We start from the raw sequence: 57671 nt of genomic DNA, 5'->3' as shown, positions 1-57671 counted from the left end.
GGCGGTCGAGGTCTGGCCCAGGCGGCTGGAGGCCATGGGGCTGGTCGATGCGTCGTGGCGCCGGACGCGGCTGTTGCGTCTGCTGGCCGAACGCTGGGCCGAGCATCCGCCGCGGGGGCCGGTGATCGCGGCCGGCTCGACAGGGACGGTGAAGGCGGCGGCCGATGTGCTGAAGGCCGTGGCGAAGGCACCGCAGGGCTGCGTGGTGCTGCCCGGGCTGGACCTGGATCTGGACAAGACGGCCTGGGGCGCGATCGAGGAGCAGCATCCGCAGAGCGCGCTGAAGCGGCTGCTGGAGCGGGCCGAGGTGGCGCGGGACGCGGTGCGGCCGTGGTTCCGCCGGCCGGTCGATGCGGGCGTCGAGGCGCGCGGGCTGGCGCGGCAGAGGCTGATCCACGAGGCCCTGCGCCCCGCCGATGCGACGGCGGACTGGCGCGAGGAGATCCGGGAACTGCGCAAGCGATCGGCGGAGGCGGGGCAGTCGCTCGATCCGATCGCCCTGGGGCTGGAGGGCCTGTCGGTCGTGACGGCGCGGACCGAGGAGGACGCGGCGGCGACCATCGCCCTGATGATGCGCGAGACGCTGGAGACGCCCCATTCTGACGGGAGGGCCCGAACCTGTGCGCTGGTGACGCCCGATCTGGCGCTGGGGCGACGGGTGGCGGCGCGGCTGGCGCGTTGGGGCGTGGTGGCCGACAGTTCGTCCGGCACGGGGCTGGGCCAGATGCCGGTCGGTGTGCTGGTCGACGTGTGCGCGCGGTGGATGGCCGATCCGCTGGCCCCGCAGACGGTGCTGGCGCTGATCAAGCACGAGCTGACGACCCTGCCCGAGGCGACCGACGATGGGGTGGCGGAGCTGGAGAAGGTCGCGTTTCGGGGACCGCGCACGCGGGACTGGGCGCGGATCGAGGCGCGTCTGACGCAGGCGGGGGCACCGCGTCGAAACGGGGTGCCGCCTTCGGACTGGACGATGGCGAGGCTGGCGCAGGCGACGGCGCTGGCGGCACGGTTGCAGGCGCTGGCCGATGCGGCGAAGGCGGCGTTCGAGCCGGTGGCGTCACTGGATCATGCGGCGCGAGCGTTGACGGGGCTGGTCGAGGCGCTGGCGGGCAACGACGTCTGGGCCGGACCGGACGGAGAGGCTGCGGCCTCCATGCTGTCGCAACTGATCGAGGGCGGGGCGTCGCTGGGCGCGCTTTCGGCCGCGGCGTTCGCCGAGCTGGTCGCGGGGCTGGTGCGCGACACGACAGTGCGGACGGGCGGGGCGACGTATCCGTCGCTGCGCATCCTGGGGGCGATCGAGGCGCGACTTGTGCGGGCCGACCGGATGATCCTGGCGGGGCTGGAGGAGGGGGTGTGGCCACGCGGTGCGCCGGTCGATCCCTTCCTGTCACGGCCGATGAGGAAGGCGCTGGACCTGCCGCCGCCGGAACGTCGCGTGGGGCAGACGGCGCAGGACTTCGTGCAGGGGGCCTGCGCGCCCGAGGCCATCCTGATCCACACCGAGCGGCGCGGCGGGCAACCGGCGGTGCGGTCGCGCTGGCTGTGGCGGCTGGAGATGCTGGCGCGGGGGGCGGATACGGAGGCCTATCCCGTGAGGATCGACCGGCCGACGGACATGCTGAACGCCGCGCGGGCGCTGGATGCGCCGTTGTTCGGCCAGGGCGGACTGGCGAAACGGCCGGGTCCGACGCCGCCGGTCGCGCGGCGGCCGCGCCAGCTGCCGGTCACGGGGGTGGAGCGGTGGGTGCGCGACCCCTATGCGGTCTACGCCCGCTATGTGCTGAACCTGAAGCCCATGGACCGGCCGGGGCAGTCGGCCGAGGCGCTGCTGCGCGGGCAGGCGATCCACAAGGCGGTCGAGCGGCTGACCCTGGCCTGGCCCGACGTCCTGCCCGACGATTGCGAGGACCAGATCGTCCACCTGCTGCATGAGGAACTGCGCCATCACGGCTTCGAGGACGCGGCCATGGCGCGCGAGGGTCCGCTGGCCCGCAACGCCGCGCGCTGGCTGACGGGGTTCGAGACGCGCAGGCGGGCGCAGGGGATCGAGATCCGGGTCGAGGAGGAGGTGGCGCTCACGTTCGACGCCGATGGCGGGCCGTTCACGGTGACGGCCAAGGCGGACCGGATCGAGCTGTCGGCCACGGGGGCGGCGATCCTGGATTTCAAGACGGGCGGGGTGCCGTCGGCCAAACAGGTCAAGACCGGCTTCGCGCCGCAGCTGACCCTGACCGGAGCCATCCTGGCCGAGGTCGGTCTGTCGGACACGGGGCCGGTGGAGCCTGAGGATCTGACATACGTGCGGGTCGTGGGGCGCAAGGTCGCCGGTGAAGCAAGGACCCTGGCGCAGGGCGCCGAGGCGGCCGATCTGTCGGCGGAGGCGCTGGCGGGGTTGAAGGCGCGCGTGCGGCGGTTCGATCTGGAGTCGACGCCTTATCTGAGCTGGGTCGCGCCGCAGTTCATGGGCAATTTCGGAGGCAACTACGACCATTTGGCGCGGGTCTGGGAATGGCATGTCGCCGGGGCCGAGGAGGCGGAATCGTGAAGACCGAGACCGCTGTCCGCATCCTGCCCGACCCGGCCCAGATCGCGGCGGCGGACCCGCGCCAGTCGGTGTTCGTCACGGCCAACGCCGGGTCGGGCAAGACCTCCACCCTGGTGGACCGGGTGGCGCGGCTGCTGCTGGAGGATGTTGGTCCGGGCGAGATCCTGTGCGTCACCTACACCAAGGCGGCGGCGGCCGAGATGCAGGCGCGGCTGTTCGATCGGCTGGGCGAATGGGCCGTGATGGACGATGCCAGGCTGGAGGCGTCGCTGGCCGATCTGGACGGGCGGACGGCGACGATCCTGTCCATGACAGAGCTGTCGAACGCGCGCCGCCTGTTCGCCAAGGCGCTGGACACGCCGGGCGGGCTGAAGATCCAGACGCTGCATGCCTTCTGCGAGAAGCTGCTGCGGCGGTTCCCGCTGGAGGCGGGGGTGACGCCGGGGTTCACCGTGCTGGAGGACCAGGCGGCGACGGCCCTGTCGCACGAGGCGCGCGAGGACCTGGCGCGGCTGGCGCTGGGCAGCGAAGACGGCGCGATTGGCCGGGCCTATGCCCACTTCGCGGTGGAGCTGGATTTCAAGGCGTTCGAAGGCCTGCTGGCGCGGATCGAGGCGGATCGGGCGCGGCTGTTGGACTATGTAGTGCGGGTCGATGCGGGGACGGCGCCGGGGCCGCATGCCCTGGTCGGGGTTGACACGGATCGGGACGTGGCGGCCATCCAGAACGACTTCATGCGCTTTCTGGACCGGGCCGAATGGCTGGCCATGGCCGAGGCGATGGACAGGGGATCGGTCACCGACCAGGCCTGCGCCAAACGGATGTGGGAGGCCGAGTGGAGCTTTCCCGAGGTCGCCTCGGTCTTCCTGACCAGCGGCCAGCCCCGGAAGTCGATGGCGACCAAGTCCGCCCCGCCCGAGGCCCGCGAGTGGCTGACCGCGATGCAGGACAAGGTGGTCGCGGCGCTGGGCGAGGTGCGAAAGGCGCGGGTGGCCGAGGACACCGGCCATGTGCTGACGCTGGCCCGCGCCCACGGCGCGCTCTATGACGCGGCCAAGGAACGGCGGGGCGCGCTGGATTTCGGGGATCTGGTGGCGCGGACGGTCGCGCTGCTGACGGTCCGGTCCAGCGCGGCCTGGGTGCTGTTCAAGCTGGACGGGGGGATCGAACACGTCCTGATCGACGAGGCCCAGGACACGGCCCCGGAACAGTGGGACATCGTCCAGGCCCTGACCGAGGGGTTCTTTTCCGGCATCGGCTCGAAACGGTACGGCGCGGGCAAGGTCGAACGGACCGTGTTCGCGGTGGGGGATGAGAAGCAGTCGATCTATTCCTTCCAGGGCGCGCGGCCGGAGCGGTTGCGGCAGGAGTCGCAGCGATACGACACCATGGTGCGGGGCGCGGGTGCGGCCTTCGCGGGCGTGGAGCTGGCGACCTCGTTCCGGTCGACGCCCGAGGTGCTGAGCTTCGTCGATGCGGTGTTCGCGTCGCCGGAGCGGACGCGATCGCTGGTCGGAGAGACGGTCGGCACCATCCCGGCGCATATCGCCAAACGGGTGGACGACCACGGCTGCATCGACCTCTGGCCCATCTATGCCGACGAAAAGCCGCCCGAACGCGACGCCTGGGATGATCCGCTGGATCAGGAGCCGGTGCAGAGCGCGCGGAAGCGGATGGCCGCCGATCTGGCACGGGAGATCCGGCGTCAGGTGATGGCGGGCGTGGCGGTGCAGGACCGTAAGGAGCGCACGCTGCGACCCTGTGGATACGGCGACTTCCTGGTGCTGGTCCGACGGCGCGATGCGACGTTCGAGGAGATCATCCGGGCGATGAAGGCGGTCGGGGTGCCGGTGGCGGGGGCCGACCGGCTGAAGCTGTCGAGCCATATCGCCTTTGACGACCTGATCGCGGTGGCGCGGGTGGCGCTGTATCCCGACGACGAACTGAGCCTGGCCGAGGTGCTGCGCAGTCCGTTCTGCGACATCGCCGACGATGGGGCACCCGACAGCCTGTACGAACTGGCCGGGGCCGACCCGAAGCGCAAACGGCTGTGGGCCGCGCTGCGGGCGCGGGCGGGCGAGCATGCGTCGTGGGGGCGGGCGCGAGACCTTATCGACTTCGCCATCGAGAGCCGAAACCGCGATCCGTTCGCCTTCTTCGCCGGGCTGCTGAACCGGATCGATGCGACGGGGCTGTCGGGGCGGGCACGCATTCTGGCCCGTCTGGGGCGGGAGGCGGCCGAGGCGATCGACGAGACGCTGAACCAGGTGCTGGCGGCCGAACAGCGCGGCGGGATCGATCTGGAGACCTGCCTGTCGATGCTGGAGACCGCCGACGTCGAGGTGAAGCGCGAGATGGAGGGCGCGCGTGACGAGGTGCGGGTCATGACCGTGCACGGGGCCAAGGGTCTGGAGGCGCCGGTGGTGATCCTGCCCGACACCACGTCGAAGGCCAAGGCGCAGGGGCCGACCCTGATGCCGGTCGAACTGGGTGATGGGGCCGAGGGCTGGCTGATGTGTCCGGGGTCCGAGAAGGAGGACTGCGAGGCGTCGGGCGAGGCGCGGACGGCGCGGCAGGCGCGGGTCGATGACGAGACGCTGCGGCTGCTCTACGTCGCCCTGACGCGGGCGCGGGACCGGGTGGTGATCCTGGGGCGGGGCAGCGCGAAATCCAAGCTGGGCTATGACGAGGGCAGCTGGTGGGCGGTGCTGACCGAGACGTTCGAACGCCTTGGCGGACAGGTGCGAGACATCGGCGACGGGCGCAGGCGGTTCGGCATCGATCCGGTGGTGATGGCGGCGGGGGCGGACTCGGCCGTGCCGGGTGTGGACGTGCCGGATTGGGCACGGGCGATGCCGCCGGTCGATCCGTCGGCGCGTTACGTCTCGCCGTCGCAGGCGAAGGCGGTGAAGCGTGTGTCGGCCCCGTCGCCGCTGGCGGTCGCGGGAGTCGATGGGGGTGCCTCTCTAGGTCGGTTCCGGCGCGGCGACCTGATCCACCTGCTGCTGGAGCGGCTGCCGGAGATCGAGGCGGAGGCCCGGCCGGACGCGGCGCGGCGGATGCTGGCGCGGGAACGGGACCTGTCGGACGATCAGCGGGCGGAGATGATCAAGGCGGCGTTTGACGTGCTGGAGGACGCGCGGTTCTCGGCCGTGTTCGGGGCCGGGTCGCGGGCGGAGGTCGCGCTGACCGGGTCGGCGCCGGGGCTGCCGGCGGGGGTGTCGATCAGTGGCCGGATCGACCGGCTGGTCGTCACGCCCGAACGGGTCCTGGTCGTCGACTACAAGACCAACCGCCCCGCCCCGGACCGCATCGAGGACGCCGACCCCGCCTATGTCGCCCAGATGGCGGTCTATGTGGCGGTGCTGAAGCGGCTGTATCCGGATCGCCCGGTCGAGGCGGCGCTGGTCTGGACGGATGGGCCCAGGCTGATGGCGGTGCCGCAGGGTTTGATGGACGAGGCGTTGCTATCGCTCCGTTGATTTCAGCGGGAATCGCCCCACATCTCGACGAAGCCAACCGGGCTCAAGTAGGTCGACCGGCCGGTAGCCCCAGCACAGAGAGAGATCCACCCATGGCCACGATGAAGGTCACCGACGACAGCTTCGACACCGATGTGCTGAAGGCCTCCACGCCTGTGCTGGTGGACTTCTGGGCGGAGTGGTGCGGGCCGTGCAAGCAGATCGGGCCGGCGCTGGAACAGATCGCCGACGAACTGGCCGGTCAGGTCTCGATCGCCAAGATCAACATCGACGACAGCCCCATGACCCCGTCCAAGCTGGGCGTGAAAGGCATTCCGACCCTGATGCTGTTCAAGGACGGGCAGATGACCTCGATGAAGGTCGGGGCCATGCCCAAGGGCAAGATCCTGGAATGGCTGGCCGAGACGGGCATCGCCGCCAAGGCGTAAGCTGGCTCTTGCATACCCCCGTCGCATCGGGGACGGTCCGGGTTCTGATTGTCCCCGGGGGTTCTCGATGCGTCGTCTTCTGATTTCGTCCGCCGGCGCGGTCCTGATCGCCGTGGCCGGGCTGTGCAGCGCGGCCTTCGCACCCGCGCCGGTCCAGCAGGCCCAGGCCACGGCGGATGCCGACGCGCGTCTGGCCGCGTTTTTCGAGACGGCCTACAACGAGCGCATCGCGCTGAGCCCCCAGCAGATGACCTCTCTGGGGCTGAAGACCGACAACGACAGGCTGGACGACTATACCCCCTCGGCCGCCGAACGGTCGCTGGCCCTGGCCGAGGCGCAGCTGGCGCGGATGAAGGCCCAGTTCGATCCGGCCAGCCTGAGCCCGCAGTCGCAGATGTCGGCCCGGCTGTTCGAACATGCCGTGGGCGAGCAACGCGAGGCGTTCCGGTGGCGCGAAAGCGGCTATCCGATCTCGTCCAGCGGTGGGCCGGGCGGATCCTTGCCGGTGTTCATGATCAACAATCACCGCATCGACACGGCGGACGATGCCCGGGCCTATGTCGCGCGCCTGGTCGAGGTCGAGCGGGTGCTGGGCGAGAGCTCCGTCAACATCCGCACCCGCATGGCCGCCGGGATCACGCCGCCGACCTTCGTGTGGGAACCGGCGATCGGTGCGATCCGGAACGTGACGAACGGAGCGCCCTTTACCGACGGGGCCGACACGGCGATCTGGGCCGACGTCCAGACGAAGGTGAACGCGCTGGACATCGCGCAATCCGAAAAGGACGCGTTGATCGCCTCGGCGCGAGAGGCCCTGACCGGGCCTTTCAAGCGGGGATACGACGCCTATCTGGCCACCCTGCTGGAGATGCAGCCGCTGTCGACCAGCACCGACGGGGTGTGGCGTTTGCCGGACGGCGACGCCTATTACGCCCAGCGCCTGCGGGCCTCGACGACCACCGACCTGACCGCCGACCAGATCCACCAGATCGGCCTGTCCGAGGTGGCGCGCATCCAGGCCGAGATGGAGGTCATCAAGACCCAGGTCGGGTTCGAGGGCACGCTTCAGGACTTCTTCGCCTTCATCAAGACCGATCCGCGCTTCCAGTATCCGAACACGCCCGAGGGCAAGGCGCAGTATCTGGAGGACAGCCGCGGCTTCATCGCCCAGGTCATGGCGGTGGCCCCGCAGTGGTTCAGCGACCTGCCCGAAGCGGCGCTGGAAGTCCGCGCGGTCGAGCCGTGGCGCGAGGCGTCGACCGGCATCGCCTTCTACAACGAGCCGGCGGCGGACGGATCGCGGCCGGGCATCTATTACGTCAACCTGTCGGACATGACCCAGGTGCTGCGGCCCCAGATCGAGGGCATCAGCTATCACGAGGGGGCACCCGGCCACCATTTCCAGGTCGCCTATGCCCAGGAGATGGAGAGCCTACCGCGGTTCCGGCGCTATGGCATCTATGGGGCCTATGCCGAGGGCTGGGGGCTGTATGCCGAGAAGCTGGGCAAGGAGATGGGCTTCTATCAGGACCCCTATTCCGACTTCGGCCGGCTCTCGACCGAGCTGTGGCGGGCGGTGCGGCTGGTGCTGGATACGGGCATCCATTCCAAGCACTGGAGCCGGGACCAGGCGGTCGAGTATTTCCGCCAGAACTCGCTGCTGAGCGAGCGTGACATCCGGCTGGAGGTCAACCGCTACATCTCCGGGCCCGGGCAGGCGACCAGCTACAAGGTCGGCGAGCTGAAGATCCTGGAGCTGCGCGAGCGGGCGCGGACGGCGCTGGGCGACCGGTTCGACATCCGCGACTTCCATTCCGTGGTGCTGGGATCCGGGTCGGTGCCGCTGGACGTGCTGGAGGAACAGGTGGATGCCTGGATCGCGGCGGGGGGCGGTCACCCGGCCGCCTGACCCCTCGCGCCGCGCGCGTGGTGACGCTAAACCGCGCCCATGCCCTTCACCGCCACCGTCATGACCATGTTCCCCGAGGCCTTTCCGGGGCCGCTCGGCGTGTCGCTGATCGGCACGGCGTGGCGCGAGAAGGGGCTGTGGGCGCTGGAAACGGTGGACATTCGGAACTTTTCCGAAGATAAGCGCGGCTTCCTGGACGACACCCCCGCGGGTGGCGGTCCAGGACAGGTTCTGAAAGCGGACGTGGTGGCCCGGGCTCTCGACAGCCTGACAGGGTCGCCCCGGCCGCTTTTGTACATGAGCGCACGCGGTCGACCCCTGACGCAGGCGCGAGTCAAAGAATGGGCCAAGGCAGACGGGATCACCGTCCTGTGCGGCCGGTTCGAGGGGGTGGACCAGCGGGTGCTCGACGCCCGGGGGTTCGAGGAGGTCTCCGTCGGAGACGCGGTCCTGGCCGGTGGCGAGGCGGCGGCGATGGTGGTGATCGAGGCGTGCGTGCGACTGATCCCCGGTGTTCTGGGCCAGGCAGACAGCCTGTCGTCCGAGAGCTTCGAGGACGGTCTTCTGGAGCATCCGCAGTACACGCGACCGCGGACGTTCGAGGGGGTCGAGATACCCGAGGTGCTGCTGTCGGGCGACCATCGCAAGATGGCCGCGTGGCGGCAGGAACAGCGGGAAACAACCACGCGGGAGCGGCGGCCGGATCTCTGGGCGGCGCATCTCGCCAAATCACAGCTAAAGGGCGCAAAAGCCCGAGGAGAATAGAGACATGGCCAACATCCTGCAGACGCTGGAAGCCGAAGAAAAAGCCCGCTTGGTCGAGAAGCGCGCGATCCCGGTGTTCCAGCCCGGCGACACCCTGCGCGTCAACGTCAAGATCAAGGAAGGCGAGCGCGAGCGCGTTCAGGCCTTCGAGGGCGTCTGCATCGCCCGCGCCGGCGGCGGCGTGAACGAGAACTTCACCGTGCGGAAAATCTCGTTCGGCGAGGGCGTCGAGCGCGTCTTCCCGATCCTGTCGCCGAACATCGAGTCGATCGAGGTCAAGCGTCGCGGCGTCGTCCGGCGCGCCAAGCTGTATTACCTGCGCGACCGTCGCGGCAAGTCGGCCCGTATCGCCGAACGCCAGACCGTCCGTCCCGCCAAGGGTGCCGTGGTGCCCGTCACCGGTTCGGCCGAGAAGCCCGCCGACGAGGCATGATATTTGGGGCTACCGCTCTTCGGGCTACTTGAGCCCCATGATGCTTGGGCTACCGCCCTTAGGGCTACTTGAGCCCCGTATCTGAAAAGGCCTCGGCGGAAACGCCGGGGCTTTTTTCGTTCGTGGCGACGCTCGACACGGCGACGTTACGGCGTAACGTGCGCCTCCTCGTATCCGGAGCCCTGCCATGTTCGTCGCCGCCCTGCTTGCCGCCACCGCCCTGCAATCCGCGCCCACGCTGCATTCCTACAGCGGATTGACGATCGATCCGGCCGGGCGCGCCCTGGCGACGGTCGAGGGATCGGCCGTGGTGGTGCGGGGCGTGGACGGTGAGGTTCAGCGCACGGTCGATCCCTGCGACGCCTGCGCCTATGGCGCGCCGGCCTGGTCGCCGGACGGATCGGCTCTGGCCTTCATCGCGGACGAGGGAGACGACGCGACCCTGTATGTCGCGCGCGGCGGCGAAGCGACGGCGATCGCCCGGGTCCACGGTCTGGCCTCCACGCCCAAATGGTCGGCGGATGGATCGACCCTGGCCATGCTGGTCGTCCAGAATCCAACCAAGGAAATCGGCGCGACCTCGGCCGGCGCGCGGCAGGTGGGCGAGATGGCCGAGCTGTCGCTGGACAGCCAGCGGATCGCCACCGTCCCGGTCGCCGGGGGCGATCTGTCGTTCGCGTCGCCGGATGGGACGTTCGTCTACGAATACGACTGGACGCCGGATGGAACAGGCTTTGTCGCCACGGCGGCGGAGGGCAACGGCGACAACAACTGGTGGGTGGCGAGCCTGCGCCGCTTCGGCCGGGACGGTTCGACCACGGAAATCCTGAAGCCCGCTTATCAGATGAACATGCCGCGCGTGTCGCCGGACGGCCGCACCGTGGCCTTCATCGGCGGCGTGATGAGCGATTTCGGTTCCATCGGCGGCGACGTCTATACCGTGCCGATCACCGGCGGGGCGGAGACCGACGTCACGCCCGGCGCGACCGTGACCTTCACCTCCATCGCCTGGCGCGGCGACAAGCTGATGGCGGGGGTCATATCGGGCGGGGACACGGGACTGGCGGTGCTGGACCCCGACGACAAGACGATCGAGCGCACCAGCGTGGCGGCGGGCGCGACCCTGTCGTCGGGCGACGGGCGGGCGACCTTCGATCGCACGGGCCGCCATGTCGCCTATGTTTCGGAGACCTTCGAGCGGGCGCCGCGCATCGAGTTCGGCTCCATCGGCGACACCCATGCGATCACCCACGACAACGACGGCCTGCAGCCGCATGTGAAGGCGCGCAGCGTGACCTGGCAGAGCGAGGGCTTCACGGTCCAGGGCTGGCTGCTGGCCCCGCTGGACCTGACCGAGGGGGCCAAATATCCGATGGTCACCAACGTCCATGGCGGACCGTCGGCGGCGACGACGCCGCGCTATGTCTCCGGCGGGACGACGCGCGATCTGATCGACGCGGGATATTTCGTGTTCCAGCCCAATCCGCGCGGCAGCTATGGCCAGGGCGCGGCGTTCGAAAAGGCCAACTATCAGGACTTCGGCGGCGGCGACCTGAAGGACATCCTGGCCGGGATCGACGCGGTGGAGGCGGTGGCTCCCGTCGATGAAGCGCGCCTGGGCATCTATGGCCACTCCTACGGCGGGTTCATGACGATGTGGACGGTGACGCATTCGCAGCGGTTCCACGCCGCCGTCGCCGGGGCCGGGATCGCCAACTGGGGCAGCTATTACGGCCAGAACGGCATCGACAAATGGATGACGCCCTTCTTCGGCGCGCCCTTCTATGACGACCCGTCGGTCTATGACCGGCTGAGCCCCATCCGCACCATCAACGACGCCAAGACGCCGACCTTCATCTATGTCGGGGAGCGCGATCTGGAGACGCCCGCGCCGCAGTCGATGGAGTTCTGGCACGGGCTGGTGGCCAACCATGTGCCGACGTCGCTGGTCATCTATCAGGACGAGGGCCACGGCATTCGCCAGCCCGAGCATACGGCGGACCTGACCAGCCGCATCGTCGGCTGGTTCGACCGTTATCTGAAATAGGGATCAGGCCGGGTTCACGCCTGTGAACCGGTCGGGCGTCAGGAATCGGCGGGTAAACCGGGCCTCCGCGATCGCGCCGTTGAAGTAGTTGACGCGGTTGATGCGGGTGCCGACCGACGCACGGCCGGGTCCCTGGGGCGTGAAGGTGACGACGGCCTCGCCCTGAAGCTCACCGTTGACGAAGGACCGGTAGGTCGTGCCGTCATAGGTCTGGGCGACGTGATGCCAGCGACCGACCGGGTGACGCCTGTCCGGGAACAGCAGGGTCTGGTTGTAGGTCGGCCCCTTGATGAAGGCGTCGAGCGCCCATTCGTCGCCATAGACGCGGATCTCGAACAGGAAGCGGGTGCCGACCGGGGTCTGGCCGGGGGCGACGTCCTCGTCGGCCTGGAGGTGCAGCCAGCGCTGCTCCATCGCGCCGCCGTCGGGCCGGAAGACGGCCTCGAAGGCGAAGGTGGAGGCCCCGGCCAGCGGGTGCCGACCGATGACCAGGGCGTCATCGATGCCATCGAACTGCAGCGCCCCGCCGGGCATCGACGCCGGACCCGCCACAGCCCGGGGCGCGCCCTCGATCGTCAGGGGGGCGTCGATGCTGTCGAGGTCGCCGAAACGCCAGACGATGGGCGCTGCCGACATCGAGCCCGGCCATGACGCGCAGCTTGCCAGAGGCGTCGCGGCCAAACCGGCCAGGACGGCGCGCCGGTCCGGGGAGCTCACGCCGCCGCCTGCAGCGCCTCGATCAGGTCGCCCATGTTGTTGATGAAGGTCTGGGTCGAGATGCCCTCCACCGGGAAGTCGGTGATGTAGGGCGAGGTGTCCCACAGATCGCCGACGCGGGTCGTCTGATACTCGCCGCCCGTGACCGCCTCGGGCGAGGGGCCGTTGTAGGGGTTGGAGGTGTTGGTCAGCAGGCTGGGCCAGTAACCGCGGGCGTTCAGGGCACCGGCCAGTTCGCCAGCGCGGGTCGGGGCGACGGGGCGGGGGCGGCGACCCTCGGTCCCCATGTCCCAGACGCTGACGTCCTTGAGCGTGAAGTATTTCGGCAGGGCGCGGGTGCCAGGGCGCGCCTTCAGAGGCGATGTCGCGATCACCTCCTCCGGTGTCATGGCCGAGGCGGCGGCCAGTTCGGCCCGGATCGCGGCCGTGTCCAGGTTTCGGAACGAGCCGTAGTGGATGATCAGGTTGGTGGGATTGTCGTCGGCGTAATAGTGGCCGTTGCGGATATTGGATCCCCGACGGTGGATGTAGACCGGGGTGTTGGAGCCTTCGAGGATGAAGGTCGGGTGGGTGCGGCCCGGCGCGATCAGGTTCTGGGGCGTCCTGACCTGATCCAGCCAGTCCAGGGCCTCGGGCAGGCGGGCCAGGAATTTGCGGTCGCCGGTCAGCTTGTAGAAGCCGATCATGGACCGGATGTTGGTCGCCGTCGTGTGGGTGGCGAAGGCCTGGGGCTCGATCGTGCGGGCAGGGGCCGGTTTCAGGGTGTCGGGGAAATGCTGCAGGCCCCAGGCCGGCTGGGGCTGGGGCTGCTGGGTGGCGACGAAGATGTCCATGCCGCGCTGGATGGCGTCGACTAGGCGCCGGTCGTTCGAGCCCAGAGCCTGGTGGGCATAGAGCAGGAACTCGATGTTCTCGCCGGCCACGTCATCGTTGAAGGTGATGTAGGGGGTGTAGTCGGCGTGGCCGTGCAGGCCGCCGTTCTCGACGAACGGAAAGCGCTGGGGCCAGCCGCCGTTCGGATACTGGGCGTCCAGGACGAACTGGATCGCCTTGTCTAACGGGGCGCGATATTTGCGCTCGCGCTTCTCAAGATAGACGCGCAGCAGCAGCTGAGACGCCTCGGCCGTGCCGGCGTCGTCGAAGGTGGCGTTGCCGTAGTAGCGCTGGAATTCTTCCAGCCGCCAGGCGTTGCCGCCGATCTTTTCGTACCAGTCCTTCAGGCTCTCCTCGCCCGCCGTGTCGATGACATAGTTCCAGCCGCCGCGCGGGTGCTGGCCCGCGATCAGGGCATCGGCGCAGGCCTTGGCCGCGTCATAGAACTGCGCGTCGCCGGTGGCGTGATAGGCGTCCAGATAGACGTGCCCGACGGTCGCCGTGCCCGGCGGCTGGACCCAGATCATCGTCGGCTTGGCCTCCAGCTCGCCCCAGCGGCGCGAGAAGTCGGGCAGGACCTGCCAGACATAGCCGCCGCCGACCGCGACCTCGTCGGTCATGAAGGCGGTGGCGCGCTTCATGGTGTTCAGGATGGTGGCCCGGTCCGGCGTGGCCTGCGCCAGGACGGGGCCGGCCGCCGCGAAGGTGGCGAGGGCGGCACCGGACGCCAGGACGGCGCGGCGCGACAGGGACGCAGACATGGATAGAGCTCCGGTCGTTTCCAACGAGGCGGTTCTCACGACCGCTGGGCCGCAAGATACACCGATGACACCGGTTTCCTAGTCCCGATTCAGCGCCGGATGTCGAAGCCTTCGGCGGTCATGGCAGCCCGGACCTGGGCCTGATCGAACAGGTTGAAATCGCCGGGGACCGAATGTTTTAGGCCTGCGGCGGCGAGACCGAAGGCCAGCGCCTCGTCGTTGGACCAGCCGCTGTAGATCCCGAACAGGACGCCGGATGCGAAGGCGTCGCCGCCGCCGACCCGATCGACGACACCGGTCAGGGCGATGGGGGCGGCGTGGTGTTCGCCTTCACGGGTGATCAGGACGGCCGACAGGGTCTGGTCGGCGACGCTGTCATTGACGCGCAGGGTGCAGCAGATGCGCTCCAGCGACGGCCAGGTCTGGAACGCGGCCTTCGCGGCGGCGCGGCGGCGCTCGGCGGGATCGGGGTCGTCGAAGGCACGGCCTAGCACCAGAGCGAAGTCGCGGTCGTCGGCGAAGGCCAGGCTGGATGCGGCCAGCATCCGGCCCAGGACGCGCGGCGGATCGCCCGCCCATTCGGCCCACAGCTTGCCCCGGAAGTTTCCGTCGAAGCTGACCTTGACCCCTGCGGCGGTGGCGGCGTCGATCGCCGCGAGGGCGGCGGCCGAGCCGCTGGGCCCGGTCGCGGGCGTGACGCCGGACAGGTGCAGCCATTCGACCCCCTCCAGCAGGGCGGGCCAGTCGAGCGCGCCGTCGATGTGCTGGACGAAGGCCGATCCGGCGCGGTCGTAGAGGACCTCGGACGGGCGGCGCACGGCACCCGGTGTCAGGAAATACAGACCCATCCGACCCGGTCGAAACTGGACGCGTGATGTCTCGACACCATGTTTTCGGACCTCGTCACGGGCGGCATGGCCCAGTGCATTGTCCGGCAGAACGGTCGCGAGCGCGGCCGGTGCGCCGAAGCGGGCCAGGGATACGGCGACATTGGCCTCGGCTCCGCCCGGACGTGCGGTCAGGCCGGGCGACTGCATCAACAGTTCACCGTCGTTGGGCGTGAGACGCAGCAGCATCTCGCCGAAGCAAAGAATAGACATGCCGCTAAGCTAACCGGGCTTTAGCGAGCGAGCCAGCCGCCATCGACCGGAAGCGTGATGCCCTGCACATAGTCGGAGGCCGCCGACGCCAGGAAGACCGCCGCCCCGCCGATGTCGGACGGCTGTCCCCAGCGCCCGGCGGGGATGCGACCGAGGATTTCCTTGGAACGGACCGGGTCGTCCTGAAGCGCCTGGGTGTTGTCGGTGGCGAAATAGCCGGGGGCGATGGCGTTGGCGTTGACGCCATGCTTGGCCCACTCGTTGGCCATCAGCTTGGTCAGGCCCGCGACCCCCGACTTCGACGCCGTATAGGACGGCACGCGGATCCCGCCCTGGTAGGACAGCATGGAGGCGGTGTTGATGATCTTGCCGCCGCGGCTGCCGGCGATCATGTCGCGAACGACCGCCTGGGACAGGAAGAAGACCGACTTCAGATTGACGTTCAGGACCGCGTCCCAGTCCTCCTCGGTGAAGTCCACGGCATCGGCGCGACGGATGATGCCGGCGTTGTTGACCAGAATGTCGATGGGCCCGAGCCCCTCGGTCGCTTCCCGAACGATGCGGTCGATCGGCTCCATTGAGCCCAGGTCGGCCTGGATCGAGATCGCCTTGACCCCCTTGGCCAGGCACTGGCCGACGGTCTCGTCCGAGGCGCGACGGGCGACCGAGGCGATGGAGGCCCCGGCATCGGCAAGCGCCAGGGCGATGCCCTGACCGATCCCGGTGTTGCCGCCGGTGACGACGGCGACCTTGCCGGTCAGGTTGAAAGGATTGGCCATGCTCACCACTTCGAATGCGCGACGGGAAGGTTACCCGTCCAGAAAATGCCGGTCGACACCCCGGACCCGTCGCGCTTGGTAACCGGTGTCAAAACCAGATGCAAATGGTCGCGCGAAGGGGTAAAGCCGTCGCCAACCCCAAAAACCCGACGAGAGGACAACCCATGAAAATCGCCCTGATCATCGAGAACAGCCAGGCCGCCAAGAGCGCCATCGTTCACGACGCCCTGAACGCCGTCGCCGTGCCGCTGGGCCACGAGGTGTTCCACTACGGCATGTACACGCCCGAGGATAAGGCCTCGTTGACCTACATCATGAACGGCCTTCTGACGGGTATCCTGCTCAACTCGGGGGCCGCCGACTTCGTCGTCACCGGCTGCGGGACGGGGACGGGATCGATGCTGGCGGCCAACGCCATGCCGGGCGTGTTCTGCGGCCTGATCATCGACCCGACCGACGCCTTCCTGTTCGGCCAGATCAACGACGGCAACGCCATCGCCATGCCCTATGCCAAGGGGTTTGGCTGGGCTGCGGAGCTGAACCTGCAGGACGTCTATCGCAAGCTGTTCGAGGGCGAGCGCGGCCTGGGCTATCCCAAGGAGCGCGCCGAGATCATGCGCAAGAATCGCGGCATCCTGAAGGACCTGAAGGCCGTCACCTGCCACGACATGCTGACGGTCCTGAAAAACGTCGACCAGGACCTGCTGAAGGCGACCGTCGCCGGCGAGAAGTTCCAGGAATACTTCTTCGCCAACGCCACCGACGAAGGCATCCGCGACTACATCAAGGGCCTGGTCGGGGCAAAGGTGCTCGAAACGGCTTGAGGCGACGGCTCTCCCTCCCCCGCGGGGGGAGGGAGAAGGTCGGTCTCAGAGCGCCCGCGCCGAATCCCTGACCACCAGCGACGGCCTTACCTCGGGCTGGTTCAGCCTGGCCGGATCCAGCCCGCGCATCGGCGCCAGCAGCTTCTCCGCCGCCATCCGTCCCATGTCGCGGATCGGCAGCCGGACCGAGGTCAGGTTCGGCCAGACCCGCGAGGCCATCGGCAGATCGTCGTAGCCCACCACCGACAGATCCCGGGGAATCTCCAGACCCATGTCGCGCGCGACCTTGAATACCCCCAGGGCCATTTCGTCGTTGCCGGTGAAGATGGCGGTCGGCGGTGGATCGAGCGTCAGAAGCGTCCGGGCCGCCTCGACCCCCGATTCGAACGTATAGGCCCCCACCGCCACATAGCGATCGTCGAGGGCCAGCCCCTTTTCCGCCAGACCTTCGCGGAAACCTCCGCCCCGCACCGCGCTGGAGCGGAACAGCTCGGGACCGGAGATGAAGCCGATCCGGCTGTGGCCAAGATCCGCGAGATGACGCCCCGCCTCCGCCGCGCCCAGGTGGTCGTTGGTGACCAGCATCGACCCGGCGGTATCCAGCGCGATAGAGGCGATGCGGACGTAGGGGCAGTCGAGATCGCGCAGGGTCTGGATTACGCGCTCATCTTCCGACACGGACGGCGGCAGGATCACGCCGAACAGCTTCTGACGCTCCACGAAGGCGCGGACGTCGGAGACGACGGTGTCGGACTGGCGCGAGCAGGGGTGGACGACCAGTTCGAGGCCGGACCCCTTCAGAGCATCCAGAACGCCCTGCTGCATGTTGACGACATAGTTGGGACTGGGGTTGTCGTAGATCAGGCCGACCAGGAACGAGCGACGGAAGGCCAGGCCCCGCGCCTGCAGATCCGGCACGAACCCCAGGTCGTCGATGACGGCGGTGACCTTCACGCGGGTTTCCTCGCGCACGAAGGGCGATTGGTTGATGACCCGCGATACGGTCTTCTTGGACACCCCGGCGATACGCGCCACGTCGTTGATCGTGGGCCGCTTGCCCGGTTTCAGACCGGCGGGCGCCGGAGCGATATCGTCGTCGGCCAAGCTCGACCTCATTCAGTGCAACCAAAAGCCTTACAGGCGCGCGGCGCGGGATGCCATGGTGGGATTGCGAAGCCCGAGACCGTTGACACCGGTTACCATCCCCGTCAGTTATTCGCCGATCCGGCGGCAAGACCGGCACAGGCACATATGTAGGGACGGCGCGTGACGGGTATCTGGCAAGATTGGGCAGGGGCATGAGCGCCACGGACGTGACCTCCCTCAGCGACACGGCGTCGGACATCGCGGGCCGGTTCGTCGACGCGCGCCTGGCCCTGCGGGGCTTTCCGGACTATCCGGGCCGCATTCCCACGAGCATGGAAGAGGCCTACGCGACGCAGGAGGCGGCCATCGAGCTGTTTCCCGATCGGATCATCGGCTGGAAGGTCGGCATGGTGCCGCCCGCCCAGCAACCGAGCCTGAACGCCCGGCGCCTGGCTGGACCGATCTTCTCCCGCAACCTGTGGCTGGCGGGCGACGAGCCCACGCCGCTGCCGGCCATCCCCGGTGGTTTCGCGGCGGTTGAGGCCGAGTTCGTGGCGCGCATCGGTGTGATCGATCCGGCCAAGACCGACTGGACCCTGGATGAGGCGACCGCCTGCATCGCCTCCCTGCACATCGGGGTAGAACTGGCCGGCAGCCCGCTGTCGACCATCAACGACCTCGGCTCGGCCGTGGTGGCCTCCGACTTCGGCAACAACGGCGGTCTGGTTTTGGGCCCCGAGATCGAGGACTGGGCCGCACGTCTGGACGGAATCGAGGTCGAGACGACCGTGGACGGTGCCGTGATCGGGACCGGCACGGCCAACTCCATTCCTCTGGGCATTCTGGAATCGGTGCGCTTTCTAATCGAGCATCTGGCGCGTCGCGGGCGTCCGGTGTCGGAGGGGACGCTGATCTCCACCGGTGCCGTCACCGGCGTGCATCAGGTCCGGATTGGTGCCCGCTCCATCTGCGCCTTCTCGGGCGTGGGCGAAATCCATTGCGCGGTCGTCACGGCCGGCGCTTGATCAATTCCTCCGGAATCCGTCGCGCCGCGTCCGCGGTGACAAGGCGGGTCAGGACGCGGAAACAGTAAGGACGGCCTCAATGACCGACGCCACGGCGAAACCCGTCGAACCGATCCAGATCCAGCCGCCCGCAGGCAAGTATCGCTGGGTGGTGGTGTGGCTGTTGTTCGCGGCCATGGTCATCAACTACGTCGATCGTCAGGCGCTGGGCGTGCTGAAGCCGACGCTGATGGACGAGTTCGGCTGGACCGAGAGCAACTATGCGGACATCGTCTTCTGGTTCCAGGCCTCCTATGCGGTGTCCTATCTGATCTGGGGTCGGCTGGTCGACAGGATCGGGGCCCGGTGGGGGTTCGGCCTGGCCTTCATCATCTGGCAGGTCGCTTTCATTGCCCACGCCGGCATTCGCAGCCTGAACACCGCCATCTTCGCGCGTCTGGCTCTGGGCGTCGGCGAGGGCGGGGGCTTCCCGGCGGGCATCAAGGCGGTGACCGAATGGTTCCCCAAGAAGGAGCGCGCCTTCGCTGTCGGCCTGTTCAACGCGGGCACCAATATCGGCGCGATCGTCACCCCGCTGATCATCCCCTTCATCGCCTCGATCTGGCTGGGCACGGTGGCCGAGCCGAACTGGCGCATGGCCCTGATCATCGTCGGCATCGCGGGCCTGATCTGGGTGCCGATCTGGTTCGCCGTCTACAAGCGCCCCCGCGAGCACAAGAAGGTCACGCCCGCCGAGCTGGCCTGGATCGCGCAGGACGCGCCCGATCCGGTTCATAAAATCGGCTGGTTCAAGCTGCTGACCGTCAAGGAAACCTGGGCCTATGCGCTGGGCAAATTCCTGATCGATCCGATCTGGTGGTTCTTCCTGTTCTGGCTGCCAGGCTTCCTGCAGAAGCAGTACGACCTGAACATCCTGACCTTCGGCCCGCCGTTGATCGCCATCTATCTGCTGAGCGACGTCGGGTCAGTGGGCGGCGGCTGGCTGTCCAGCCAGTTCCTGAAGCGCGGCATGAGCCTGAACGCGGCGCGCAAGATCACGATGCTGATCTGCGCCCTGGCTGTCACCCCCGTCGCCTTCGCGGGCAATATCGACAACATGTGGCTGGCGGTGCTGGTCATCGGGGTCGCGACGGCCGCGCACCAGGGTTTTTCGGCAAACCTCTACGCCATGCCGGGCGACGTCTTTCCGCGCTCGGCGGTCGGGTCGGTCGTGGGCATCGGCGGCATGATCGGCGGCTTCGGCGGCATGGCGATGGCCAAATACGCCGGCTATGTGCTGGACAAGATCGGCAGCTATACGCCCATCTTCATCGTGGCGGCGTCGGCCTATCTGGTGGCCTTGCTGGTCATCCACATCCTGTCGCCGCGATACGCGCCCGCCAAGGTCTGACACCCTTCGGGCTGGACGGGCGCGGGCGGGGGTAGCAATACAGCCGCTTCCCAGCCCGGAGGCCCGCCTTGTCCCACGCGTTCCCGATCCCGTCGCCCGCTGAATGGCGCGTCGAGGCCGAGAAGGCGCTGAAAGGCAGACCGCTCGAGGGGCTGGTCCATCTGGATGCCGACCACCTGACCACGCGGCCGCTCTATGGCCGGGCCAATGCGACCGAGGCCGTGTTCGCGCCACGCGGGTCGGACGCCGATGGTCGGGCCTGGGATCTGCGAACGCTTGTCGAAGGCGACGATCCGGACTTGGTCAATGCGGCCGTGCTGGCCGATCTGGAGGCCGGGGCGGCGTCGGTGATCCTGTCCGGGGCGGTGCTGGCTGATTCCGAGCCCCTTGGGCGGGCGCTGGCGGGCGTGGCAATGGAGCTGGCCCCCGTCGCGCTGTACGCCGGGATCGACGGGCCGGACGCCGCCAACGCGCTGGCGGTCGTGGCCAAGGGGGCACCGCGCGCCAGGCTGATGTTCCACATGGATCCGCTGACCGCCTTCGCGGCGACGGGCGGGTCGCCCCGATCGATCGAAGGCCACATCGGGTTGGCGGCCAACACGGCGGCGCGCCATGCCGGCGCCTATCCGGAGGCGACCTTCTTTCTGGCCACGGGCCGGGCGACGCACGAAGCCGGCGGATCGGCAGGGCAGGAGCTGGGCTTCGCCGCCGCCGCCGCCGCGGTCTATCTGAAGGCGGCGGTCGAGGCGGGTCTGCCGATCGAGCGGGCGGTGGCGGGGACGGTGCTGGGGGTCAGCGTCGATGCGGAATATTTCGATGGGCTGGCCAAGGTGCGGGCGCTGCGGCTGATCTGGCGATCGATCAGCCGGGCCTTCGGCCACGAGGCACCGGCGCGGATCGAGGCTCGGTCGTCGCGGCGGATGCTGGCGGCCACGGACCCCTGGCCCAACCTGCTGCGGCTGACGGCGGCCGGGTTCGCGGGCGCGGTGGGTGGCGCGGACGCGGTGGTGCTGGACGGGTTCAGCCGGGCGGTCGGGCGGCCGGATGCCTTCGCCAGACGCACGGCGCGCAACACCCAGCTGATCCTGATGGAAGAGGCACACATCGGACGGGTCGCCGATCCGGCGGCCGGCTCCTGGTATCTGGATCATCGCACGCGCGACCTGGCCGAGGCGGGTTGGGTCGAGTTCCAGCGGATCGAGCGCGAGGGCGGCATCGTCGCCTCCCTGCGCGGCGGGGCCTTGCAGCAGCGGATCGCGGCCTCGCGGGCGGCGGGCAAGGCGCGTCTGGCCGACGGCGGTGGCCAGATGGTCGGGGTGACCAAGTTTGTCGATGCGGATGTGCGGCCTGTGGCGGTCGAGAACGCGGCGGTTCCGTCGGTGGATCACGACGGGCACCGATGCCAGCCGCTGACTCCGCTGCGCTGGGCCGAGGCGTTCGAAGGGGAAGTGGTGGCATGAGCGGTCCCGATTTCACCAGGACGACGCTGGACCTGTCGCCGCTGGACGGCGCAGTGGATCGTGCGCCCATCCGTACGCCCGAGGGCATCGACATCGCCGGTGCCTATGATGCATCGGCTATCGCCGACCTGAGTTTCACCGACGGCCTGCCCGGCTTCGCGCCGTTCGTGCGCGGACCCTATCCGACCATGTATGCGTCCAACCCCTGGACCATCCGCCAGTACGCCGGCTTCTCGACCGCCGAGGCGTCGAACGCCTTCTATCGCCGCAACCTCGCCGCCGGGCAGAAGGGGCTGTCGATCGCCTTCGACCTGGCCACACACCGGGGCTACGACTCGGACCATCCGCGCGTGGCGGGCGACGTCGGCATGGCGGGGGTGGCCATCGATTCCATCCTGGACATGCGGACCCTGTTCGACGGCATCCCGCTGGATCAGATGTCGGTGTCGATGACCATGAACGGCGCGGTGCTGCCGATCCTGGCGCTGTATGTCGTGGCGGCCGAGGAACAGGGGGTCCCGCACGCGGCCCTGACCGGCACCATCCAGAACGACATCCTGAAGGAGTTCATGGTCCGGAATACCTACATCTATCCGCCCGGACCCTCGATGCGGATCATCGCCGACATCTTCGCCTGGACGGCGCAGGAGACGCCGAAGTTCAACTCGATCTCCATAAGCGGCTATCACATGCAGGAGGCCGGGGCCTCGGCCGATCTGGAGCTGGCATACACCCTGTCCGACGGGCTGGAGTACATCCGCGCCGGCGTCGCGGCGGGCATGGACGTCGATCGGTTCGCACCCCGCCTCAGCTTCTTCTGGGCCATCGGCATGGACTATTTCATGGAGGTGGCGAAGCTCCGCGCCGGTCGCCTGCTGTGGGCCGAAGCCGTGCGGGACGAGTTCTCGCCGAAGGATGCCCGTAGCCTGAGCCTTCGGGCGCATTGTCAGACCTCCGGCTGGTCGCTGGCGGCGCAGGACGTGTTCAACAACGTGCCCCGAACGATGATCGAGGCCATGGCGGCGGCGGGGGGGCAGACGCAGTCGCTGCACACCAACTCGCTGGACGAGGCCCTGGCCCTGCCGACGGATTTCTCGGCCCGGATCGCGCGCAATACCCAGCTGTTGCTGCAGCTGGAGACCGGCCTGACCAGGGTCATCGACCCCTGGGGTGGCAGCTTCTTCGTCGAGCGGCTGACCCACGAACTGGCCGAGCGCGCCCGGGCGCACATGGCCGAGGTGCGCGAACTGGGTGGCATGGCTGCGGCCATCGAGGCCGGCCTGCCCAAGCTGCGCATCGAGGAAGCCGCCGCCCGGACCCAGGCCCGGATCGACACGGGCCAGCAGACGGTGGTTGGCGTGAACCGCTATCTGAACGACACACCCGACGACATCCCGGTAATGAAGGTCGATAACGCAGCGGTCCTGTCGGCGCAGATCGACAAGCTGAAGCGGCTGCGCGCCGAGCGCGACGAGACGAAATGCCAGGCCGCACTGACGGCCCTGACAGAAGGGGCCAAGGGCTCGGAGAACCTGCTGGAGCTGTGCGTCAGGGCGGGTCGCGCCCACGCCACGGTCGGAGAGATGTCGGATGCGCTGGAGGCCGCTTTCGGCCGCCATGTCGCCACGGTGAAGACGGTCTCGGGCATCTATGCCCGTGAGGCCGGTGCGAATCCGAAGATCAGCCGGGCGCGCGACATGGTCGCCGCCTTCGTCGAGAACGACGGCGGGCCGCCCCGTATCCTGATCGCCAAACTGGGCCAGGACGGCCACGACCGGGGTCAGAAGGTGGTGGCCACTGCCTATGGCGACCTGGGGCTGGACGCCGTGGCGGGGCCGCTGTTCCAGACGCCGGCGGAGGCGGCGCGCGACGCCGTGGCCAACAACGTCCACGTCGTGGGGGCCTCGTCGCTGGCGGCGGGGCACCTGACGCTGGTTCCCGCGCTGAAGGCCGAGCTGGAGAAGTTGGGGCGACCGGACATCATGATCACCGTCGGCGGGGTGATCCCGCCCGGCGACGTCCAGACCCTGATCGACATGGGCGCGGCGGCTGTCTATCCGCCCGGATCCGTCATCGCCGACACGGCCATCGACCTGATCGAGAAGCTGAACCTGCGCCTGGGCTACGCCCAGAAGGCCTGAGCCGATCAGGGACGATCGCGCGGGGGGATGGCCGCGATGTCGGCCTCCGTCAGCCGACGTTCCACCCGGGCGCGACAGGGGATGTTGGCCAGGCTCGAACCGCTGCCGGAAATCAGCTGGGTGGTATCGCCGACGCAGATCCTGCTGGAATCGCCCAGGTCCTGTCGGATCTGGATGGCGTTGGTGAAGTTCAGGTCCGTGCATCCGCCGGACCGCAACTCGAACACATCGCGGTTCAGAACCTTCAGGTAGATGCTGCGGTCGTCGCCTCCCTGACGGAAGTTGGTGACCTGGGACGGCGTGAAACACTGCCGAGCCCCGGACGCGGCGGTCATGGAGGGGTCGGTCTCGCTGCCCGCCATGGGAGCGCAGGCGGCGAGGGCGGATAGGCTGGCGAGGACGGCGATACGGCGCATCGGCTTTACTCCCTGTTGAACCTCAACCCTCCTGCGAACCCGGGGGTTCCGCAAGTGCGCGCACCGCCGCGCGTGCCGGATCGACGCGGTCCGCAATGTCGGAGGGCAGGGGCGACGGGCGACCGAGCAGCCTGGCCACGACATGCTCCGCCAACAGGGGTGACAGACAGAAACCTCGCGAGCCGAGACCGCCCAGAACGAACAAGCCTGGTCTGTCCGGAACCGCGCCGGCGAGCGGCAGGCGGTCGCGCGTCGTGGCGCGGATCGCGGCGCGAGAGCGGATGGCGGCCGGATCGATTCCGGCGACCAGGTCCGGGAAACGGGTCGCCAGAGCGGCCAGATTCCGGGCGGTATCCGCCGGGCGGGTCTCGGTGGCGACCTGGTCCCGATCGTGGGTGGCTCCGAACAGGAAACCGTCGCGGGTCGGGGCGACATAACCGCCCCAGGCCGTCGCACCGGGGCCATGACCCTGAACCCATTCCGCCTGGCCCCTCACGGGCGAGAGGGCGACGTCGCCGGTCAAGCCCGCATTGCCGATGCCCGCGCACAGGATGGCGGCATCGACCTCGGCCAGGGTTCGGCCCTCCGGATCGAGCATTCGCCAGCCCTCCGTGCCGGGGGTGATGGTCGCCACTGCCCCGGTCTTCAACGGTTCGGGCAACCAGGCCGCCAGAATGATTTGGGGCGCGACGGTGAAGGCGTCACGCATGACAAGGGCACCGTCGTCTCGCAGGGTCATGCAGCCATCCGACCAGATCGGCTGATCGACGATCCGCGCGAAGCGGGAGAGGTCGCGCTCGCCCGCCGGCATCTGCACGACACCGTGGGTCAGGACGGCGTCGGGAATGGCGCTGTAAGCCGTTCGGGCCCGCTTTGTCGCCTGGGCGAACAGGGCGGCGATCGCGCCGTCGCCGAGGTCGAATCGCGCGGTCACCAGGGCCGCTGGAAAGCCAGAACCGCCATGGCCCCGCCCGACGGCCTCGAACACTATCGGCTGGAGCCCCTGGGCCTTGAGGGCCCGAGCGACGGAGGCCCCGGCGATGCCCGCGCCGACCACCGCGATCCGGGTCGGGTGCGGCGGCTGAGGGGTGCGAGGACGCTCCTGGGCGCGGCGACGCGCTTCGAGGCGCTGACGCTTGCGGCCGTGGCCCGGCATCTTTTCGACCTGGAATCCGCGCTCGGACAATCGACGTCGGACATCCCCCGCCACCGTGAAGGTCGCGATCCTGGCATCCGGCGCCGATCGAGCCGTGATCGCATCCATGACCCCTTCCGACCACATGTCGGGATTGCTGGCGGGGCTGAAGCCGTCGAGGAACCACGCGTCGGCGATGCCGGACCACTGTGTCAGAGCCCAGTCGACCGGGCCGACGGCGAGATCCAGCGTCGCGTCGAACCCGGGCAGGTCGATGCGATGAAACCCCGGGGTCGAAGGGGGCCAACTGGAAAAAAGCGCGTCGGCAGCGGATGCGATCTCGGGCCAGCGCGACAGGGCTCGGTGAGCCTCGTCGCGACCCAGGGGAAAACCCTCGACCGAGAACAGGCTGAGGTGCTGACCGGTGGTCCGGGTCCGCTGCCAGAGGTCGAGCACGGCGACGATGTTCAGACCAGTGCCGAACCCCAGTTCCGCGATCGTGTAATGATCCCGATCGGCCCAGGCACCCGGCAGGCCGCAGCCGTCGACGAAGACGGCACGGCTCTCACTCAGGCCATCCTCGGCCGAGAAATAGACGTCGCCGAACCGGCCCGAGCGCGGCTCGTCAGCCTCGGTCCAGACGAGCTGTGGATCGCGATCGGCAGGGACGCTCATGGGCGGGGATTACCGGGTGCAGGCGCAATGAAAAAGGGGCCGCCCGTGGGCGACCCCTTCTCAGGACGAGGATGACCTCGTCCAAACGTTCAGAGACCCTAAGGTCTTAGTGGGCGGCGGGCTTTTCAGCCGGAGCCATCGCGCCGTCGGCGGCGGCCGGAGCCGGGGCCATCGCGCCATCGGCGGCGGGGGCCATGGCAGCGGCGTCGGTGGCGGCGCCAGCGGCAGCGGCAGCGTCGGTTGCGGCAGCGTCGGCGGTCGCGGCGGCGTCCGTGGCGGTGTCGGCAGCGGCGGTCGCGTCAGCGGCGGCGGCGTCGGCCTTGTCTTCAGCGGCGGGTTGGCAGGCGGCCAGGGCCAGAGCGGCGGCCGAGGCGGCGATCAGGGCAACGATGCGCATTGGAGGTTTCCTTCCCAGGGTTCAGGCGAGTTTCTTGGAGCTCGCTGACGCAGAGATAACGGGATCGTGAGCGAATTCGCAAGCGAAAACCTCACGGATTCGTGATGCGCCTTGGCCAGGCGGGAACGCGGTAGTGATCGTCGCGGAGGCGGGTCCGGCCAGCCGGCCGGACCCGCCCGTTGTCGGACTTAGTGAGCCGGAGCCATCGCGCCGTCGGCGGCCGGGGCCATCTTGTCGGCGGCCGGAGCCATCGCGCCATCGGCAGGAGCCATGGCACCATCGGCGGGAGCCATCTTGTCGGCGGCCGGGGCCATGGCACCGTCGGCCGGGGCCATCGCGCCGTCGGCGGCAGGAGCCATCGCGTCAGCGGCGGGGGCCATCGCGCCCTCGGTCGATTCGGTCTTCTCTTCGGCGGCAGGCTGGCAGGCGGCCAGGGCCAGGGCGGCGGCGCCGGCGCAGGCGACGGCGATCAGGTTGCGGATGGACATGGGAAACCCCTCTGATGAGACGCGGACGCAGGGACGCGTCAGCGATGTCAAAGGTTACGTTGGATGCGAGACGTCGGTTACACGGCCCCGTGATCGGCGCGTGACGATCAGATCGCTGCGATCAGGCCTCGGCGGGGGCGGCCGACAGGGTCTCTTCCATTTCCAGGAACGACGGCTGGGCGCTGGAGGGGATGTCGCCGCGACCGATCTCGACCGAGATCTGGGCCGCATTGCCGTGCAGGTGGGCGACCAGAACGGACTGGATGATCTTGTAGAAGGCGCATTCCTCGTCGACGATCGACTGCAGCCGCGCGGCGAACGGTCCCACCAGCCCATAGGCCAGGAAGACGCCCAGGAAAGTGCCGACCAGTGCCGAACCGATCATCTCGCCCAGGATTTCCGGCGGTTCGGTGATCGAGCCCATGGTCTTGATGATGCCGAGCACCGCGGCGACGATGCCGAGCGCCGGCAGGCCGTCGGCCAGGGTCTGGAGGGCATGCGGGGCATTCAACGCCTCGTGGTGATGCTTTTCCAGCTGCTTTTCCATGGCGTCCTCGATCTGGTGAGGATCCTCCAGGTTCATCGTCATCATCCGCAGGGTGTCGCAGATGAAATCGGTGGCGAAATGGTCCTTCAGCACCTTGGGATATTTCTGGAAAATGGTGCTCTCGGCTGGTTTCTCGATGTGGCTCTCCAGGGCGATGACGCCCTTGGATTTCATCGTCTTGGTCAGGGCGAACAGCAGCGACAGCAGATCCTTGTAGTCCTGCTTCTTCCACTTCGGCCCGGCGAAGCATTTGCCCAGACCGCCCATGGCCGACTTGATGGTCGTCATGCTGTTGGCCATCAGGAAGGCGGCCACGCCGGCACCCAGGATGGCCATCAGTTCGTGCGGCGCGGCGTGGATGATCACGTCCATCTTGCCGCCGGACATCAGGAAGCTGCCGAACACCAGGCCGAACAGCAGAACGATGCCGATTATCTGAAACATGAGGTGGTCCGCGCCCGATAGGAGCGGCAACCATGGCGGTTAATGCTTAACGCCGCCTTGCGCCTAGAGCCGGGTCGCGCCGCTTTGTATCGCCGCATAGCCCTCGGCGGTCAGCTTCTGATAGCCGGACTTGCCGCCCCGCACATAGACCTGACCGACCACGGCGGGGTCGAAGCCCTCCGCGACCAGATCGACCTTGCGGTATTTGAACGTGCCGGTGGTCTCCAGCGACTTGGCGATCCGCACGAAGACCGGCTGGGCATAGGGTGGCAGCTGCTCGGCGACATAGGCCCCGAAGTCCTTGGCCACGAACTTTCCGTCGGCGATCACGGTGACCATGCCGGCCTTGCCCTCGGCACCCGGCACCGGGACGCCATAGGCGATGACCTCCTTGACGCCCGGCGCGTCGGTCAGGCGCTGTTCGACCTCGGCGGTGGAGACATTCTCGCCCTTCCAGCGGAAGGTGTCGCCGATCCGGTCGACGAAATAGAAATAGCCTTCGGCGTCCTGGCGCATCAGGTCGCCCGTCCGGAACCAGCGGTCGCCACGCACGAAGACATCGGTCAGGATCTTCTTTTCCGACGCGGCCTTGTCGGCATAGCCGGAGAAGTCATGACGCACGTCGTCGCCGATCGCGCCGATGGCTTCGCCGATCTCGCCCACGCGGGCTTCCTGGCAAAAGCCGTTGGGCAGCCGCACGGGCAGTTCGCTGTCCAGGTCGAAGGCGACCATCCGGATGTTGATCTGCTTCTTCAGGAATTTCGGCACCCGGCCGATCGCACCGGCCTTGCCGTCGAAGTTGAACAGCGAGACATTGCCCTCGGTGGAGCCATAGAACTCCAGGATCTTGGGAATGGCGAACCGGGCCTGGAAGTCGGTCCAGACGTCGGGCCGCAGGCCGTTGCCGAAGGCGAGGCGCAGCTTGTGCCCGCGCTCGCCCTCCTGTTCAGGGCAGTTGACCAGATAGCGGCACAGCTCGCCGATATAGACGAACAGCGTCGCACCGGTGGCGTTGACGTCCTTCCAGAAGCTGGAGGCCGAGAACCTGCGGCGCAGGATCAGCCGACCCCCGTTCAGGAAGGCCGGACCCACCCCGACCAGCCCGCCGGTGGAGTGATACAGCGGCAGGACGTTGAACACCTTGTCCTCGGCCGTCGAGGCGGTCGCGCCGGCGAAGGCGCGCATGTAGGTGCGGGCGCGCGCGTGGTGGATGCGCGCGGCCTTCGGCATGCCGGTCGTGCCGGACGTGTAGATGTAGAGGGCCGTGTCGCGGTTGGTCAGGCCGTCGCGGACCGACTTCTGGGGGCGAACCGACGATCCACTGCGAACCGGATTGTCCAGGCCGCGACGTTCGGAAACCTCGTCGGCTTCCTTCAGGCCCAGCACCCACAGCATCATGGTGCGGGTGACGAAGGGTCGGGCCTCCTCGCAGCGCCGCCAGGTGTCCTCGTCGGCCACGACCTGGGCGACGCCGGCGATATTCAGGCAGTGGGCCAGGGCCTGGCCGGTCAGGTTGGTGTTGATCAGGGCCGTGGCCACCCCGACCTTGGCAAACCCCATCCAGGCGGCGATGTATTCGGCGCGGTTCGACATCACCAGGCCGACGACGTCGGACCGGCGCAGACCCCGGTTCCGCGCCCAGTGACCATAGCGGTTCGCCATGGCGTCCAGCTCGCGATAGGTAAGGCTGCGGGTCTCATCTTCCAGCGCGATGTTGTCGCCGAACTTGTCGACGGCCTCCTCGAAGTCGTCACAGATCAGGACATCGCTATCGAGCGCGATGGGCTTGATGCGCTGAAGCAGCCGACGCAGACCGGCCGCGAACGTCAGATCGCGTCGGATATTCGCGGCTAGCCCCATGGTCGGCATCGCTCCGTGTTCGTGCGGAAGGTTTCAGGACCGTGATGGACAAGCGTCGGGTCCGGGTCAACCGGCGGGAGAATCTGTAACGGTGGTCGCCGGCTTTTCGCTGGTGTCGTGGCGCCGCTGCATGGGTCACCCAAGGGAAGGAAGGGTCCCTGAAGGCGCTGACCGTTGATGCCGGCTTCGACCAGGCCATCGTCAAGAACGCGTGTAACGCGAACAGAACCCCGACGTGCTCAGGTTTTGCCTGATTCAACGTCGAAACGGACACGATTGCGGCCAAGGTGGTGTTTCTTGAAGGCCAGCAACGATTCGCTGGAACTGTGTTTATCGAAGGCTGTTCTTCCTGCCTGACTTAGGAGGATACACAAATGTCCGTGACTTATTCCGAATCGAATCCCAACGTCCCGCTTTCGACTGAAGAAACCTTTGTGCCCAGCTACGCTCGTGGCTCGCGCAAGAAGAAGTCGGTCAAGACGTGGATGATCCTGGCCCCTATTGGTGCACTGGCTCTTCTGGGGGGCGGTGCCGCCCTGATGATGTCCGACCAGCCCGAGGCCGCGGCATTGGCTGAGCCGGCCACCCTGAGCGCGCCGCTCCCGGCGGCCACATCCACGCCGGTGGAAAGCTCCAGCCTGCCGTCCAACGCGGTGATCGAGCCTGCGGCCACGCCACCCGCCCCGGTGGTCCGCGAAGCGGCCCCGACGCCTCCCCCCGCCGTCCGGGCGCGCAACGTCCAGCCGAGCCGTGCGGTGCGCCCCGCCGAGGCCCCGGCTCCGGTCGTTCGTGATGCCGCTCCGGTCCAGCCGTCGGGACCGACCCCCTACGTCGCGCCGTCGACGACGCCTTCGACCGCGACGCCGCCGGCTCCGTCCATCCCGGTCGCGCCCCTGAGCTAGGTCGCATCCCCTATAAAGAAGCCCCCGGTTTTCACCGGGGGCTTTTTGCTGCCTTACGCTTCGGGCGAAACCCGCCAGATGACATTGCCGACGTCATCGGCCACCAGCAGCGCTCCGGTCCTGTCCGTCTGGACGCCGACTGGACGGCCCATGGCGTCGCCCCTGTCGTTCAGGAATCCGGTCAGGAAATCCATCGGCGCGCCGCTGGGGACGCCGCTGGTGAAGGGCACGAAGATCACCTTGTAGCCGGCCTTTGGCTCGCGGTTCCACGATCCGTGCTGGCCGACGAAGGCTCCATGGCTGAAACTCGCCGGAAACGAACTGCCTTCGTAGAAGGTCAGGCCCAGCGAGGCCGTGTGGGCCCCCAGCGCATAGTCGGGCGGGATGGCGGAGGCGACCTTGGCCGGGTCCCGCGGCTGAACGCGGGTGTCCACGTGCTGGCCATAATAGCTGTAGGGCCAGCCATAGAAGGCTCCCGGCGTGACCGATGTCATGTAGTCGGGCACCAGGTCGTTGCCGAGCTCGTCGCGTTCGTTGACGGCCACCCAAAGCGTCTGGCTGTCCGGCTGCCAGGCAAGCCCGACGGGATTGCGCAGGCCTCCGGCATAGATACGGGACTGGCCCGTGGCGATATCGATCTCGTGGATCGCGGCGCGACCCACCTCTTCTTCCATGCCGTTCTCGCCGACATTGGAGTTGGAGCCGACGCCGACATAAAGCTTCGTGCCATCGGCCGAGGCGACCAGGCTCTTAGTCCAGTGGTGGTTGCGACCGGCCGGCAGGGCGGCGATCGTGGTCGGTGCGGCCGTGATCTGCGTCGCCCCGGTCTGATATGGGAAGGCGACGACGGCATCGGCATTGGCCACGAACAGCCGGTCGCCGACCAGGGCCATGCCGAAGGGCGAGCTCAGGCCGGTCAGGAAATCGGTCTTCACCTCGGCCACGCCGTCGCCGTCCGCGTCGCGCAGCAGGACGATCTTGTTGGGGCTTTCGACGCCCGCGCCCGCGCGCTTCATGACCATTCCCATGATCCAACCGCGGATGCCGCCCTTCTTGTCGTCGGGCTTGGGCGGGGCATTGGATTCGGCGACGAGGATGTCGCCGTTCGGCAGGCGATAAAGCCAGCGGGGGTGATCGAGGCCTGCCGCAAAGGCCTGGACGCTGAACCCCTGGGCCGGGGTGGGCATGACCCCTGCTGGCCAGCCTGTCGCCGGCGCGATGTTGACGGTCGGAATCAGCCCGCTCTTGTGAGGCTCGGTGATCTGGGGGGTTGCCCCGTAGGTCGAGCCCGGCGGGAGCAGGGGAGGCGGGGCCGCGCACGCCGCCAGACCTGCCACCAGGGCCATGGTCGCCGCAGAGACGGCGAGGGTGGAGCGAGCGACCATGGCGGCGTCCTTGTCGATCAGGCGGTCGGCGGGAATTCGAGGCGGCTGGTGTCGTAGCCCAGCGCCTGGGCACGGGCGACGAGCTGGGCCAGCTGGGCGGCGCTGGGCACCTCGCGCGTATAGATCCACAGCTTGTCGAAGGTCGGATCGGCGGAGATGAACCAGGTGTAGTTGTCGTCGTGATCCAGGATCCAGTATTCCCAGGTTACGAAGCCGGCGAAGTATCGCGCGCGGAACTTGGCGTTGGTGCCGGGATCAAGAATGGTCGCGTCGGCGCCGATAGCCTTTTCCTTGCCGGTCGGCGTGCCGGACTGGCAGGTGTCGCGCAGCGCGAGCGAGGTCGGAGAGCGCAGGTCATAGGAGGTGGCCCCGGCGACGCATCCATCCGTCAGGCGCATCGGCAGACGCCCGATCTCGAGCCAGCGACCGGTGTAGAGCCGTTCGGCGTCCACGGCCTTGGCCGGCTGGGGCGCGCGGACCTGGTCGGCGGGAATGGCGGTGGCACAGGCGGCCAGCCCCAGGGCGGCGACGAGGGCCAGCGAAAGGGCGATGGACTTGCGTGACATGGACGGTCTCCGGACAGGACAGGAAGACCGAAGATACGGCGCAGGTTCCCCGGATGGACGCGACGAAAGCGCGCGGAGGCAGCCCTTGCGTCAGCGCGGCTTCAGATCGGCCGGGGCGCGGCATCTCCGATACCGGGCCTCCACGAAGGCATAGGCCCCATACGCGACCAGGCCGACCCCCGTGGCGGTCAGCAGCCAAACGCCCCCGGGCTGATTGCCCACTGCGTCCAGGGCGCTGGCGAACGTCTCCACCCGCGTCGCCTCCGCCCGCCAGCCGGCCAGGACGACGAAGACGGCGAGCGGCAGATAGCCGAGACCGCGCGCGACGTAGCCGATCCGCGCCAAAGGAAGGACCCAACGCCGAACCTCCTTAGAACAGGACAGGGTCGCGCCGAAGTCGCTGACGAAGCCGGTGACGACGTTGCTGATGCCCACCCCGGCGATGCAGAGCCCGGTCAGCGTCAGCAGGATGCTGCCGAACGGCAGACCCAGGACGAGCGCGGCCTGATGCCGGTTCTGCGCGACCTGGGCCGCGCCGTCGATGGCGTTGGCGTCATGCAGCAGGCTGAAGATGGCGAAGGCGATCACCCCATAGAACAGGCCGCTGAACCCCTGGGCGATGCGCACGGCCCAGCCACGCAGGTCCGATCCCTCGCGGTCGATGTCGAAGAGGGCCTGCAACAGCCGCCAGCCGACGAAGGCCCACAGTCCCATGCCCAGCACGATAAGCCACAGACGACCCATCGGCTGGTTGGCGACCACGTGCAGCAGGCCCCGCTCGTCCACCGGCTGGGTCCGCAGACCCAGGGTGGTTGCGAGGATCAGCAGGCCGATCGAGACATAGATCACCCCGTTCGCCGCGAACCCGATCCGCGACATGATCTCCAGATGATCGCGCACCGCCTCCTTCTTCCGACCGATGCCGATCCGCGCCAGCAGGCCCGATGCGGTATGGGCCAGATCGAAGGACGGCAGGTTGGGCATGGGTTCAGGGATCGCGACGGCTGCAAGCGGAGCCGTTGAACGCCTGGAAGCAGGAAAAGGCTTCCTCTCCGTCTTGAGCCTGTGATCGCAGGCGCCATATTGCGGACACGCCGCTTCGGCCGAAATCTCAGGACGCGCCGAATGCCGCCGACCGCCTCTCCGCCCACCGCCGCGCCCGTCATCGACATCCGGGGCCTGACCAAGACCTACGCCTCGGGCCTGCAGGCGCTGAAGACCGTGGACCTGCAGATCGGCAAGGGCGAGATTTTCGCCCTGCTGGGTCCGAACGGGGCGGGCAAGACGACGCTCATCTCGATCGTCTGCGGGATCGTGACGCCCTCGACAGGAGCGGTCACGGCCGATGGTCACGACATCCAGAGCGACTATCGAAACGCCCGGATGAAGATCGGCCTGGTACCGCAGGAACTGACCACCGACGCGTTCGAGACGGTTCTGGCCACCGTCACCTTCAGCCGGGGCCTGTTCGGCAAGGCTCCGAACCCGGCGTTCATCGAAAAGACCCTGCGGGCGCTCAGCCTGTGGGACAAGAAGGACAACAAGATCATGACCCTGTCCGGGGGCATGAAGCGCCGGGTCATGATCGCCAAGGCCCTGAGCCACGAACCGGATATCCTGTTCCTGGACGAGCCGACGGCCGGCGTGGACGTCGAGCTGCGCCGCGACATGTGGAACCTGGTGCGCGAGCTGCGCGAGGGTGGCGTCACCATTATCCTGACCACCCACTATATCGAGGAGGCCGAGGAGATGGCCGATCGGGTGGGCGTCATCCTGAAGGGCGAGTTGATCCTGGTCGAGGACAAGGCCGAGCTGATGAAGAAGCTGGGCAAGAAGACCCTGACGCTGAACCTGCAGGATCCGCTGGCCGAAGTTCCGCCCGCCCTGGCGCAATGGAATCTGGCCCTGAACGCGGACGGCAGCGAGCTGTCCTACGCGTTCGATTCCAACGCCGAGAAAACCGGCGTGCCGTCGTTGCTGCGCGCGTTGTCGGACGCCGGGATCGCGTTCAAGGACCTGAACACCCGGCAAAGCTCGCTGGAGGACATCTTCGTCAGCCTGGTTCACCGCGAGCCGGCGCAGGACATTCGCGTGGGAGCGGGCGCATGACCTTCAACGGATACGGCGTCTGGGCGATCTATCGCTTCGAGATGGCGCGGGCCCTGCGCACCGTGTGGCAGTCGATCGTGACGCCCGTGATCACCACCGCCCTGTATTTCGTGGTGTTCGGCTCGGCCATCGGGTCGCGCATGACCGAGATCGACGGCGTGCCCTATGGGGCTTTCATCGTGCCCGGCCTGATCATGCTGAGCCTGTTCACACAGTCGATCTTCAACGCCTCGTTCGGCATCTATTTCCCGAAGTTCACCGGCACGATCTACGAGATCCTGTCTGCCCCCGTGTCTTCACTGGAGATCGTCATCGCCTATGTCGGGGCGGCGGCGACCAAGTCGGCGGTGCTGGGCCTGATCATCCTGGCGACGGCGGCCTTCTTCGTGCCGCTTCAGATCCTGCATCCGGTCTGGATGCTGACCTTCCTGATCCTGACGGCGACGACGTTCAGCCTGTTCGGCTTCATCATCGGCATCTGGGCTAATGGGTTCGAGCAGCTGCAGATGATCCCGATGCTGGTGGTCACGCCGCTGACCTTCCTGGGCGGATCCTTCTATTCGATCGACATGCTGCCGCCCGCGTGGCGAACGGTCACCTTGTTCAACCCCGTCGTCTATCTGATCAGTGGCTTCCGCTGGAGCTTCTACGGCTCGGGCGACGTGGGCATCGGCTGGAGCCTGATGGCCACCTTCGGCTTCCTGATCGTCTGTCTGGCCATCGTCTTCTGGATGTTCAAGACCGGCTATCGCCTCAAATCCTGATGGAGTTTTCGACATGACGACTGCGACCTGGAACGGGCAGATCATCGCTCAATCGGACGACACGGTGGTGGTCGAGAACAACCACTACTTCCCGCGCGCATCGGTGAAGGCCGATTATCTGACGCCGTCGACCACCACTTCGGTCTGCCCGTGGAAGGGCACGGCCTCCTACCACTCGCTGGTTGTGGATGGGAAAGAGAACAAGGACGCGGCCTGGTTCTATGCCGATCCCAAGTCGGCGGCGGCCGAGATCAAGGACCGCATCGCCTTCTGGAAGGGTGTCGAGGTTCGCTGATCCGTCATTGGACCGCCACATCCAGACCTTCTAAGACGGGCCATGGTCGATACGCCTTCCTCCAAGCCCCAATCCGGCGCCGCTCCCGGTGCTTCGCCTGAGCCCTTCAAGCGGGGCCAGATCACCTGGTCGCGCCCGCCACAACAGGTGTTCCGCGTCGGGCCTTCTCTGAGCGGATCGACGCCAGCGCCTGCGCCAGCCAAACGACAGGTCGCCCAGGCTCCGCAGCGCGCGACCGGTGCCGGTATCCTGAGTGGCTCGATGATCCCGAGGGTTGCGCCGGCAGCGACGCCGACCCAGACTCCGATCAGGACGGCTCCTCTGCCGACACCCCGGGCCGATGCGGCTTCGGCGACCGTTTCATCGCCGGTCGACCCGGCGACCCCCGCTCCGTCCAGGCCCCAGCCGGTGGCGGCTGCGGCTGAGGTGGCCCGCTTGCCCGAACCGGCCACGGCCCCGCCGCGAACGGTGGCGCCGGCCCCCGTGCTCGAGCCAGTCGTCCCGTCCTATGCCACCGCCGCTCGGCGCCGCTCCGGCGTGCCCAAAGCCGTCTGGATCGGCGCTGCCGCGATCGCGCTTGTGCTGGCGGCTGGAGCGGGCTGGTGGGTCCTGAAGCCCGATGCGTCGGTGCCGGGTCCGACCGATGTCTCGTCCGTGCCGACAGCAGCCGCACCGGCGCTGACCACGCCTGCGCCCGTGGAAGCGGTTCCCCTCGCCGAGGGCGCTGTCGATGCCGCCGAGGTCGAAACCGTCCCCTCGACCGCGCGCCCTTCCACGACGCCTGCGCCGACAACCGCCGCACCCGTCCGGGCCGCGCCGACGGCCGCAGCCCCCGCTCAGACTTCGCGCCCCTCCGAGACGTCGCGCTTGAACGTGGAAGCCACAGCGCCTCGCATCGAGACGGCTCCCCTGATCGTGGCTCCGGTCGCGCCGCCGCCGACGGCGGCCGAGGCCGCCCAGACCGACCCGGATGCCCCGGTTCAGACCCGGCCGCAGCCGCTGAACTGAAGGCTCAGCGTTCGGGCCCGCGATAGGGCAGATAGCCGCGCTCGACCATCCGGCGCAGGCCCTCATAGGCCTCGGACAGTTCGTCATAAGCGGCGCGCATCGCGGCCAGGCGTTGGGCGTCCTGCGCGCTGATGGCCACGCCCGCCTCGGTCAGCTTCAGGGCCTCTGCGATCCATCGGGCGCGGGCGGTGGCGGCGGCGACCGCCAGGCGCTGGAAGGCGGCAGGCTCGGTGTGGTTTGCTCCCAGGCCGAGGACCTGAGGGATCACCTCGCGGTTCGAGACGAAGGCGGTGTAGTCGATCTGTTCCAGATGGCCGCGCAGCCGGCGCTGTTCCTGGGGGTCGTTGTCGCTGGGCTCGAAATGGTCCCGGCGGCTGCGGTAGCTGGCGGTCATGATGCTCGGCATAAGCAGTCTCCCTGGACGTCAGGGTGCGCTCGTCGGGTTAACGGCCTCTTGCAGCCCGGCTGCGCGACCCTCGGGGCCCGTCCAGCCCGGCGGCAGGGGTTCGGCCCAGCCCTCCACGACACCCGCTCCGTCCTCCGCCGTGAAATAGCCGGTGGCGGAGCGGAAACCGAAAATCCACCAGATTTCCAGCATGTAGCCGTGTGCGCGCCGGGCATCGGCCTGGGTTCGCTTCGACACCGCGGCGACGGCCAGACCCAGCCGACCGGCCAGGTCCGAGGCCTCGATCGGTTCGTCGGATTCGGACAGAACGTCGTCCAGCAGGTCGTCGATCACGGCCGACAGCCTGGCGCGGGTCTTGGGACCCTTCGGCCCGGGGTAGTCACCTTCGGCTTCGAACTTCGCCCCGTCGCGCAACGCCCGCAGTCGCGCCCGGATGTCCGGCGACATCATCGCCGTCTCTTCGTAGAGGGGCACCGGTTTCGGCCGGACCAGGCGCCAGGCCGCCCCGCCGACGGCGACCAGTCCGAGCACGACCATGGCGATGAAGCGGGCGTAGTGGGGCATGCGATCAGTCTAGGCCGCGCCATCCCATTCCGCGAGCACCCCGGCCTCGGTTTCGAGTGCCCGTCCGTCGTCGCGTCGGGCGGCGAACGCCGGGCCATCCAGCAGACGCGACAACGCCCAGACGGCGGCACCCCGGACGAGCGGCGATGCGTCCGTCGCCAGCCGCGAGGCCACCCCCACCAAGGCCGCGTCGCCGCTGTTGCCGATGGCATAGAGGACGTTGCGCACGAAGCGGTCGCGGCCGATCCGCTTGATCGGGCTCCTGGAGAAAAGCCCGCGAAACGCCCCGTCGTCCAGCGCCGCCAGATCGGCGAGGCGGGGACTGATCGACGCCTCGCGTGCGGTCAGGCGCGCCTCGCGTGCGCCGTGGGCGAACTTGTTCCACGGACAGACCGCCAGACAGTCGTCGCAGCCATAGATGCGCGACCCGGTCAGCGCGCGAAACTCCACCGGCCACGGCCCGGCGTGCTCGATGGTCAGGTAGGACAGGCAGCGCCGCGCATCCAGCTGGAAGGGGGCGGGGAAAGCCTGCGTCGGGCACACGTCGAGACAGGCCGTGCAGGTGCCGCAATGCTCGGTCTCCGCCGCGTCGGGTTCGATCTCGGCCGCCGTCAGGATCACGCCCAGGAACAGCCAGTTGCCGTGCTCGCGGCTGAGCAGATTGGTGTGCTTGCCCTGCCAGCCGACCCCTGCGCGCTGGGCCAGGGGCTTTTCCATCAGGGGGGCCGTGTCGACGAAGACCTTGACGTCCGCGGCGAGCCGGGCGGCGACCTGACCGGCCAGGGTCTTCAGCCGACCCTTGATGACCTCGTGATAGTCGTCGCCGCGCGCATAGACCGAGATGTATCCGGCCGAGGCGTCGTCCATCTCGGGCAGGGGATCGGTGTCGGGACCGTAGTTCATGCCCAGGACGATGGCGGTCCGGGCGTCCGGCCACATGGCGGTGGGATGTGCGCGGCGCTCCAGCGTTGACTCCATCCAGCCCATGTCGCCGTGGCGGCCCGCCTGGACGAAGTGGGCAAGGCGCTCGCCGGCCGACCACGGCTCGGATGCCGACGCGAAGCGGCAGACCGAGAAGCCGAGCTGGGCCGCCTGCGTGCGGAGGATGTCGCGGGGGTCGGACATGGGGTGCTTATGACATCCCTTCTCCCCTTGCGGGAGAAGGTGGCAGCCGAAGGCTGACGGACGAGGGGTGCGAGGATGCAGGCGACATGCATCCGGCAAGGACCAGCGGTGGATATCGAGTTTCACCCCTCATCCGACCTCGCTTCGCTCGGCCACCTTCTCCCGCAAGGGGAGACGGGAGTTGGATTTCAGAAATCCAGGTCCGCGTAATGCGCCGCCGGGGCCAGACCCTGGAACCGATCCGCCAGCAGGGGGCGGAAGCAGGGGCGGGACTTGATCTTCATGTACCAGGTCTTCAGCCCCGGCCACGACGCCCAGGCGATCTCGCCGAAATAGTCGAGCGTCGACAGGTGGGCGGCGGCGACGATGTCGGCCTGGCTCAGGCGACGACCGGCCAGCCAGTCTCGACGGGTCAGCAGGGCCTCGAACACGCCGAGATGATGCTTCAGCGCCTCGCGGCCTTCGCGCAGCATTCGCGCCTCGGGCGGGCCGAGACGCAGCAGGGGTTTTTCCATCCGTTCGTGCAGGAGGACGGCGTTGACCTCGTCGGTGAAGCGACGGTCGAACCAGGCGGTCAGGCGGCGCACCTCGGCGCGTTCGACGGCGTCCGCCGGCATCAAAAGGGGCGTCTTCTGGGCATCCTCGATCCAGCCCAGGATGGCGGGGGCCTCGCACAGGGTCAGAGCCGGCGGTCCCTCGACCTGCAACACAGGCGGCATGCCCGACGGGTTCAGGTCGCCGACCGGGCAATCCGGCTCCCAGGGCCGGACCATCACCTCGGTCCATTCGATGCGCGCCTCGCCCAGCGCCAGGCGGGCGGTGCGCGAGCCGGGATCGAAGGGGAAATGGAACAGGACGCTCGCCGACATGGGCCTGACCTGCACCGCCGCCCGTTAAATCCGCGTTTACGCTGTCGTCAGGCCCAGGGCGAGGTCGGCACGGCAGGGCGAACCCCGCGCGGGTCGGCGTGTATCAGAACCTCCGCCTCCGGAAAGGCGGCCGTCACCCGACGCTCGGCATCGACCACGATCGCATGGGCGGCCTCGAACGACAGGGTCGGGTCCAGGTCGATGTGCATCTGGGCCAACAGGCGGGTGCCGGACATTCGGGTCCGCAGCTGATGCACGCCCTCGACGCGCGGGTCTGCCAGAACGACGGTGGTAAGGGCGACACGATCGGAGTCCGAGGCTTCGGCGTCGAGGAGCTGGTTGCTGGCGTCCTTGAGCACCCCCAGCGCGCCCCAGAACAGCCAGACCGCGACCACCAGACCGGCCGCCGCGTCGAGGCCCGGTGCCTTCAGATACGCCCCCGACACCACGCCGATCAGAACAACGATGCTGGAGGCCAGATCGGCGGCGTAGTGGGCTCGGTCGGCGGAGACCGCGATGGACACCGAGGCCTTCAGAGCGCGGGTCTGCAGCCAGACCAGACCGCCGGTCAGCGCGACGGAGACCAGCACGACGCCGATGGCCCATGGTCCGCCCGACACCGGATAGGGATCGAAGATGCGCATGATCGCCTCCCAGCCGATGAAGGCCGCGGACGCGAACACCAGTCCCGCCTGCACCAGGGCGGCCATGGCCTCCGCCTTGCCGTGGCCGTGGCGGTGGGTGGCATCGTGCGGTCGCCCGGCCCAGCGCACCGCATAGAATGTGGCCAGGGACGCGATCAGATCGAGCGCCGAATCCGCCAGCGAGGCGAGGATGGACACCGAGCCCGAGGCCCCCAACGCAAAGGCCTTCAGCGCGATCAGCACGACCGCGACTGCGACGGATATGGTCGTGATCTGGCGGGGCGTCAGGGTGCCAAAGGGGGGACGAGCGACGGGGGAGGTCATCGTGCGCCTTGTCGCCTATCGCCCGCCGGTTGCCAAGGACGCCGGTCGTCGCGGACCCGTGTTAGCAGACCGGTCATCAAACCGCCCCATGGTGCGGGCGACTTGGTTAATCGAGGGGGGCTCACACGATGACGTCAGGCACGAGCGAGCGGATCGGGGGGGCGGCGGATCGGTGGATCCCCCGCGCCGAGGTCCTGTCGCTGCTCGGCGTCAAGACCCAGACCCTTTACGCCTACGTCAGCCGGGGCCGGATCACGGCTCGCCCCGACCCCAGCGACCCGCGTCGCAGCCTCTATGCCGCCTCCGACGTGGCCCGTCTGAAGGGCACGTCGGGCGGGGAGGTGGCGGGTCAGGTTCTGCCCTTCGAGCCGGCGGTCAAGGGCGAGGCGGTCATCCGGTCTTCCGTCAGCTTCGCCACGGACGGGCGCATCTATTATCGCGGCCGGGATGCGGCCGAGTGGGCGCAAGGCGCGACGGTCGAGGAGACCGCGCGGCTGCTTTGGGGGTGCGGCGATCACAATCCCTTCGCCGGCCTTGGCGTCCGGGTGGACGGCGCCGGCGGAGCCTCGCCGCGCGCCCGGCTGTTCGCGGCCCTTTCCCGGCGCGCGGAAGAGGACGCACCGTCCCTGGGCCGCGACGCCGAAAGTTTGCGGCGTGAAGCCGCCACGGCGATGAACGAGGTCGTCGACGCCGTGGCAGGGCCGGGCCCGCGCCTGTTCTTTCACCAGCGCCTGGCGCGCGGCTGGAAAATGCTGGAGCGCGACAGCGTCCATCTAAGGCGCGCCCTGGTGCTGGCGGCCGATCACGACATGAACCCGGCGGTGTTGGCGACACGAGCGGCGGCGTCAGGCGGCGCGTCGCCGGCGGGTGCGGCCATGGCCGGTGTGGTGGCCCTGTCCGGCTCGACCATGGCGCGGACGCTGAAAGGCGCGATCGCCTATGTCGTCGAGGCGCGGCGTGATCCGGCCGGGGTCGCGAGGCGGCACATGGAGATCACGGGCGTGATTCCCGGCTTCGGCAGCGAGAGCTTCCCCCTCGGCGATCCGAGGGCTGAGGCTCTCCTGGCGCTGGCCGACCTGCCCGCCGATCTGGTGGCCGTGTTGCGCGAAGGCGAAGCCGTGAGCGGGTCACGGGCCGGGTTCGCCGTCGCCTTGGCGGTGCTGGCCCGTCGGCTGGACCTGCCGCGCGACGGGGCGCTGGACGTGCTTCTGGTCGGGCGGCTGACGGGCCTGATGGCCCATGCGCTGGATCAGATCACCGACGGCTCGCCTATCCGGGCGCGCCTGCGCTATGTGGGGCCACGACCCGGCGGCGAATGATCCCGGGACAGGACGGGGATTTCATGACTGACTGGCTGGCGGCTATCATTCTGGGCCTCGTCGAGGGGCTGACCGAGTTCATCCCGGTTTCCTCCACCGGCCACCTGCTGCTGGCCAAGAGCGTGCTGAAACTGGCCGACGAGCCGTGGGACACCTTCATCGTCATGATCCAGCTGGGCGCGATCCTGGCGGTCGTCGCCCTGTATTTCAGTCGGCTGTGGAAGGTCCTGATCGGCCTGCCGGGCAAGGATCCGGCCGCCCGCCGCTTTGCCTATGCGGTGCTGCTGGCCTTCTTCCCGTCCGCCCTGCTGGGCTTGCTGATCCACGACTTCATTAAGGCGGTGCTGTTCAACCCGACCGTCGTCTGCATCAGCCTGATCGTCGGCGGGTTCGCCCTGATCGCGCTGGAACGCTGGGCCCCGAAGGCGCGCGAGCACGACGCCATGACTTTTTCCCTGAAGACGGCGCTGGGCGTCGGCCTGTTCCAGTGCCTGTCGCTGATCCCCGGCGTGTCGCGCTCCGGGGCCACCATCGTCGGCGGGCTGCTGCTGGGCGTGGACAAGCGGGCGGCGGCTGAGTTCTCTTTCTTTCTGGCCATCCCGACCATGGTCGGGGCCTTCGCCCTGGATTTCTGGGAATCGCGCGATCTGCTGACCGGCGACGTGATCCAGCTGATCGCCATCGGCTTCGTGGTCTCCTTCGTCAGCGGCCTGTTCGTGGTGAAGACCATGCTGGATTTCGTGGCCCGCCACGGCTTCACCCCCTTCGCCTGGTGGCGGATCGCCGTCGGGGTGATCGGCCTGGGCCTGCTGTGGACCGGCGTCCTGGCCTGACTTGTCAGCGACCGGCTTTCGGAGGAACCTCAGCGCCATGACCCACGCCCCCGCGCCCGGTGAACGGTTCGCCTCGTTCGAGGCCTTCTATCCCTATTACATCCACGAGCATTCCAACCGGACCTGCCGACGCATCCATATCGTCGGATCGGCGCTGGTGATCGTGGCCGCGCTGCTTGGTCTGTTCGTCGATGCCTGGTGGTTCCTGGCCATGCCGCTGGTCGGTTACGGCTTCGCCTGGGTCGGGCATTTCTTCTTCGAGAAGAATCGGCCGGCCACCTTCCAGTATCCGCTGTGGAGCCTGATGGGCGACTGGCGGATGTTTTTCGAGACCGTCAGCGGCCAGCGGAAGTTCTAGTCGCCGGTTCGCGTCAGTCTGGTCTGGTTGCGGAAGCGCCAGGCCGTGTCGTCGGCCCCGACGGGGCGGACCTCCTTGACCCCCAGCAGGCTGTCGCCGTCGCGGGTCTCGGTCAGGCGGATATCGGCCGGCTGGTCGTCGTCCTCACCCGTTTCCGAATAGACCACCGTCCAGTGGGTGGCGTCTGTGAAAGCGGCGACGCGAACGGTCTCGGTCGACAGTTCCGGGGCGTTTCCGGCGCGGAAGCTGACAGAGGTCGAGGTTCCGGTGGCGGGGTCGTCCAGGCTGATGCTGGTGATCCACACGGGCTTGTCCGGCCCGTCGTTGAACAGGGACTGACGCACCTGCGTCGCGCCGTCGCCGGGCGTGGTGATGGTCGTGGTGACCGGGATTTCGAACAACTGATCGGTCTGGTAGTCGCGGTAGCCGAGTGCGCCGGACCAATGTCCGACGAGGCCGAGGCGCAGTTCGGTAGGTGACGGAGCGGTCGCCGCCTGCGCGCTGGCGACGACAGGCGTCAGCACGATCAGGGCGAGGGCGGCGGAAAAGACGCGCAGGGTCATGGTCGGGGTCTTTCGTCAGGCGGACAGGATGTGGGCGGTGGCGGCGGTCATCTGGGGGTCGCGACCGGCGGCGATGTCGTCGGCGGTGAAGTCGAGGCGAATGTCGGGCTCGACGGGCAGGTCGGGCTGGTTGCCGCGCGATAGGATGGCGGTGTGGGGCAGATCGACCTCAAGCCCCGACGCCGGGAGCCGAAGGAAGAAATAGCCTCCGTTGGTGCCTCTCCGGCTGCCTCCCGTCGCCGGGCCGATCAGGGTCGCCAGCCCATTGTCCTTGACCACCTGGTCGAAGCCGAACGTGGCCGAGCTGTTGGAGGCATCACAAAGGACGGCGACCGGACCCGCGAAACGACGGCCTTGCGGTCGTATCAGTCCCGGGTCCTGCCCATCCTCGTCCGTCAGCCGATAGAAGCCGTCCGCATCAGGTCCGACGGCCCGGTCACCCCAGTCACGAAACGAGTCGTCCCAGGTGTCCAGATAGACATTGAGAGCATCGGGCACGCGGCGATAGCGCACGAAGCGATCGGCGCGGGGGCCGATTACATCGCCCTGCACGAGCCGCGACAGGATGATGTCGCCGCATTCGCTGAGCCCGCCTTCGTTGTCGCGGAGGTCGATGACCAGGCCGCGCGCGCCGCTGGTCGCGAGATCGTCCATCGCTGCGATCAGCCAGCTGCGCCAGTCCCAGGTCGCGTTGTAGACGGCCCAGGTCGGGAACGTCATGCGCACGATGTCATCGGCCCCACGCTCCACATGCCAGGGATTGACCGCATCGTCGGAGGCGGCGGACGGGAGCGTGGCCTGTCGCTCTGCGATGGTCAGAAGATCGGCCGTGACCATGCGGCCGTCCGAAAGGGAAAAGGCCGCCCTGTCGGCGATGCCGGTCAGGACGAGTGGCAGGTGCAGGTCGAAGCTCTCGAACGCCTTGTCGCCGCGCATCTGCATGTTGTTGATGCGTTTGGCGTCGGCCCCACCGTCCGCGCGCGACAGCGGCATCAGTCGTGAGAGGATGTCGGTGGTTGGAACGCCGTTGATCGCGGTGATGGTGTCGCCTCGCGCGAAGGCCCCCTCTCGCGAGCGGTCGCCCGTGACCACCATCGCGCCGTTCAGCCAGAGAAACTCGCACGGCACCAGGCGGCGGCCACCGTAGATCCGGTCGCGGGTCGCTCGCGTCTGATTATAGGGATTGGGGAAGGTGTGCCCGCAACGCACCTGTGCCGTCAGTCGTGACAGGGCGGCAAGGCGACCCTCGAAGGAGCTCGATCGCGCCCAGTCGGTTTGCAGGGCGTCGAAGCGCGCGTGGACCTGTTCGGGGGTGGCATAGCGATAGATCGCCGGGTGAATGGTGGTGAAGGCCTCGCGCAGGAGGGCGACGTCGCCATCCAGATCATCGGTCCTCGCGGACCCTGCGAGCGAGGGCGTGGCGGTGGCGAGGGCGAGGCCGCCGGTGAGGTGCAACAGGTGGCGGCGGGACAGCATCGACAACTCCGGTGAGGACGACCGGACCCTGCATCGGATCAGCCGACCGCGCGCCTCACTTCTGGGTCTGCGGTGCGAAAGTCAGGATGTGAGACGCCGCGCCGATAGTGCGAGGGAGCGACACCGAAGCGGGCCTGAAAGGCGCGGTTGAAGCTGGCCTTGGAACTGAAACCCGCGTCGAAAGCGAGGGTCAGCAGGTCGTCGCGCGATCCGGCGTCGAGAGCCGTGGCGACCGCCTCGGCCCGGATGCCGTTGATCCAGGCCGAGAAGTTGAGACCCAGACCCAGATTGATCGCACGCGACAGGCGGCCGGTATTGGTCGCCAGACGCCGGGCCAGGACCGACAGGCTGAGGTCCGGCTCCCTGACCCAGCCGCCCTCGCGCAGACGGGTATCGAAGCTGGCGGCGACGCTGGCCCAGTCGGGGGCGACGGGTGTTTCGGCGGCGGTTAGGGTCGCGGGGACCGGGAAACGCAGGGCCGCGTGACGCCAGCCCTCGACACCGAGGTAGAGCCCGATCGCGGCGAGGGCCAGATACAGGCCCGTCTCCTGAAAGAAGTCGATTCCGCCGCTGAGCCAGTCCCAGACGGTGAAGGCCGCATAGATCGCGAGCACGCAGACCAGCGCGACGATGACCCGCGTCAGCCACCCGGCCGCGAACCGGTCATCGTCGCTGCGGGCCTGGGCGAGATCGCGGCGGTAGGCGGTCAGTAGCTTCAGCGAGCGGGCAGCATACAGGCCCAACGAGACCAGCAGGGCGACTTCGAAGGCGGGGCTGACGACGTGTTTATGGCCGCCCGTGTACCAGTCCCACTTGGCATCCAGCGGCAGAGCAAAACAGACCAGACCATAGGCCAGCTGGATCAGCGGCGGGACCAGATGCAGGGCGAACCGGTCCGGCAAACGGCCCTGAACCAGCGCATGGGTGTATCCGAACAGCAGAGGCGGCAGGGCCAGGGTGATGGCGAAGGGTGCGAACGTCAGCCAGCGCCAGGCGTCGTAGGCTCCGGCGAACCCGATCGTATAGGGCGTCACCACCCCGACCAGAACGATCAGGAAGACCGCCAGCAGTCGATTGGCCCGCGCGTTCGGAGCCTGTGTGGTGATGGCGGCGGCCATAGCGATCAGCTGAAGGCTCGCCACCCCGAGGACCGCGACACGCCAGCCGAAATACAGGGTCACGCCATCCATGCCCGCAGCCTAGCCCCGGTCGGGCACGCGCGGCAAAGGCGTCAGTTGGACGCGGTGTTCCAGGCGGGCGGGCAGCCGTCGAAACGACCGGCGTTGGTGATGGTCAGGCGCTGCTGGTTGAAGCGCATGGCCGGCTGCATCGAGCCGCGGCCATTGCCGGTATACAGATCGACCCGTTGGCCGCGGATGGCGCCGCCGGTGTCCGACGCATACCAGTAGCCGTCGTGCAGGCTGCCGTCGGGCATCCGCATGCCGACGGTCTCGCGAATGAAGACCCGCGTGCGGCGCGGGATGACGCGGGGATCGCTGGCCAGGGTGCGCATCGGGACGGGGCGGCATCCCAGGGAATCATTGCCGGTCGCACCGCCACCCCCGGCATGATACAGGCTGGCACGCGCGTTCCAGTCGGGATCGCGCGCCATCAGTTCGATCTGCTCGGGGCTGAGATCGGCGGCGGCCTCGACGGAACCGTTCGCGCTCAAAGGGCTTTCCATCACGACCGGATCGGCAGCCACGGCTGCCTCATAGGCGATCGGGTCGGCAGCCGGGAAGGCTGAGGCCCAGAGCATGGCGAACGCCGCGAGGGTGTTGAACACAGATCGAACTCGTCGTGACGCCGGTCCCCAGACTGTACCGGCAGGGCGGCGTGTCGCCGCGTTCGATGGCCAAATTGTGGCAACGCCGGCGGCTGCGACGGCCTGTCCACCGTTGTGGAGTGATCAATCAACCGTTGTCTGAGATAAGCGAAACCGGGGTTGGGCAACGGCTCGAAGCGCGATAGCAGTATTGGACGATCAGAAATCCTTTGCTGAGGCGCGATGCTTACTGTCCATGGAGATATTCGGTCGGGCAACTGCTTGAAGGTCAAGTGGATGCTGGACGCGCTCGGCCGTGATTATCGGTGGGTCGAGGTCGACATCATGACGGGTGGCAGCCGTACGCCGGAATTTCTCCTTTTGAATCCGTCGGGTCAGGTGCCGACCGTGGTGTTCGAGGATGGCCGTGCCCTGGCCCAGTCGAACGCCATCCTGCTGCATCTGGGCCAAGGCACCCCGTGGATACCGGTCGACACCTGGGAAAGGGCGAAGATGCTGGAGTGGCTGTTCTGGGAGCAATACAGCCACGAACCGTATGTCGCGGTCGCGCGGTTCCAGCGGCTCTATGCCGGCAAGCGCGCCGACGAGGTGGAACCCCGGTTGCTGGAGCGCGGTCATCTGGCGCTGAGGCGGATGGAGGACGCACTGGCGGGCGCGGCCTGGCTGGCAGGCGGACCGGGGGCGACGCTCGCCGACCTGGCCCTGGTCGCCTACACCCGTGTGGCGCACGAGGGCGGGTTCGACCTGTCGGCCTATCCCGCCGTTCGGGACTGGATCGGCCGCACCGAGGCGGCCTTCGCCATCGCCTAATCGACGTCCCGCACGTTGTCGTCCGAGTTGCGGTCGATCCACTTGTTGTAAGGATCGACGCCCGCGAAGGTCGGCTTGGTCGCCGTGACGAAGCGGAAGGTTTGGGTGCCGGAGTGCAGGGCCCGGCGTTCCAGCACCACGACATTGGAGCGGTCGAAGGCGCCCTTGCCCGGCTCGGCGGTGAACAGGCCGATGTCGATGCTTTCGTTCAGGGGTGACTCTGTCTCCACACCCTGACCGTCGGCATAGAGCTTCCGGGCCTCCACGGTGATCGCCACGTCCCAGCGGCCGTCGCTTCGGCGGGTGGCCGTACCGGCGGTGGTCTTCAGATCATAGAGGGTGATCTTCTCGAACAGGTCGGTGATCAGGGCCTGTTTGTCGGCCGGGGCGTTGGCGCGGAACAGGGCGATCAGGTCGGTGGAGCGCGGATAGGGCTCCCCCTTAAAGGCGTGTGCGCTGAGGAACTGCGACAGGGCGCGGTTGACGTTTGCCTCGCCGATCTGGTCCTTGAGCAGATACATGACCAGCGCACCCTTGCGGTAATGGATGTACTGCTGGTTCTCGACCCGGTTCAGGGGCAGTTCCTCGATCCGCTCGGTGCCGCGCGAGCGCAGGTAGTTGTTGAGCTCGAACTGCAGGAAGCGGCGGATCTTGTCCGGGCCGTAGAGCCGCTCCATCACCATCAGAGCGGAATACTGGGCCAAGGTCTCGGATAGCAGGGTCATCCCCTGCATGTTCGCCCCCACGACCTGGTGCGCCCACCACTGGTGGCCGAACTCGTGGGCCCCGACGTAGGTGACATAGTCGATCTTGGTGTCGTCGCTCAGGTCGGCGATGAAGCCGAGGCCTTCGGACCAGGCGAAAGTATTGGGAAACGACTGGGCATAGTCGGCATAGGCCGGGAACTCGCTGATCCGGGCCTGACGGAACTGATAGGGCGAGAAGTTGGCCTGATAGTAGTCGAGCGACGTGGCCAGGGCCGTCATCATGCGATCGACGTTCCGGGCGTGCTGGGCGTCGTGATACACGACCATCTCCACGCCGTTGTGCATGCGCCGCGCGATCTCGTAGCGGGCCGACTGGACCGACAGGAAATACAGGACGGGGCTTTCCGTCACGAAGCGGACGGTACGACGGCCGTCGCGGGTCACGTCGCTGCGCTGATATCCGGGGGCCAGGGGCGTCTGATCGGCGTCGGTGGTGACGGTGACGTCGGTGGTGACCCAGTCCGCCCCGATGTAGTTCTTGCCGGTCGCGCTCAGGTCCTCGAGCTTGGCCGGGCGCAGTTCGGCGGGCAGGCCGTATTTGCGACGCTTGGCGCGGTCCTGAAGCAGACCGGCGGAACGGTCCATGCCGATGATGGGCGCGAACTCCCGATTGGTGATGAAGGTCCCGTTGTCGACGATGCGGGTCGTATTGCCGCTGACCTTGAAGCCGCGCTGTTCCAGCACCGTGTCGAACGACACCGTGCGCCGCTCGCCGGGGGCCATGGGAACGGCGAAGCGATAGATGCGGTAGTCGAACTCGGGCCATTCGCGCACCATCCGCGCGCCCTGGACGTCCAGCGCCTTGATCTGCAGATCGTCGTTCCAGCGCATGTGCATCTCGGACAGGGGCGCGCCGGTGCGGTTCTCGATCACATAGGTCCCGCGCGTTTCCAGTCGGGGCGTATGCGGGCGCAGGTCGAGGTCCAGCTTCACATCGACGATCGACGGCTGGGGCGTTGTCTCGAAGCGCAGCAGGGCCTTCTCGTAATCGGCCTGAAGCCGTTCCTGGGACGCCTGGTTGCGGTACTCGTTCCAGACGTTGGTGTTGACGTAGATGAAGCTGCCCAGGCCGATGAAGCCGACCAGCGCCAGGCCCCCGATCACGCCCGCCGGACCCATCAGGCGCGAGGGAAGACGGCGCAGGCGTGGCAGATAGCGGGTCTCGGTCCCCCGCCGCCACAGGCCGTAGCCCAGCACCAGCAGGATGATGGCCGCCATGGTCCAGTAGGCATCGGTCCAGTTGGCGAAGCCCCGGAAGTCCCCCTGACCGTTCATGTCCGACAAGGGGACGGCGATGCCCGCACCGTATCGATACAGGATGTGGTCCAGGCCCAGGTTCCGGGCCACGATGGTCGAGATCAGATAGACCACCATGATGGTCCAGCCGACGAACTTGTTGGGCGACAGCGACTGGACGAAGATCGCCAGAACGGCCAGCAGACCGAAGTTCACCGCTCCCGGCAGGACATACCACAGCAGGTATTTGCCGAGCTCGTAGTGGGTGTAGCCCTTGAAGGTCTGGACCGCGACGCCGGCCACGACGCCCGCCAGCAGGATCGATACCAGCACCAGGATCAGCGCCAGGGTCTTGGGCAGGATGAAGGTCCAGTCCGGGGTGGACGAGGCGTCGATGATCTCGTGCACCTTGCGGTCCCGATCGCGCCAGACCAGCTCGCCGGAGTAGTAGATGGCCACGATGATCGAGATCAGTCCGAAGGCACCCAGCAGACCCGAGATCACCGACCGCGTGACCAGCAGGATCGGTGCGCCATAGATCTCGCCCAGCACCAGAAGGGTGGTGGTGGCGAAGGCGAAGCCCAGCAAGATCAGGACGAGGAAGGCCGGGCTCTTGAACACCATGGCCATCTCGATGGCCGTGCGCGACGTGAGGCGGCTCCAGCTGGCGGCGAACCCTTCCGTGGGCGAGGCCAGGGGTCGGTCGGCGACGCCGGGCGCGGCGGGGGTGGCCGCGAGCGCGCGCAGCTTGTCGAGCTTGCCCGCCTTCGCCCCGCGAACGGCCGGATGATAGAGAAAATAGGCCAGGGCCAGGATGCTGACGCTGATCCCCACCCAGATCACCCGGTTCCACAGCAGGACGCCTTCCAGCGGGGCATTGATCGTGTTGCGCTCGATCGCGGTCCAGTAGCGGGTGACAAGGCCGTAGGCCCCGGCCCCGAACGGCTCGCCCCAGGCCATGGCCGTCTCCAGCTCCGGCTTGGACCCCAGGATGCCGGAGGCCGCCAGATAGGCGATGAACACCCCGACCACGCCGACATAGGTCGCCATCATCGAGCGTGTGACCGTGGCCAGGGCGAAGAACAGCGCCGAGGTCAGGAAGACGCCCGGCAGGCCGAAAACGAGGTAGGCATAGGCGTAGTCCCAGGGCCGGAACGCGCCGACCGTCTCCCTGTCCACCCAGGGTGCCAGGGTTCCGGCGACGATCCCGATGGTGACGGACAGGAAGCACAGGGCCGTGGCCGCGAACGCACCGACGAAACGCCCATACAGGTACTCGAACTTGTTGATGCGGGTGGCCTGGACCATGGGTCCAAAGCCGGTCTGCACATCACGGACGACGACGTTGGCGACGATGGCCGTGGTCGCCAGCATGAAGAAGACCGCCATGATGCCGTTGATGGTGGCCAGGGCGAACGGCGCGTTCTTGTGGACGTTGCCACCCGCGCCGATGGAAATATTGTCCGATGCCGCGACCAGTCCGAAGCCCAGCAGGGCGAAGACGATGGCGATGACCCAGAAGGCCGGCTGGCGCAGCTGGTAGCGGAATTCGAAGGCGGCGACCTTGGCGAACATGATCGTTACGCCGCGACTTTGCGCGAGGCGCTCAGGGTCGAGAAATAGACGTCTTCCAGACCGCCGGGCACCGGCTCGAAGCCTTCGCCGGGACGACGGTCGCTGAGGACGTGGATCACGGTCTTGCCGGCGAACAGGCGAGTGGAGATGACCTCGTATTTGTCGCGGTGATCGGGCAGGGCGTCCTTGTCGATGGTCTTCTTCCAGACCCGGCCGTTCAACTGTTCCATCAGCTGTGCCGGGGCACCCTCCAGCTGGATCTTGCCGCCGGCCAGCACCGCCATCTTGGGGCACAGGTCGGCCACGTCCTCGACGATGTGGGTCGACAGGATGATGACCACGTTGTCGGCGATCTCGGCCAGCAGGTTCAGGAAGCGGTTGCGCTCTTCCGGGTCCAGGCCGGCCGTGGGTTCATCGACGATGATCAGCTTGGGATTGCCGATCAGGGCCTGGGCGATGCCGAAACGCTGGCGCATCCCGCCCGAGAAGCCCGCCAGCGCCTTCTTGCGCACCGACCACAGATTGGTCTGGTTCAGCAGGGTCTCGACCGTCTCCTTGCGATCCTTGCCCGAGGCGATGCCCTTCAGCACCGCCATGTGATCCAGCATGTCGTAGGCCGAAACGCGCGGATAGACGCCGAAATCCTGGGGCAGATAGCCCAGGGTGCGGCGCAGCTTGTCCGGCTCTGCGATCACGTCGATGCCGTCGAAGTCGATCGAGCCCGATGTCGGCGTCTGCAGCGTCGCGATCGAGCGCATCAGCGTCGATTTGCCCGCGCCGTTGGGGCCCAGCAGCCCGAACATGCCGTTCGGCACGGTCAGGGACACATCGTCCAGCGCCCGCGTCCCGTTGCCGTAGACGTGGACCAGATTCTTGATCGTGAGCATGATGGCACCCCTGACAGTCAAGCAAGCTTGTCACCCCCTGGAGGGCGCGGCAAGTTACAGAACGGTAAGGTAGGGCAAACCTAGTGGATGCTCTCGCCGTGCTGCGAGTAGTCGAGGCCCTCGACCTCGCCGTCCCTGGGCACGCGCAGGCCGGTGGTGAATTTGCAGATCATCAGCACCAGGAAGGTGCCGACCCCGCTCCAGGCGACGACGGCGGCCAGACCGACGATCTGCTTGATCACATCCGCCCCCTCGGCCACGCCGTTGATGGCGGTGGTGGCGAAGACGCCGGTCAGGATCGCCCCGACGATGCCGCCGACGCCGTGGATGCCGAAGGCGTCCAGGCTGTCGTCGTATTTCAGCGCGTGCTTCAGCCAGACCGCGCCCGCATAGCAGGCCGGCCCGCCGATCAGGCCGATCAGGAAGGCACCCTTGGGATCCACGAAGCCGGCGGCGGGGGTGATCGCCACCAGTCCGCCGACTATGCCGGACAGAAGACCCAGCAGCGTGGGCCGCTTCTTCTCGATCCACTCGATGGTCATCCAGCCAAGCGCTGCGGCGGCCGGAGCGATGATGGTGTTCAGTGCGGCGACCGAGGCTATACCGTCTGCGGCCCAGGCGCTGCCGGCGTTGAACCCCAGCCAGCCCACGAACAGCAGGCCCGTGCCGATGGCGGTATAGGCCAGATTCGCCGGAGCCATATTGTCTCGCCCGAAGTTGTGGCGCGGCCCGAGGACGAGGGCGCAGACGAGGCCGGCGACGCCCGCGTTGACGTGCACCACCGCCCCGCCCGCGAAGTCCAGCACGCCCCAGGACCCGAGGTAGCCGCCGCCCCAGACCTGATGACAGATCGGGGCATAGACGATCAGGTGCCACAGGCCGAAGAACAGGAGGGAGGCCGAGAACTTCATCCGCTCGGCGAAGGCCCCGGCGATCAGGGCGGGCGTGATGATGGCGAAGGTCAGCTGATAGGCGATCCAGAGATATTCCGGCAGACCGGGCGCCAGACTGTGCGCCGTGTCGATACGGACGCCGTCCAGGAACAGGGCCTGCAGGCCGCCGATGAACCCGTTGGTTGCCTCGCCGCTGGAGCCGAATGACAGGCTGTAGCCCGCGATGAACCACAGCACCGTCACCACGATCAGCGCCGCCGTCGACGAGGCGATGGTGGCGATGATGTTCTTCTTCCGGACCATGCCTCCGTAGAACAGCGCCAGTCCCGGCAGGGTCATCATCAGCACGAAGGCCGTGGAGACCAGGATCCACGCCGTGCCCGCGCCGTCGAGGACGAGCGGGGCCTGATGGGCGAGCAGGGCGGGGGCGGGAGGTGTCACGCGGGAACGGCCTGCCCGGCATCCAGCTTGCGTTCCGCCTCGGCGACCGGGGTCGGGACGATGCGGACGAATCGCTTGACGCTTTCGCTCCAGACCGAGAGCAGACGGCGGGCCAGGGGTGATCCGGTGGCGGTCAGGTGGGCCTCGATCAGCGCCTTCAGCCGTTCGGCCGCCGCCGCCGTCACCGGCGCGAAGCTTGAGAGGTCGCCGTTCAGGGCCAGGCCCGTGCGACCCGCCTCGTCGAGCACGAACAGCTCGCCGCCCGACATGCCGGCGGCCAGGTTCCAGCCGACCGGCCCGAGGATCGCGACGCGACCGCCGGTCATGTATTCGCAGGCGTGAGCCCCCGCGCCCTCGACCACGGCCTCGGCCCCAGAGTTCCGCACCGCGAACCGCTCGCCCGCTGAGCCGGCGACGAACAGCCGGCCCGAGGTCGCGCCATACAGGGTGGTGTTACCGATGGCGGGCTGGTGCTCGCGCCACTCGATCGGCTTCACCACGATGTCGGCGCCCGACAGGCCCTTGCCGACATAGTCGTTGGCCTCGCCGGTCAGCTCCAGCTTCAGCCCCTTGGCCCCAAAGGCTCCGAACGACTGCCCGGCCGAGCCGCTCAGCTTCAGCGTCAGGACGCCGGTCGGACCCGTCGGCCCCCAGCGGCGCACGATGGCCGAAGACACGCCCGCGCCGATGGTCCGCATGACGTTGGAGATCGGATAGGTCAGCTCCGACGTCTGGCCGCGATCCAGGAACGCCCAGGCGTCGTTGAGGACGCGGGCGTCCAGCGTCTCGGGGACCGCCGCGCGACCCTTGTCGGCCCACAGCTTCTTCTCGGCCGCCTCGACGCGGACCAGCAGGGGGTTGAGGTCGAGGTCGTCCAGATGCGCCCCGCCGCGCCGGACCTGACGCAACAGGTCGGTACGACCGACGATCTCGTCCAGCGACCGCGCGCCCAGCATGGCCAGATATTCGCGGACCTCCTCGGCGATGAAGCTGAACAGGTTGACGACCTTGTCGGCCGTGCCGGTGAACTTCTCGCGCAGGCGCGGGTCCTGGGAACAGACCCCGACCGGACAGGTGTTGGAATGGCACTGCCGCACCATCAAACAGCCCATGGCGATCAGGGACGCCGTGCCGATGTTGAACTCCTCGGCCCCCAGGATGGCGGCGATGACGATGTCGCGGCCGGTCCGCATGCCGCCGTCGGCGCGGACCACGACGTGGCTGCGCAGGTTGTTGAGGCTCAGCACCTGATGGGTCTCGGCCAGGCCGATTTCCCACGGCAGGCCGGCGTGCTTGATCGAGGACTGGGGCGAGGCGCCGGTGCCGCCGTTGTGACCCGCGATCAGGATGCAGTCCGCCTTGGCCTTGGCGACGCCGGAGGCGATCGCGCCGATGCCGGAGGCGCTGACCAGTTTCACCGTCACCCGGGCGTCCGGATTGATCGACTTCAGGTCGTAGATGAGCTGGGCCAGGTCCTCGATCGAATAGATATCGTGGTGGGGTGGCGGGCTGATCAGGGTGGTGCCGGGCGTCGAATGGCGCATCCGGGCGATGAATTCTGTGACCTTGAAGCCCGGCAGCTGGCCGCCCTCGCCGGGCTTGGCCCCTTGCGCGATCTTGATCTCGATCTCGCGGCACTGGTTCAGATATTCGGCCGTGACGCCGAACCGTCCGGACGCGATCTGCTTGACCGCCGAGTTCATGTTGTCGCCGTCCGGACGGGTAGCGTAGCGATCCGGATCCTCGCCGCCTTCGCCGGAGACGGAGCGGGCGCCGATGCGGTTCATGGCGACGTTCAGGACGCCGTGCGCCTCGGGGCTGAGCGCGCCCAGGGACATGCCGGGGGTCAGGAAACGCTTCCTGATGTCGGAGACGCTCTCGACCTCATAGACGGGTACGGGCTTCAGGCCTTCGCGCCAGTCCAGCAGGTCGCGCGGGGCCAGGTCCGGCTGATCGCGGACGGCCTCGGAATACTGCTTGAACCGCTTGTAGTCGCCGCGATTGCAGGCGTCCTGCAGCAGGTGGATGACCTTGGCCTCGTAGGCGTGGGCCTCCTGACCCGCGCGGATGCGGAAGAAGCCGCCGATCGCCGGAGACGGCGCGGCTTCGGTCCAGGCGGCCGCGTGGCGCTGGATCGCGGCGCGCTCCAGACCGGCGAGGCCGATGCCGGAGATGCGCGACGGGGCACCGGGGAAGAACTCGGCCGTGACGGCGCGGCTCAGGCCCAGCACCTCGAACTCGCAGCCGCCGCGATAGGCGGAGATGACACTGATGCCCTTTCGCGCCAGGGTCTTCATCAGCCCGGCCTCCAGCGCGCCCTTGTAGTTCAGGCAGGCGCGGTTGAGATTCAGGCCCGGATAGGCCCCGCGATCCAGACGTTCCTGGAACATCTCCTGCGCCAGCCACGGGTTGATGGCGGTGGCGCCGACGCCGACCAGGACCGCGAACCCGTGCGGATCCAGCACCTCCGAGCTGCGGACGACGATGGAGACGAAGCTGCGCAGCCCCTTGTCGGTCAGGCGACCATGCGCGCCCGCCGTGGCCAGGATCATCGGCACGGACAGGCGGGTGTCGGACGCCCGTTCGTCGGTCAGGACGACCAGGCTGGACCCACCGCGCACGGCGGCCTCGACCTCATCCTTGATCCGGTCCAGCGCGGCGCGGAGACCGGCCCCGGGACGATCCTCAGCCTCCGGCAGCGGATAGGAGCAGTCGATAACCACGGTCGAACCGGCGCCGACGACGTCCAGCATCCGCTCGTACATGCCGGTCGTCAGGACGGGACTGTCCAGCACGAAGACGTTGGTCTGGGCTTCTTCCTCGGCGAGGATGTTGCCCAGGTTCTTGAACCGGGTCTTCAGGCTCATCGCCCCCGCTTCGCGCAAGGGGTCGATGGGCGGGTTGGTGACCTGGCTGAAGTTCTGACGGAAATAGTGGGCGAGCGGCCGGGGCAGGGCCGACAGGACGGCGGGTGGGGCATCGTCGCCCATGGAGCCGACCGCCTCCTTGCCGTCGGTGATCATGGGATCGAGCAGCAGGTCCAGGTCCTCGCGGCTGAAACCGGCCGCGATCTGCCGGCGGGTCAGGGCCTCGCCGGTGGCGGCGCGGGGCTCGGGTCCGGGGCCGATGATCGGCTCCAGATCGACCATGTTCTCGAGCCACTCCGTATACGGATGGTCAGCGGCCAGAGCGTCGATGGACTGGGTTTCGTCCAGCACGATGCCGGTCTTCAGATCGGCCACGATCATGCGGCCGGGGCCGATGGGAAGGCGGCGCTTGATGCGGCTTTCCGGCAGTCCCGCCAGCCCGGCCTCTGACCCCGCCAGCAGCAGGCCGTCGTGGGTCTCCATGGCCCGCAGCGGACGCAGGCCGTTTCGGTCCTTGCCGCAGACGATCCAGCGGCCGTCGGTGGCGCAGATGGCGGCCGGGCCGTCCCACGGCTCCATCACCGCGTTGCAATAGGCATACAGCGCGCGATGCTCGGCCTTCATCAAACCCTCGTCGCGCGCCCAGGCCTCGGGGATCAGCAGGGCCTTGGCCATCGGGGCCGGGCGTCCGGCGCGCACCAGCACCTCGAACACATTATCCAGCGAGGCCGAGTCCGACCCTCCCGGCTGGACCACCGGCTTCACGTCGCCGTCGTGCTCGCCGAACGCCTGGGCCGTCATGCGGATCTCGTGCGACCGCATCCAGTTCAGGTTGCCTTTCAGCGTGTTGATCTCGCCGTTGTGGGCCAGCATCCGGAACGGCTGGGCCAGCCTCCATTCGGGGAAGGTGTTGGTCGAATACCGCTGATGGAAGATGGCGTAGGCGGACTGGAAGGTCGGATCCAGCAGGTCGGGATACAGCTGGTCCAGCAGCTCGGCGCGGACCATGCCCTTGTAGATCAGCGACCGGGCCGACAGGGAGCAGATGTAAAATCCGGGCACGGATTCCGCGATCACGGCGCTCTCGATGCGGCGGCGGATCAGATAGAGTTCGCGTTCCAGCGCCTCGGAATCCTCGACCAGATCGGCGGGCACCGCCAGCATGATCT

The 57671-nt window shown here is 68.0% G+C and carries 48 protein-coding genes (2 of these 48 cut by a window edge); 21 read left to right on the top strand and 27 right to left on the bottom strand.

All coding sequences use genetic code 11. The annotated features are described in order from the left end of the window. From addB to AC1DW4_RS10290, 7 genes are all read left to right on the top strand, one after another. Nucleotides 1–2548, top strand: partial view of a double-strand break repair protein AddB gene (addB, locus tag AC1DW4_RS10320; protein WP_477017174.1) — the 3' portion only. 524 nt of this gene lie to the left of the window's left edge; only the last 2548 of its 3072 coding nucleotides appear in the window; its start codon lies off the left edge, out of view; its stop codon occupies nt 2546–2548. Beyond that, complete coding sequence (gene addA / locus AC1DW4_RS10315; protein WP_477017173.1) at nt 2545–6030, top strand: double-strand break repair helicase AddA; 3486 nt, start codon at nt 2545–2547, stop codon at nt 6028–6030. Before addB ends, addA begins: the two co-directional genes overlap by 4 nt. Before the next feature lie 92 nt (nt 6031–6122). After that, the gene (trxA, locus tag AC1DW4_RS10310) at nt 6123–6458 is read left to right on the top strand and encodes a thioredoxin (protein WP_477017172.1); all 336 of its coding nucleotides are present in this window, start codon (nt 6123–6125) and stop codon (nt 6456–6458) included. 67 nt (nt 6459–6525) lie between these two features. Beyond that, complete coding sequence (locus tag AC1DW4_RS10305) at nt 6526–8367, top strand: DUF885 domain-containing protein (RefSeq protein ID WP_477017171.1); 1842 nt, start codon at nt 6526–6528, stop codon at nt 8365–8367. 39 nt (nt 8368–8406) lie between these two features. Next, complete coding sequence (gene trmD / locus AC1DW4_RS10300; RefSeq protein WP_477017170.1) at nt 8407–9132, top strand: tRNA (guanosine(37)-N1)-methyltransferase TrmD; 726 nt, start codon at nt 8407–8409, stop codon at nt 9130–9132. 4 nt (nt 9133–9136) lie between these two features. Further along, on the top strand, nt 9137–9565 hold the full coding sequence (gene rplS, locus AC1DW4_RS10295; protein WP_477017169.1) for a 50S ribosomal protein L19: 429 nt from the start codon (nt 9137–9139) through the stop codon (nt 9563–9565). A 187-nt stretch (nt 9566–9752) separates the two neighbouring features. After that, nucleotides 9753–11612: a S9 family peptidase gene (locus AC1DW4_RS10290; RefSeq protein ID WP_477017168.1), complete on the top strand. Its 1860-nt coding sequence runs from the start codon at nt 9753–9755 to the stop codon at nt 11610–11612. A 3-nt stretch (nt 11613–11615) separates the two neighbouring features. Here the strand turns inward: AC1DW4_RS10290 and AC1DW4_RS10285 are convergent, their stop codons facing one another. The 4 genes from AC1DW4_RS10285 to kduD form a co-directional block, all read right to left on the bottom strand. Further along, a complete protein-coding gene (locus AC1DW4_RS10285; protein ID WP_477017167.1) occupies nt 11616–12248 on the bottom strand; it encodes a LamG domain-containing protein in 633 nt (210 codons plus the stop codon). A 77-nt stretch (nt 12249–12325) separates the two neighbouring features. Further along, nucleotides 12326–13963 carry a pectate lyase gene (locus AC1DW4_RS10280; protein WP_477017166.1) on the bottom strand — a complete coding sequence of 546 codons (1638 nt, stop codon included), beginning with the start codon at nt 13961–13963 and terminating at the stop codon, nt 12326–12328. An 89-nt stretch (nt 13964–14052) separates the two neighbouring features. Continuing rightward, on the bottom strand, nt 14053–15063 hold the full coding sequence (locus AC1DW4_RS10275) for a sugar kinase (RefSeq protein WP_477017165.1): 1011 nt from the start codon (nt 15061–15063) through the stop codon (nt 14053–14055). A 20-nt stretch (nt 15064–15083) separates the two neighbouring features. Continuing rightward, a complete protein-coding gene (kduD, locus tag AC1DW4_RS10270) occupies nt 15084–15842 on the bottom strand; it encodes a 2-dehydro-3-deoxy-D-gluconate 5-dehydrogenase KduD (RefSeq protein WP_477017164.1) in 759 nt (252 codons plus the stop codon). Nucleotides 15843–16006: 164 nt separating this feature from the next. Between kduD and AC1DW4_RS10265 the strand changes: the two genes are divergently transcribed. Beyond that, the gene (locus AC1DW4_RS10265) at nt 16007–16666 is read left to right on the top strand and encodes an RpiB/LacA/LacB family sugar-phosphate isomerase (RefSeq protein ID WP_477017163.1); all 660 of its coding nucleotides are present in this window, start codon (nt 16007–16009) and stop codon (nt 16664–16666) included. Nucleotides 16667–16711: 45 nt separating this feature from the next. Here the strand turns inward: AC1DW4_RS10265 and AC1DW4_RS10260 are convergent, their stop codons facing one another. Further along, nucleotides 16712–17770, bottom strand: coding sequence for a LacI family DNA-binding transcriptional regulator (locus tag AC1DW4_RS10260; protein WP_477017162.1), 1059 nt, complete (start codon nt 17768–17770; stop codon nt 16712–16714). 194 nt (nt 17771–17964) lie between these two features. Between AC1DW4_RS10260 and AC1DW4_RS10255 the strand changes: the two genes are divergently transcribed. The 4 genes from AC1DW4_RS10255 (at nt 17965) to scpA (ending at nt 23768) form a co-directional block, all read left to right on the top strand. Next, nucleotides 17965–18777 carry a 2-keto-4-pentenoate hydratase gene (locus AC1DW4_RS10255; protein WP_477017161.1) on the top strand — a complete coding sequence of 271 codons (813 nt, stop codon included), beginning with the start codon at nt 17965–17967 and terminating at the stop codon, nt 18775–18777. Between the two features lie 79 nt (nt 18778–18856). Beyond that, nucleotides 18857–20167, top strand: a complete 1311-nt coding sequence (locus AC1DW4_RS10250; protein WP_477017160.1) for an MFS transporter — start codon at nt 18857–18859, stop codon at nt 20165–20167. Nucleotides 20168–20235: 68 nt separating this feature from the next. Then, the gene (locus AC1DW4_RS10245; RefSeq protein WP_477017159.1) at nt 20236–21627 is read left to right on the top strand and encodes a methylmalonyl-CoA mutase family protein; all 1392 of its coding nucleotides are present in this window, start codon (nt 20236–20238) and stop codon (nt 21625–21627) included. Further along, nucleotides 21624–23768, top strand: coding sequence for a methylmalonyl-CoA mutase (gene scpA, locus AC1DW4_RS10240; RefSeq protein ID WP_477017158.1), 2145 nt, complete (start codon nt 21624–21626; stop codon nt 23766–23768). Before AC1DW4_RS10245 ends, scpA begins: the two co-directional genes overlap by 4 nt. A 5-nt stretch (nt 23769–23773) precedes the next feature. Here scpA and AC1DW4_RS10235 read toward each other — a convergent pair whose 3' ends face one another. The 6 genes from AC1DW4_RS10235 to AC1DW4_RS10210 form a co-directional block, all read right to left on the bottom strand. Next, nucleotides 23774–24184 (bottom strand): DUF6491 family protein, encoded by a 411-nt coding sequence (locus tag AC1DW4_RS10235; protein ID WP_477017157.1) that lies wholly within the window; start codon nt 24182–24184, stop codon nt 23774–23776. A 22-nt stretch (nt 24185–24206) separates the two neighbouring features. Next, a complete protein-coding gene (gene mnmC2, locus AC1DW4_RS10230) occupies nt 24207–25994 on the bottom strand; it encodes a tRNA (5-methylaminomethyl-2-thiouridine)(34)-methyltransferase MnmC2 (RefSeq protein WP_477017156.1) in 1788 nt (595 codons plus the stop codon). Between the two features lie 106 nt (nt 25995–26100). Next, nucleotides 26101–26391 carry a hypothetical protein gene (locus tag AC1DW4_RS10225; protein ID WP_477017155.1) on the bottom strand — a complete coding sequence of 97 codons (291 nt, stop codon included), beginning with the start codon at nt 26389–26391 and terminating at the stop codon, nt 26101–26103. A 188-nt stretch (nt 26392–26579) separates the two neighbouring features. Beyond that, a complete protein-coding gene (locus AC1DW4_RS10220; RefSeq protein ID WP_477017154.1) occupies nt 26580–26879 on the bottom strand; it encodes a hypothetical protein in 300 nt (99 codons plus the stop codon). 121 nt (nt 26880–27000) lie between these two features. After that, complete coding sequence (gene motA / locus AC1DW4_RS10215) at nt 27001–27870, bottom strand: flagellar motor stator protein MotA (RefSeq protein WP_477017153.1); 870 nt, start codon at nt 27868–27870, stop codon at nt 27001–27003. A 63-nt stretch (nt 27871–27933) separates the two neighbouring features. Further along, on the bottom strand, nt 27934–29730 hold the full coding sequence (locus tag AC1DW4_RS10210; protein ID WP_477017152.1) for a long-chain-acyl-CoA synthetase: 1797 nt from the start codon (nt 29728–29730) through the stop codon (nt 27934–27936). A gap of 434 nt (nt 29731–30164) precedes the next feature. Here AC1DW4_RS10210 and AC1DW4_RS10205 point away from each other — a divergent pair, with 434 nt between their 5' ends. Beyond that, nucleotides 30165–30632, top strand: a complete 468-nt coding sequence (locus AC1DW4_RS10205) for a hypothetical protein (protein ID WP_477017151.1) — start codon at nt 30165–30167, stop codon at nt 30630–30632. Between the two features lie 53 nt (nt 30633–30685). On the opposite strand, the gene AC1DW4_RS10200 is transcribed toward AC1DW4_RS10205, so the two are convergent. The 3 genes from AC1DW4_RS10200 to AC1DW4_RS10190 all read right to left on the bottom strand — a co-directional run bounded on the left by AC1DW4_RS10200 (nt 30686) and on the right by AC1DW4_RS10190 (nt 33567). Further along, nucleotides 30686–32017, bottom strand: coding sequence for a PQQ-dependent sugar dehydrogenase (locus AC1DW4_RS10200; protein WP_477017150.1), 1332 nt, complete (start codon nt 32015–32017; stop codon nt 30686–30688). 17 nt (nt 32018–32034) lie between these two features. Continuing rightward, complete coding sequence (locus AC1DW4_RS10195; RefSeq protein WP_477017149.1) at nt 32035–32583, bottom strand: lipocalin family protein; 549 nt, start codon at nt 32581–32583, stop codon at nt 32035–32037. A 90-nt stretch (nt 32584–32673) separates the two neighbouring features. Beyond that, nucleotides 32674–33567, bottom strand: coding sequence for a DUF1206 domain-containing protein (locus AC1DW4_RS10190; protein WP_477017148.1), 894 nt, complete (start codon nt 33565–33567; stop codon nt 32674–32676). Nucleotides 33568–33708: 141 nt separating this feature from the next. Between AC1DW4_RS10190 and AC1DW4_RS10185 the strand changes: the two genes are divergently transcribed. Genes AC1DW4_RS10185 through AC1DW4_RS10170 form a run of 4 tightly spaced genes read left to right on the top strand, consistent with a single transcriptional unit; the run spans nt 33709 to nt 36759 of the window. After that, on the top strand, nt 33709–34692 hold the full coding sequence (locus tag AC1DW4_RS10185) for an ABC transporter ATP-binding protein (RefSeq protein WP_477017147.1): 984 nt from the start codon (nt 33709–33711) through the stop codon (nt 34690–34692). Continuing rightward, a complete protein-coding gene (locus tag AC1DW4_RS10180) occupies nt 34689–35456 on the top strand; it encodes an ABC transporter permease (protein WP_477017146.1) in 768 nt (255 codons plus the stop codon). The genes AC1DW4_RS10185 and AC1DW4_RS10180 overlap by 4 nt, the downstream gene beginning before the upstream one ends. Before the next feature lie 13 nt (nt 35457–35469). After that, nucleotides 35470–35751: a DUF427 domain-containing protein gene (locus tag AC1DW4_RS10175; protein WP_477017145.1), complete on the top strand. Its 282-nt coding sequence runs from the start codon at nt 35470–35472 to the stop codon at nt 35749–35751. Between the two features lie 42 nt (nt 35752–35793). Further along, a complete protein-coding gene (locus tag AC1DW4_RS10170) occupies nt 35794–36759 on the top strand; it encodes a hypothetical protein (RefSeq protein WP_477017144.1) in 966 nt (321 codons plus the stop codon). 4 nt (nt 36760–36763) lie between these two features. On the opposite strand, the gene AC1DW4_RS10165 is transcribed toward AC1DW4_RS10170, so the two are convergent. The 5 genes from AC1DW4_RS10165 to AC1DW4_RS10145 all read right to left on the bottom strand — a co-directional run bounded on the left by AC1DW4_RS10165 (nt 36764) and on the right by AC1DW4_RS10145 (nt 40691). Then, nucleotides 36764–37165, bottom strand: a complete 402-nt coding sequence (locus AC1DW4_RS10165) for a hypothetical protein (protein ID WP_477017143.1) — start codon at nt 37163–37165, stop codon at nt 36764–36766. Between the two features lie 18 nt (nt 37166–37183). Continuing rightward, entirely contained in the window at nt 37184–37729 is a 546-nt protein-coding gene (locus AC1DW4_RS10160) for a hypothetical protein (protein WP_477017142.1), read from the bottom strand. A 9-nt stretch (nt 37730–37738) separates the two neighbouring features. Continuing rightward, nucleotides 37739–38854, bottom strand: coding sequence for a tRNA epoxyqueuosine(34) reductase QueG (queG, locus tag AC1DW4_RS10155; RefSeq protein WP_477017141.1), 1116 nt, complete (start codon nt 38852–38854; stop codon nt 37739–37741). A gap of 188 nt (nt 38855–39042) precedes the next feature. Beyond that, the gene (gene fzlA, locus AC1DW4_RS10150; protein ID WP_477017140.1) at nt 39043–39723 is read right to left on the bottom strand and encodes an FtsZ-binding protein FzlA; all 681 of its coding nucleotides are present in this window, start codon (nt 39721–39723) and stop codon (nt 39043–39045) included. A gap of 47 nt (nt 39724–39770) precedes the next feature. Then, nucleotides 39771–40691, bottom strand: coding sequence for a cation diffusion facilitator family transporter (locus AC1DW4_RS10145; RefSeq protein WP_477017139.1), 921 nt, complete (start codon nt 40689–40691; stop codon nt 39771–39773). A 128-nt stretch (nt 40692–40819) separates the two neighbouring features. On the opposite strand from AC1DW4_RS10145, the gene AC1DW4_RS10140 reads away from it, so the two are divergent. Genes AC1DW4_RS10140 through AC1DW4_RS10130 form a run of 3 tightly spaced genes read left to right on the top strand, consistent with a single transcriptional unit; the run spans nt 40820 to nt 43201 of the window. Continuing rightward, a complete protein-coding gene (locus tag AC1DW4_RS10140) occupies nt 40820–42010 on the top strand; it encodes a citrate/2-methylcitrate synthase (RefSeq protein WP_477017138.1) in 1191 nt (396 codons plus the stop codon). Nucleotides 42011–42033: 23 nt separating this feature from the next. Next, complete coding sequence (locus AC1DW4_RS10135) at nt 42034–42843, top strand: undecaprenyl-diphosphate phosphatase (protein ID WP_477017137.1); 810 nt, start codon at nt 42034–42036, stop codon at nt 42841–42843. 37 nt (nt 42844–42880) lie between these two features. Then, nucleotides 42881–43201 (top strand): Mpo1-like protein, encoded by a 321-nt coding sequence (locus AC1DW4_RS10130; protein ID WP_477017136.1) that lies wholly within the window; start codon nt 42881–42883, stop codon nt 43199–43201. Here the strand turns inward: AC1DW4_RS10130 and AC1DW4_RS10125 are convergent. The 4 genes from AC1DW4_RS10125 to AC1DW4_RS10110 are packed head-to-tail and all read right to left on the bottom strand — an operon-like array spanning nt 43198 to nt 47026. Further along, nucleotides 43198–43764: a hypothetical protein gene (locus tag AC1DW4_RS10125; protein WP_477017135.1), complete on the bottom strand. Its 567-nt coding sequence runs from the start codon at nt 43762–43764 to the stop codon at nt 43198–43200. The genes AC1DW4_RS10130 and AC1DW4_RS10125 overlap by 4 nt on opposite strands. A 15-nt stretch (nt 43765–43779) precedes the next feature. Further along, nucleotides 43780–45240: a S41 family peptidase gene (locus AC1DW4_RS10120; RefSeq protein ID WP_477017134.1), complete on the bottom strand. Its 1461-nt coding sequence runs from the start codon at nt 45238–45240 to the stop codon at nt 43780–43782. A 38-nt stretch (nt 45241–45278) separates the two neighbouring features. Next, entirely contained in the window at nt 45279–46430 is a 1152-nt protein-coding gene (locus tag AC1DW4_RS10115) for an AraC family transcriptional regulator (protein ID WP_477017133.1), read from the bottom strand. A 41-nt stretch (nt 46431–46471) separates the two neighbouring features. Beyond that, nucleotides 46472–47026: a 3D domain-containing protein gene (locus tag AC1DW4_RS10110; RefSeq protein ID WP_477017132.1), complete on the bottom strand. Its 555-nt coding sequence runs from the start codon at nt 47024–47026 to the stop codon at nt 46472–46474. Nucleotides 47027–47287: 261 nt separating this feature from the next. Here AC1DW4_RS10110 and AC1DW4_RS10105 point away from each other — a divergent pair, with 261 nt between their 5' ends. Then, entirely contained in the window at nt 47288–47836 is a 549-nt protein-coding gene (locus AC1DW4_RS10105; RefSeq protein WP_477017131.1) for a glutathione S-transferase family protein, read from the top strand. Here the strand turns inward: AC1DW4_RS10105 and AC1DW4_RS10100 are convergent. From AC1DW4_RS10100 to gltB, 4 genes are all read right to left on the bottom strand, one after another. Next, a complete protein-coding gene (locus AC1DW4_RS10100; RefSeq protein WP_477017130.1) occupies nt 47833–51414 on the bottom strand; it encodes an ABC transporter permease/M1 family aminopeptidase in 3582 nt (1193 codons plus the stop codon). The genes AC1DW4_RS10105 and AC1DW4_RS10100 overlap by 4 nt on opposite strands. Nucleotides 51415–51419: 5 nt before the next feature. After that, nucleotides 51420–52301: an ABC transporter ATP-binding protein gene (locus tag AC1DW4_RS10095; protein WP_477017129.1), complete on the bottom strand. Its 882-nt coding sequence runs from the start codon at nt 52299–52301 to the stop codon at nt 51420–51422. 80 nt (nt 52302–52381) lie between these two features. After that, the gene (locus AC1DW4_RS10090) at nt 52382–53635 is read right to left on the bottom strand and encodes an ammonium transporter (RefSeq protein WP_477017128.1); all 1254 of its coding nucleotides are present in this window, start codon (nt 53633–53635) and stop codon (nt 52382–52384) included. Beyond that, a protein-coding gene (gene gltB / locus AC1DW4_RS10085) for a glutamate synthase large subunit (RefSeq protein ID WP_477017127.1) crosses the window boundary here: on the bottom strand, nt 53632–57671 show its 3' portion. Its footprint extends 472 nt past the window's final position; only the last 4040 of its 4512 coding nucleotides appear in the window; the start codon falls outside the window, past its right edge — the gene reads right to left on this strand; the stop codon is at nt 53632–53634. Before gltB ends, AC1DW4_RS10090 begins: the two co-directional genes overlap by 4 nt.

The sequence above is a fragment of the Brevundimonas sp. P2_A6 genome, assembly GCF_056404975.1.
The sequence above is the reverse complement of the archived record's forward strand: the minus strand, read 5'-3'. Positions and strand labels throughout refer to the sequence as shown.

What these genes read in the sequence shown, in the direction of transcription:
- trxA (WP_477017172.1), top strand. Translation starts at nt 6,123, where the DNA reads ATGGCCACGATGAAGGTCACCGACGACAGCTTCGACACCGATGTGCTG.
- AC1DW4_RS10305 (WP_477017171.1), top strand. Translation starts at nt 6,526, where the DNA reads ATGCGTCGTCTTCTGATTTCGTCCGCCGGCGCGGTCCTGATCGCCGTG.
- trmD (WP_477017170.1), top strand. Translation starts at nt 8,407, where the DNA reads ATGCCCTTCACCGCCACCGTCATGACCATGTTCCCCGAGGCCTTTCCG.
- rplS (WP_477017169.1), top strand. Translation starts at nt 9,137, where the DNA reads ATGGCCAACATCCTGCAGACGCTGGAAGCCGAAGAAAAAGCCCGCTTG.
- AC1DW4_RS10290 (WP_477017168.1), top strand. Translation starts at nt 9,753, where the DNA reads ATGTTCGTCGCCGCCCTGCTTGCCGCCACCGCCCTGCAATCCGCGCCC.
- AC1DW4_RS10285 (WP_477017167.1), bottom strand. Translation starts at nt 12,248, where the DNA reads ATGTCGGCAGCGCCCATCGTCTGGCGTTTCGGCGACCTCGACAGCATC.
- AC1DW4_RS10280 (WP_477017166.1), bottom strand. Translation starts at nt 13,963, where the DNA reads ATGTCTGCGTCCCTGTCGCGCCGCGCCGTCCTGGCGTCCGGTGCCGCC.
- AC1DW4_RS10275 (WP_477017165.1), bottom strand. Translation starts at nt 15,063, where the DNA reads ATGTCTATTCTTTGCTTCGGCGAGATGCTGCTGCGTCTCACGCCCAAC.
- kduD (WP_477017164.1), bottom strand. Translation starts at nt 15,842, where the DNA reads ATGGCCAATCCTTTCAACCTGACCGGCAAGGTCGCCGTCGTCACCGGC.
- AC1DW4_RS10265 (WP_477017163.1), top strand. Translation starts at nt 16,007, where the DNA reads ATGAAAATCGCCCTGATCATCGAGAACAGCCAGGCCGCCAAGAGCGCC.
- AC1DW4_RS10255 (WP_477017161.1), top strand. Translation starts at nt 17,965, where the DNA reads ATGAGCGCCACGGACGTGACCTCCCTCAGCGACACGGCGTCGGACATC.
- AC1DW4_RS10250 (WP_477017160.1), top strand. Translation starts at nt 18,857, where the DNA reads ATGACCGACGCCACGGCGAAACCCGTCGAACCGATCCAGATCCAGCCG.
- scpA (WP_477017158.1), top strand. Translation starts at nt 21,624, where the DNA reads ATGAGCGGTCCCGATTTCACCAGGACGACGCTGGACCTGTCGCCGCTG.
- AC1DW4_RS10235 (WP_477017157.1), bottom strand. Translation starts at nt 24,184, where the DNA reads ATGCGCCGTATCGCCGTCCTCGCCAGCCTATCCGCCCTCGCCGCCTGC.
- mnmC2 (WP_477017156.1), bottom strand. Translation starts at nt 25,994, where the DNA reads ATGAGCGTCCCTGCCGATCGCGATCCACAGCTCGTCTGGACCGAGGCT.
- AC1DW4_RS10225 (WP_477017155.1), bottom strand. Translation starts at nt 26,391, where the DNA reads ATGCGCATCGTTGCCCTGATCGCCGCCTCGGCCGCCGCTCTGGCCCTG.
- AC1DW4_RS10220 (WP_477017154.1), bottom strand. Translation starts at nt 26,879, where the DNA reads ATGTCCATCCGCAACCTGATCGCCGTCGCCTGCGCCGGCGCCGCCGCC.
- motA (WP_477017153.1), bottom strand. Translation starts at nt 27,870, where the DNA reads ATGTTTCAGATAATCGGCATCGTTCTGCTGTTCGGCCTGGTGTTCGGC.
- AC1DW4_RS10210 (WP_477017152.1), bottom strand. Translation starts at nt 29,730, where the DNA reads ATGGGGCTAGCCGCGAATATCCGACGCGATCTGACGTTCGCGGCCGGT.
- AC1DW4_RS10200 (WP_477017150.1), bottom strand. Translation starts at nt 32,017, where the DNA reads ATGGTCGCTCGCTCCACCCTCGCCGTCTCTGCGGCGACCATGGCCCTG.
- AC1DW4_RS10195 (WP_477017149.1), bottom strand. Translation starts at nt 32,583, where the DNA reads ATGTCACGCAAGTCCATCGCCCTTTCGCTGGCCCTCGTCGCCGCCCTG.
- AC1DW4_RS10190 (WP_477017148.1), bottom strand. Translation starts at nt 33,567, where the DNA reads ATGCCCAACCTGCCGTCCTTCGATCTGGCCCATACCGCATCGGGCCTG.
- AC1DW4_RS10185 (WP_477017147.1), top strand. Translation starts at nt 33,709, where the DNA reads ATGCCGCCGACCGCCTCTCCGCCCACCGCCGCGCCCGTCATCGACATC.
- AC1DW4_RS10180 (WP_477017146.1), top strand. Translation starts at nt 34,689, where the DNA reads ATGACCTTCAACGGATACGGCGTCTGGGCGATCTATCGCTTCGAGATG.
- AC1DW4_RS10175 (WP_477017145.1), top strand. Translation starts at nt 35,470, where the DNA reads ATGACGACTGCGACCTGGAACGGGCAGATCATCGCTCAATCGGACGAC.
- AC1DW4_RS10170 (WP_477017144.1), top strand. Translation starts at nt 35,794, where the DNA reads ATGGTCGATACGCCTTCCTCCAAGCCCCAATCCGGCGCCGCTCCCGGT.
- AC1DW4_RS10165 (WP_477017143.1), bottom strand. Translation starts at nt 37,165, where the DNA reads ATGCCGAGCATCATGACCGCCAGCTACCGCAGCCGCCGGGACCATTTC.
- AC1DW4_RS10160 (WP_477017142.1), bottom strand. Translation starts at nt 37,729, where the DNA reads ATGCCCCACTACGCCCGCTTCATCGCCATGGTCGTGCTCGGACTGGTC.
- queG (WP_477017141.1), bottom strand. Translation starts at nt 38,854, where the DNA reads ATGTCCGACCCCCGCGACATCCTCCGCACGCAGGCGGCCCAGCTCGGC.
- fzlA (WP_477017140.1), bottom strand. Translation starts at nt 39,723, where the DNA reads ATGTCGGCGAGCGTCCTGTTCCATTTCCCCTTCGATCCCGGCTCGCGC.
- AC1DW4_RS10145 (WP_477017139.1), bottom strand. Translation starts at nt 40,691, where the DNA reads ATGACCTCCCCCGTCGCTCGTCCCCCCTTTGGCACCCTGACGCCCCGC.
- AC1DW4_RS10140 (WP_477017138.1), top strand. Translation starts at nt 40,820, where the DNA reads ATGACGTCAGGCACGAGCGAGCGGATCGGGGGGGCGGCGGATCGGTGG.
- AC1DW4_RS10135 (WP_477017137.1), top strand. Translation starts at nt 42,034, where the DNA reads ATGACTGACTGGCTGGCGGCTATCATTCTGGGCCTCGTCGAGGGGCTG.
- AC1DW4_RS10130 (WP_477017136.1), top strand. Translation starts at nt 42,881, where the DNA reads ATGACCCACGCCCCCGCGCCCGGTGAACGGTTCGCCTCGTTCGAGGCC.
- AC1DW4_RS10125 (WP_477017135.1), bottom strand. Translation starts at nt 43,764, where the DNA reads ATGACCCTGCGCGTCTTTTCCGCCGCCCTCGCCCTGATCGTGCTGACG.
- AC1DW4_RS10120 (WP_477017134.1), bottom strand. Translation starts at nt 45,240, where the DNA reads ATGCTGTCCCGCCGCCACCTGTTGCACCTCACCGGCGGCCTCGCCCTC.
- AC1DW4_RS10115 (WP_477017133.1), bottom strand. Translation starts at nt 46,430, where the DNA reads ATGGATGGCGTGACCCTGTATTTCGGCTGGCGTGTCGCGGTCCTCGGG.
- AC1DW4_RS10100 (WP_477017130.1), bottom strand. Translation starts at nt 51,414, where the DNA reads ATGTTCGCCAAGGTCGCCGCCTTCGAATTCCGCTACCAGCTGCGCCAG.
- AC1DW4_RS10095 (WP_477017129.1), bottom strand. Translation starts at nt 52,301, where the DNA reads ATGCTCACGATCAAGAATCTGGTCCACGTCTACGGCAACGGGACGCGG.